Source organism: Rhodococcus sp. NPDC060084, assembly GCF_042730335.1.
GTDB lineage: Bacteria > Actinomycetota > Actinomycetes > Mycobacteriales > Mycobacteriaceae > Rhodococcus.
On record NZ_JBHWWX010000026.1, the window covers coordinates 1 to 56992 of the forward strand.

The window sequence follows — 56992 nt, forward strand, 5'->3', positions numbered from 1 at the left end:
TTCTGCTCCCGCAGTTCCTTGAGTTCCTTCGCTGCATCGGCGTCCATGCCGGAGTACTGGCGCCGCCAGTTGTACAGCGTCGCCGCCGACACCTCAAGCGCTGCGGCGATTTCCTCACCGTTCTTGCCTTCCGCGGCCAACTCGTCGGCTCGGCGCAGCTTGCGCACGATGTCCTCCGCCGAGTGACGTTTGCGTCCCGCCATGATCCCTATCGTCCCTTCTTCGCCCTCACCAGGGCAATCAGGACTCTAGAACAACCCGGACCGACTCGCAGGGGACATGCCACGAGAAGCCCTACTCGAGCAGATTTCCTATCACCGCCGACTCGGTAGACCCTTCAACCTCGCGACACGCCTTGAATCGGCAGGGACTCCGAACTTTGCCGCCGCGATCCGCGAGATGATGCAGACGCCAGCTGTTGCTCAGGCTCTCGCGTGCATCTACGAGGGCATCTGAGATGACGGAGCGGGTGATGACATGGAATTAGAGATAGAACGCGGTGCTTCGCGTGTTCACCTTTCCGAGCAGGTCTTGCCCCGACGTCCCCGTCAGACCGTCGTCGAGCGGGGCCGACGCGTCTGTCGTGACGGCAGCGCGAACGCCGACGCGAAGACCACGATCGCGCATGCGGCACACACCAGATAGGCGATGACGAACCCGGCGGTGCTCACACCGCCCGCGAAGGCGTGAGCGGCGAGCACCGATGCGACCACTGCGCTGCACACCGTGCTGCCCACCGTGCGCAGCAGAACGTTGACGCCGTTGGCTGCTGCGTTCTGCTCCAGGGGGACCGCTCCGAGAATCAGCACCGGCAACGTGCAGTACACGAGCGACGTGCCGACTGCCGCGACGAAGATCGCGGCCACGACCAGCCAGAGCGGTTTGTCCGGCACCGCGTGGATGCCGTAGCCGGCGAGCAGGAACAGCGCACCGATCATGATCGTCACCTTCGGACCGAATCGCTCGGTGATCCGCGACGCCACGATCGCAAAGATCATCATGGCGACGCTCGCGGCGAGCTGGCACGCCGCCGCCTGAAGGATCGTCAGACCGTATCCCGCGCCCTCGCCCCGCGGTGCCTGCAGCAACTGGGTGGTGATGAGTGTATTTCCGTAGAACGCGAACCCGACGAGCAACGCCGACAGGTGCGGGGTGAGCACGGAACGCCGAGCGGCGACGCGAAGGTCGACGAGCGGATTGCGGTTGCGCAGTTGCTGGAAGCCCCAGATGCCGAAGACGACCACGGCGGATGCGGCCATGGACAGCACTGCCGGGCTCGTCCAGCCCCACGAACTGCCCTGGGTGATGGGCACCAGCAAACAGATCAGTGCTGCCGACAGTCCGGCCGCACCCACCACGTCGAAGCGCCCGCCCGCGCGGCTGTCCGATTCCGGCACGACGAACCACGCCGCAAGCGTCACGCCCGCACCGATGGCCGCGGTGACCCAGAACAGCAGGTGCCAGTCGGCGAATTGCACGATGGCTGCGGCGAAGGGGATTCCGATCGCGGTGCCGATGCCGAGGGTCGAGCTGAGCATCGCAACCGAGCGGTCCACGCGATCGCGCGGCAGCACCTCGCGCAGGATCGCCATGCCGATCGGAAGCACTGCGGCGCCCGCTCCCTGCAGGCCGCGCGCAAAGATGAGCAGCCCGATGTTCGAGGTCATGGCGCAGATCAGCGATCCGATGGTCATCACCGTGAAGGCGATCAGGAGCATCTTCTTCTTGCCGATCATGTCGGCGAGGCGGCCGAAGATCGGTGTCATCACCGCGCCGACCAGCAGCGTCGCCGTCACCAACCACGACACCGCGGTCGGTCCGGCACCGGTGAAGCCCGGCATGCTGGGCAGTAGCGGCACCATGACCGTCTGCATGATCGCCTGGAAGACGGCTCCGACGGCGAGCACCGCGAAGACGAACCGGCGAAGGTCCGGACGACGGGCAGCGGAAGCGTCGATGCGGGTTCGTTCCGCGGGACGGAACCGGCGGGGCACGGACAGCCGCAGAGGGACCGAAACTGTCAAGGACCCTCCTCGGCATAGGTGAATGGGTGTTCACCAGATTAGGTGAACACCCATTTACCTCACAACACGAGTGAGACGATTCACTCCCGAATGCCGTCGAGAAGCGCCTGCACCACCGGTGCGTAGAGGGCCACGACCTCGTCCAGCGTCCCCGTGGCGTGCTCCCGCATCATGCGACGACGCATGATCGCGAGACCCATCACCGCCGACATCGCGAGTTCGGCGCGCAACCTCGCATCGACGCCCGGCAGCCTCGCGGCAAGGGCATCGATCATCTGCGTCGAATAGTTCTCACGCAGCAGCCGATTGCTCTCGTCGCTCGCCCCGCTCATGAACAGAATGTTCATGGACAACGGCTTGTACGGTTCGAGCGGACGGGCGAACATCGCAACCATCCGCTCCCCCAGCGTCTCCAGCGGGCCGTCGAACAGCACCTGCGCGCCGGCTTGGAAGTCCACCAGCGCTTCGTACAACTGCTCCTTCGAGCCGAAGTACTTGATGATCAGCGGAGCACTCACCCCCGCGTCCACCGCGATGTCCTTGAGGGTGATGTCGCGGTACGACCGGGTCGCGAACGCCTTGCCCGCCGCATCGAGGATCAGCTTGCGCGTCTCGTCCGAACTCCGTCGGCGCTTCTCGGGTTCGTCCGGAGCGATGTCGTCCGCGGCTCCGCCGGTCACATCGCTCGCCGGCCCGACAGCGCACGTCCGAGGGTGAGCTCGTCCGCGAACTCGAGGTCACCGCCCATCGGCAGGCCGGACGCGAGGCGCGTCACGGTCAGCCCGGGGAAGTCGCGCAACATCCGGACCAGATACGTCGCGGTGGCCTCGCCCTCCGTGTTGGGATCGGTCGCGATGATCACCTCGGAGACGTCGACGCCGTCCTCCTGGTTGCCGATCCGGGTGAGCAGTTCCCGGATGTGCAACTGGTCAGGCCCGATGCCGTTGAGCGGATCGAGCGCACCACCGAGCACGTGGTAGCGGCCGCGGAACTCGCGGGTGCGCTCGATCGCCTGCACGTCCTTGGGTTCCTCGACCACACAGATCTGTGTGCGGTCGCGCCGGAGGTCCGAACAGATCCTGCACCGCTCCCGATCCGACACGGTGCCGCACACCTCACAGAACTGAACCCCGTCGCGCACCTTCTGCAACGCCGCCTGGAGTCGGTCGATCTCGGGAGGCTCCACCGACAACAGATGGAACGCGATGCGCTGCGCACTCTTCGGCCCGACGCCGGGAAGCTTGCCCAGTTCGTCGATGAGGTCCTGTACCGGTCCTTCGTACAACGCGAACCTCTAGAGACCGGGCAAGCCGGGAATGCCGCCGCCGAGACCGCCGGCGAGCGGGCCGAGCTTCTCGGCGGCACTCTCCTGCGCCTTCGCGGATGCGTCGGCGATCGCACCGACCACCAGGTCCTGCAGGGTTTCGACATCGTCGGGATCGACGACCTTCGGATCGATGTGCACGGCGACGACCTCACCCGTGCCCTTCACCGTCGCGGTCACCAGGCCTCCACCGGCCTGACCGGTGACCTCCTCCTGTGACATTTCGTTCTGAGCGGCCATCAGTTGCTGCTGCATCTGCTGGGCCTGAGCGAGGAGTTGCTGCATGTCGGGCATTCCACCGGGTTGCACGGACACGTCCTTTCTGCACGTTTGTCTGTCCAGGGTAGTCGTCCACCGTCTGCGGTGATACGACGGAGAGTTCAGTCCACTTCGTTCTTCAGGTTCTGAAGGACCTGCTGCTGGATCTTGCGCAGACCGATCGGCGCGAAGGTCTTCTCGAAGAATCCACCGATACCACCCGCTCCGTTCCAGCCGGTGAGGACGACCACCGTCGAACCCGTGCCGTGGGGCACGACGCTCCAGGTGGTCACGAGCGACGAGTTCGTGTCCGTCTCCGTGATGGTGCTGCCGGAAACAGAGACGGTGGCCTGCACATCGCGCTGCCGCTTCTCGGTGGCCTGGAGAATCCAATGCACGACGGTGCCCTCACCCCGGCCACCCGAGATCACCCGGTAGTCGCGGTAATGATCCGACAGGATGCGGGGGCGCACCGTCTCGTAATCGGCGAGGGCAGCAAGCACCTTGTCGGGCGCTGCCTCCAGTTGTATCGAACTGCTCGCACTGACCTGCGCCATGTCGATTTCCTCCGTAGTCGATCGGATACTGCTTGTGGACGAGTTCTCCGTCCATCCTGCCTTCTCCTCAGTACCGGGACGGGCACGAGCCACGGGTTTATTGTGGGTGTGCCATCAAGCAGCGCCGCAGGGGAGTCGATGCTCATGCTGGGATCGTCACGTGCCACGAGTCCGTACGGACTGCAGGTTCACCGCGAAGGTGTGGAACGACTGTTGCGCTCGTACCGCGACATTCCCGAGCGTGCGCCGGTACGGCTCGCGAAAAAAACGTCGAATCTCTTCCGTGCCCGCGCGAAAGTGGATGCCCCCGGGCTGGACGTCTCCGGCCTCGGCGGTGTCGTGTCGGTCGATCCGCGTACCCGCACCGCGGATGTCGCCGGGATGTGCACCTACGAACACCTCGTCGACGCGACATTGCCCTACGGGCTTGCTCCCCTCGTGGTTCCGCAACTGAAGACCATCACCCTGGGCGGCGCCGTCACCGGTCTCGGAATCGAGTCGACCTCGTTCCGGAACGGTCTGCCCCACGAATCGGTGCTCGAGATGGACATCCTCACCGGCGCAGGTGAGATCGTCACGGCGCGGCCCGACGGCGAACACTCGGATCTGTTCCGAGGATTCCCCAATTCGTACGGGTCCCTCGGATACGCGACCCGCCTGAGGATCGAACTCGAACCGGTCAAACGGTTCGTTGCCCTGCGCCATCTGCGGTTCGATTCACTCGCCGAGATGCAGGCAGCGCTCGATCGGATCACCGCCGACCGCGTGTATGCCGGTGTCGCTGTGGACTACATCGACGGCGTCGTCTTCTCCGCCGAGGAAAGCTACCTCACACTCGGGGTCCAGACGGACGAGCCGGGTCCGGTATCCGACTACACCGGACGCGACATCTACTACCGGTCCATCCAGCACGCGTCGGTCAACCATCCCAAAACCGATCGGCTCACGATCCGCGACTACCTGTGGCGCTGGGACACCGACTGGTTCTGGTGTTCGAGGGCGTTCGGGGCACAAGACCCCCGAATCCGCCGGTTCTGGCCGAAGCGACTGCTGCGCAGCAGTTTCTACTGGAAGCTCATCGCGCTGGACCACAAATACGCGGTCGCCGATCGTATCGAGGCACGCAAGGGCAATCCCCCTCGTGAACGTGTCGTGCAGGACATCGAGGTACCGGTCGAACGCACCGAGGAATTCGTGCGCTGGTTCCTCGAAGAAACCCCCATCGAGCCGATATGGCTGTGCCCGTTGCGATTGCGCGAGCGTCACGGACCGGGCGGTGCGTCGTTCGATGCCCAGCGTCCGTGGCCGCTGTATCCCCTCGAACCCAAACGCACGTATGTCAACGTCGGCTTCTGGTCCTCGGTGCCCGCCGATCCCGGCGGGGTCGACGGTGCCGCGAACCGGCTCATCGAAAACAAGGTGGCGGAACTCGACGGTCACAAATCCCTGTACTCCGACTCGTACTACACACGCGACGAGTTCGAGAAACTGTATTACAGCGGTGGGGAATACACCGCACTCAAGAAGAAGTACGACCCGCGGTCCCGCTTACTGGACCTTTTCTCGAAGGCGGTGCAAAGAAGATGACCACGTTCAAGTCCGAGCCTTCGGCCGGCGTGCGCCCGGCCGATGGCAAGATCCCCCTCGCGAAGATCGTCGAAACCGTCACGGGCGGCGCCATGCCGCTGCGTTTCACGGCGTACGACAATTCGGCCGCGGGTCCGGAAAACTCCCCTTACGCCCTTCATCTCGCGTCGCCCAAGGGCGCGACCTACATCGCGACCGCCCCCGGCGACCTCGGGATGGCGCGCGCATACATTTCCGGTGAACTCGAGATCCGCGGCGCTCATCCCGGTAACCCCTACGCTTTGCTTGCCGCCCTGGGAGACATGCATTTCGAGCGCCCCCCGGCCCGCGTCCTCGCGCAGATCGCCCGGTCGCTCGGTACGGAACTGCTCAGGCCGATCGCGCCGCCGCCGCAGGAACATCTGCCCCGATGGCGCCGCGTCGCGGAAGGTCTCCGGCATTCCAAGAATCGCGATGCCGAGGTCATCCATCACCACTACGACGTGTCCAACACGTTCTACGAGTACGTACTCGGCCCGACGATGACGTACACGTGCGCTCTCTTCGATTCCGAGAGCCAGAAACTCGACGATGCCCAGGAGAACAAGTACCGCCTCATCTTCGAAAAGCTCCGCCTGCAACCCGGTGACCGTCTCCTCGACATCGGTTGCGGCTGGGGCGGAATGGTGCGCTTCGCCGCGCGCCGTGGAGTGAAGGCACTCGGGGTGACCCTGTCGCGCGAGCAGGCGGAGTGGGCGCGGCAGGCGATCGCGGACGAAGGGCTCGGCGATCTGGCCGAGGTTCGGCACTCCGACTACCGCGACGTGACCGAAACCGGATTCGACGCGATCTCGTCGATCGGCCTCACCGAGCACATCGGCGTCGGAAACTACCCCGCGTACTTCCAGTTCCTGCACGACAAGCTGCGGGTGGGCGGGCTGCTCCTCAACCACTGCATCACGCGCCCGCACAACCGTGGGCGGGTGAAGGCCGGCGGATTCATCGACCGGTACGTGTTCCCCGACGGGGAACTCACCGGCTCCGGCCGCATCATCACCGAAGCGCAGAACGTCGGATTCGAAGTGGTGCACGAGGAGAACCTCCGGCAGCACTACGCGTACACCCTCGCCGGCTGGTGCGAAAACCTCGAAAAGAACTGGGATGCGTGCGTCGCCGAGGTGGGCGAGGGCACCGCGCGGTTGTGGGGCCTGTACATGGCCGGGTCCCGGCTCGGATTCGAACGCAACATCATCCAGTTGCACCACGTGCTCGGCGTCAAGCTCGGCGCGGACCAGCGTCCGCAGGTACCCCTGCGCCCGTGGTGGGTCGCATAGCCCCCGCCGCCGGCGGCCTCACACCGATGACGCCGTAGCCGGAACGAGGAAGGGCCCCGAAGCGATTCGGGGCCCTTCCTGTCTATCGGACGTGCATGCGCAGGTCAGTCGCGGAGCGACGCCGGCGGGGTGAAGCGCTCACCGTACTTCGCGGCGAGCTCCTCGGCCCGCTTCACGAAGCCGGCCTTGCCGCCCGCGTATCCCGTGATGAACTGCGAGACACCACCGGTCCACGCCGGGAAGCCGATGCCGAGGATCGAACCGATGTTGGCGTCGGCGGTGGTCTCGAGAACACCCTCGTCGAAGCACTTCTGCGTCTCGATGGCCTCGGCGAAGAGCATCCGGTCGATCAGGTCCTGCAGCGGAACATCCAGGGTCGCGACGGTCTTGAACTGATCGCGCACGCCCTGCCAGATGCCCTGACGCTTGCCGTTCTCGTCGTACTCGTAGAAACCGGCCTTCTCCAGACGACCCGGACGACCCTGCTCGACCATCCAGTCGATGACGTCGAGCGCGGGGTGACGGGTGGCGCCCATCTTGGTGTCGCCCTGCTTGGCGGCCTCCGCGGTCTCCTTGGCGATCTTCTGCATGAGCTTCATGTTCAGCTCGTCGGTCAGCTGCAGCGGCGGAGCCGGGTAGCCCGCCTGCGAACCGGCCTGCTCGATCGTCGCGGGCTCGATGCCCTCGCCGAGCATCGCGATGGCCTCGTTGACGAACGTGCCGATGACTCGCGAGGTGAAGAATCCACGGCTGTCGTTGACGACGATCGGGGTCTTGCGGATCGCGAGCGTGTAGTCGAACACGCGGGCCAGCGCCTCGTCCGAGGTCTTCTCACCCTTGATGATCTCCACCAGCGGCATCTTGTCGACCGGCGAGAAGAAGTGGATCCCGATGAAGTCCTCGGGACGCTTCACACCCGTGGCGAGACCGGTGATCGGCAGCGTCGAGGTGTTGGAGCCGAGCAGCGCGTCGGGTTCGACGATGTCCTCGATCTCCTGGAACACCTTGTGCTTGAGCTCGGTGCTCTCGAAGACGGCCTCGATGACGAAGTCGACACCCTTGAAATCGGCCGCGTCGGCGGTCGGGTGGATGCGGCCGAGCAGTTCCTTGGACTTCTCCTCGGTGGTCTTCCCACGCGAGAGCGCCTTGGCCTCGATCTTCTCCGAGTAGTTCTTGCCGCGCTCGGCGGCCTCGATGCTGATGTCCTTGAGGACGACCTCGTACCCGGCACGCGCGGAGACGTACGCGATGCCCGCGCCCATCATGCCGGCGCCGAGCACGCCGATCTTCTTGATCTCACGCTTGGGCACGTCCTTCGGACGCGACGCGCCCGAGTTGATGGCCTGCATGTCGAAGAAGAACGCCTGGATCATGTTCTTCGCGACCTGGCCGGTGGCCAGTTCCGTGAAGTAACGGGACTCGATGGTCGACGCGTTGTCGAAGTCGACCTGCGAGCCCTCGACTGCGGCGGACATGATCGCGCGCGGAGCCGGCATCGGCGCGCCCTTGATCTGCTTGCGCAGGTTCGCCGGGAACGCGGGGAGGTTCGCGGCGAGCGAGGGGGTCGACGGGGTGCCGCCGGGGATCTTGTATCCCTTGACGTCCCACGGCTGAACGCCACCCTCGGGATTGGCCTTGATCCACGCCTTCGCAGCGGGAACGAGTTCGTCGACGCTGCCGACGACCTCGTGAACCAGGCCGATCTCCTTGGCCTTCACGGCGTTGTACTTGTTGCCCTGCAGCAGGACCGAGAGGAGCGCGGTCTGGATGCCGAGCAGACGCACGGTGCGGGTGATACCGCCGCCACCGGGCAGCAGGCCGAGGCTGGCCTCGGGCAGGCCGATCTGAACGCCCTTGACGTCCGCGGCGATCCGGTGATGGGTCGCGAGAGCGATCTCGAGGCCACCGCCCAGGGCCGCACCGTTGATGGCGGCGACGACGGGCTTGCCGAGGGTTTCGAGGCGACGGAGGTCTGCCTTGATGTCCTGTACCTCGTCGAACGCGGCCTGCGCGTCGTCCGGGCCGATCGCGATGATGTTGCGGAGGTCGCCTCCGGCGAAGAAGGTCTTCTTCGCCGACGTGATCACCACACCGCTGATCGAGTCCTTCTCCTCGACCAGGCGGTCGACGGTGGCTTTCATGGAGGACTTGTAGAGCGCGTTCATGGTGTTCGCGCCCTGGTTGGGGTCGTCCAGGGTGAGCACAACGATGCCGTCGGCGTCCTGATCCCAAGAAATCATGTTGTCGGTCACTGTATTTCGAATCCTTCCGGGTATCAGACGCGCTCGATGATGGTGGCCACGCCCATACCGCCACCGATGCACAAGGTGACGAGGGCGCGCTTGGCTCCGCGGCGCTCGAGCTCGTCGATCATGGTGCCGGTGATCATGGCGCCGGTAGCGCCGAGCGGGTGACCCATCGCGATGGCGCCGCCGTTGACGTTGAGCTTCTCGTCCGGGATCTTCAGATCCTTCTGGAACTTCAGGACGACGGACGCGAACGCCTCGTTGATCTCGAAGAGGTCGATGTCGTCGGCGGTGAGACCGGCGGCGGCGAGCACCTTCTCGGCGGCCGGAGTCGGACCGGTGAGCATGATGGTCGAATCGGCACCCGAGGTGGCCGTCGCCACTACGCGGGCACGCGGGGTGAGACCGAGATCCTGGCCGGCCTGCTCGGAGCCGACGAGCACGAGAGCCGCGCCGTCGACGATGCCCGAGCTGTTACCGCCGTGGTGGACGTGGTTGATCTTCTCCACGAAGTGGTACTTCTGCAGCGCGACAGCGTCGAAGCCGCCCATCTCGCCGACCGACGCGAACGACGGCTGCAGCTTCGCCAGACCCTCGAGGGTCGTGTCGGGACGCATGTGCTCGTCCTGCTCGAGGATCGTCAGACCGTTCTGGTCCTTGACGGGCACGACCGACTTCGAGAAGTAGCCACCGGACCACGCTGCGGCTGCGAGCTGCTGCGAACGCAGTGCGTAGGCGTCGACGTCCTCGCGGGAGAAGCCCTCGATGGTCGCGATCAGGTCGGCCGAGATGCCCTGGGGCACGAGGTAGCTGTCGTAGTTCGTGGCGGGGTCGAGCATCCACGCGCCGCCGTCGGAACCCATGGGCACGCGCGACATGGACTCGACACCACCGGCGAGGACCAGTTCGTCCCAGCCGGAGCGGACCTTCTGCGCAGCCATGTTGACGGCTTCGAGGCCGGACGCGCAGAAACGGTTGATCTGGACACCACCGGTGGTGGCCGGCATGTTGGCGACGGTGACGGCGGTGCGAGCGATATCGGCACCCTGATCGCCGACCGGGCCCACGACACCGAGGATGAGATCCGAGATGCGGTTCTCGTCCAGGTCGGGGAAGCGGACGCGCAGTTCGTCGATCAGGCCGGTAACCAGAGAGATCGGCTTGACGGAGTGCAACGATCCCGTCTTCTTGCCTCGGCCTCGTGGTGTTCGGATGGCTTCATAGATGAATGCCTCGGTGGTCACAGTGCGCAGGTTCCTTCCCGTGCTTGCGGAGTAACAGCACCGACGGCCCCCTTCGGAGCCGTCGTGCCCAACTTCACACCACCGTAGAAGGTGTGGCCCACAGCGGTAAGGACCGAAGCGATCGGGGTCCGTGACCGAACCGAGCGACCTTCCGTCAGAACACGAGCACCGCGAAGACGGTCGAAGAATCGGGGTTCGCTCTCGCTGGCCGGTCGCCCGCACCGACCGGTCGCGAGGCGGCGGGAGGAGCGGTTCGACGGACCTGAAACGGGTAACCGCGAGATCGAGTTCGCATGTCAGGAGGCGCCGTGTCCGCAACAGAAACCACCCATCGCAATCCCCGGATGCCGTCCGCGGTGTCCGGCCGGCTGTCGATTTTCGACCGCTTCGCCACCCGGGTCGGGGGCCTCACGGCACACGCATGGTTCTTCGCGTTCTGCGTCGTCCTCGTGCTCGTCTGGGCGCCGTCGTTCCTCGTGCTGGGGAATATCGACACCTGGCAACTGATCATCAACACCGCCACCACGATCATCACGTTTCTCCTGGTGGCCCTGCTGCAGAACACCCAGAAGCGGTCCGACGACGCCGTTCAGCACAAGCTCAACGCCATCGCGGACGCGCTCGCCGATCTGATGGAGCAACTCGCCGATCAGCGGCCGGAGCTGACCAAGGATCGCAAGGAATTGCAGCAGGCCGTGGGACTCGAGACCAAGGAAGGTGTCTGACCCGCCGCTATTTCTCGTCGAGTCGCTTCGCTCCCAGGATGTCCTCGAGCAGTTCGATCGCCACATCTTCGGGGTCGCGTCGCGCCGAAGGATCGCCCGGGGTGGCGGCCTCGGCGAACATCTGCTCGACGTCCTCGGGTGTCACCACAGACGGGTCCGGGGGCGGGAGCGGCACGTAGCCCGGCTCGAGTCCGGGGTCGTCGGGCAGGTCGGGCGCTTCGGGCGGCGGGATGTCGTCGTCGGGCGGCGCCGCGGAGGCATTCTGCGGAGACCCCTGCGGTCCGGACGGCGCCGGGGAGGGGGCAGGTGTCTGCTTCGCCTGGCTCGGACGGGAAAAGCGAGGCTGCCCGGACTGCTTCGACTGTGCTTGTGCGGGAGCGGTTGTGACCGGGGCGGCCGGTGCAGACCCGTGCAGGCATGTGACTTCGAACGTGCCGCCGAAGACGTCGCCGAGGGCGGCGGCGATCACGGTCGCGTTGCGAGGCTCGGCCAGTCGCTTGACCAGCGGCGCAGAGTCGTGGACGAGGACGACGCGGTTACCGTCGACTTCGCGCACCGTCGCACCGGACAGCATGACCTCGACGGTGCGGCTGCGGTCTCGCACCTTCGCCCGGACCTCGGACCACACCGCGCGGATCGCGGCGGCGTCGGGTCCTGCCGCTACCGGCGCGGGGACCTCGGAAACCTCCGGCGACAGCGGCTGTGCCGCAGCCGGTTCCGGCTCGGGAGTACGCCGGGGCTCCGGAACGGCGTCGGGTTCCGGCGTGCCGGACGGGCTGTCTCCGGCCCGGACCGCATCCTGCGCGGGAACCGGCGGGGCCGGCTGCCGATCCCGCACGGGGGGCGACACCGGGTCGGGCTCGGACGGAGCAGGCGGAGCTGCCGGGACCGTGGTGTCGGGCTGCGAAGGCGGCGTCGCCTGGCGCTGGGACGGCCGCCGGAATCGGGTCGCGGCCTCGTCCGGCGCTCCCGCCGGCTGCGGCGGGACGACGGCATCTGCCGGCGTCTCTCGTTCCGGAGCGGTGCCGCGGGCCGGTGCGGCGACGGGCCGCGCCGCGACCATGCCTTGCTCGAGCCGTTCGAGTCGTTGCAGCACAGCCGAATCCGTATCGGAGGCTGCGGGGAGCAACATGCGGGCGCACATCACTTCGAGCAGCAGACGCGGCGCGGTGGCACCTCGCATCTCCCCCAGTCCGGCGTGGACGATCTCCGCGTAACGGGTGAGCGTGGCCGGTCCGATCCGCGACGCCTCGTCGCGCATCCGCTCGAGGACGTCACCCGGAACGTCGATCAGGCCGCGCTCGGGAGCATCGGGGACGGTGCGCATGAGAATCAGGTCGCGGAACCGCTCGAGAAGGTCGACGGCGAATCGCCGCGGGTCGTGACCGGCGTCCATGATCTTCTCGACGGTGCCGAACAGCGCCGCGCCATCTCCGGCCGCGAGGGCATCGACCGCCTCGTCGATGAGCGCGACGTCGGTGACGCCGAGAAGCGACAGCGCCCGCTCGTAGGTCACACCCTCCGGTCCGGCACCGGCCAGCAACTGATCCATCACCGACAGCGAATCGCGTGGGGAACCGCCTCCGGCACGAATCACCAGCGGGTAGACCGCGTCGGCGACCGGGACGTTCTCCCGCGTGCAGATCTCTTCGAGCAGGCCGCGCATGGCGGTGGGAGCAAGCAACCGGAACGGATAGTGGTGGGTACGCGACCGGATGGTCGGCAGCACCTTTTCGGGCTCGGTGGTCGCGAAGACGAAGATCAGATGCTCGGGCGGCTCTTCGACGATCTTGAGCAGGGCGTTGAAGCCCTGCGTGCTGACCATGTGCGCCTCGTCGATGATGAAGATGCGGTAGCGCGACTCGGCCGGAGCGTAGAACGCGCGGTCGCGGAGTTCGCGGGTGTCGTCCACGCCGCCGTGACTCGCGGCGTCGAGTTCGGTGACGTCGAGGTTGCCTCCCCCGCCCGGACCGAGCGCGATGCACGACCGGCATTTCCCGCACGGCGTGGACGTCGGGCCCTCTTCGCAGTTGAGCGAACGGGCGAGGATGCGCGCGGACGATGTCTTGCCGCATCCACGCGGACCCGAGAACAGGTAGGCATGGTTGATACGGCCGGTATCGAGGGCGGTGCCGAGCGGAACGGTGACGTGCTCCTGCCCCACCACCTCGGCAAAGGTCGCGGGTCGATATTTCCGGTACAGGGCCACGCGCCGAGAGTACCGGCGCGGGCCGACACATGAGCAGGTCGGTCTCCGCGTCGCCGGCACATCCCCTGGTCCCGGCCACGCGAGAGGAGCGTTGCGTGGGTCAGTTCATATCCGACCCTTGACGTAACGATATATCGCGTCCTATCTTGATCGTATCTACAGGAAGGGAGTGCACCTCATGCGCATCCACGGATTCCCCCACGGCGCGCGTCGCGCCGGACACGATCACGACTTCCTCCCCGATGGGCCGTTCCGCCCGGACGGACCGCAGCGGGGCACGCCGCAACACCCCGGAGGAGGGCCTCATCCCCGGCCGCATCGCGGCGGACACCCACCCCGCGGCGGACGCCGGGGCCGTGCTCAGCGCGGCGACGTGCGCGCCGCCGTCCTGATGCTGCTCACCGACGAACCGATGCACGGCTACCAGCTCATGCAGGCCATCGCCGAACGCACCGGCGGGGCATGGCGGCCCAGCCCGGGCGCCATCTACCCGACCATCGCCCAACTCGAGGACGAAGGACTCGTCGTCGTCGACAAGAACGGCGGACGCAAGCTCGTGTCGCTGACCGACGAGGGCCGCGCTCTCGTCGACGACCCGGAGAACGTCCCGGCAGACCCGTTCGAGGGCCACACCCGCGAAGCGGAGACACCGGACCTGCGTGCAGCCCTGCACGGGTTGCAGCACGCGGCGCGGTCTGTCGCCGTGACCGGAACCGACGCGGACGTCACCGCGGCACACAAGGTGCTCACCGATGCCAAGAAGGCGCTGTACCGGATTCTGGCGGAAGACGACGGTACGACCGCGTCGCCCGAGAGCGACTGAGTTCGACGGTGACCGAGTTCGACGCGGCCTGCGCTCAGCTCCCCGCGAACATCCGAATGCGCTGCTCCCGGCTGCGCTCGAGATGCGCGCGCATGTGCTCGCGGGCCGCGGTCTCGTCGCGCGCCCGGAGTGCGTCGAGGATCTGGGCGTGCTCGTCGTTGAGCAGGTCGGGCTCGCCGTAGTTCGACGGCGGGCCGGAGTCGTAGATCCGGAGTTGAGTGGTCAGCCTCACCAGCAGCGCGGTGATCGTGGAGTTGTGCGCGGCCTGCCACAGCGCCTCGTGGAACCGGAAGTTTCCCGTTCGCACCGCGACCTCGCCCGTCGCATGGCAACACGAGTCGTGAAGTCGCTCCAGACGGGCCAGATCCAGGTCGGTGTGCCGGATGGCAGCGGCACCCGCAGCCTCCGACTCGAGCGCCACTCGCGCGGCGTAGATCTCGATCACGTCCTCGGGCGTGCCCGAACGCACCCGGAAACCGCGATTCGCGCGTTCCAGCAGACCGTCGTGGGCCAGCCAGTTCAGCGCTTCCCGGATCGGGGTGCGCGACGCGCCGTACGTCTCGCTGAGCTGAGTCTCGTGCAGAGCCGCACCCCGCGGGAACTTGCCGGCGAGGATGTCCGAGCGCAGACGCAGGTACTGCTTGGACGTCTGGTCGTCGCGCCCTGTCGGCGGCACTACGAGGAGCGAACTCCCCAACTCTGCCGCAGTGTCCTGCTCGGTCATGTGTGCCCCCGTGTGCTGATCCCGGTGTGTCCGCCGATTATGCCATTGATGACACACGAATACTTGCGTATACGCTCGTGGTCGTTTAGCGTCGCAAACGAGTTCCACGAAAGGACGACCGCGTGCCCGACCAGGCTTCACCATCCGAGCAGGTGCTGATCAGCGCCGAAACACTGGCACGTGACGTCGGCACCTACACGATCCTGGACGCCACGGTGTCCTTCCCCAAACCGCGATTCGACGGCGACTACCGCCCCGAATCCGGATACGCGGCCTGGCGCGGCGCCCACCTGCCGGGTTCGGTGCACGCCGATCTGCTCGGAGATCTCAGCGCCGACCATCCCACCCTGCACTTCTCCCGTCCGGCTCCGGACGGACTCGCCCGAGCCCTCGCCGGACTCGGAGTCGCTCCCGGCGCCGACATCGTCGTCTACGACGACGGCGGCATGACGTGGGCTTCCCGCCTGTGGTGGATGCTGCGCAACGTCGGCATCCCCGCCCGCGTGCTCGACGGTGGTCTCGCACGCTGGACTGCGCTGGGGCTTCCCGTCGAGACCGGCGACGCCGCAGAGAACCACGCCACCGGCATCCGAACCGACCTGACCGACCGCGGACTGTGGCGCGATCGGGAGGACGTCGTCGGCGTCGTCCGAGGAGACGAGCCCGGCACCTTGGTCTGCGCCCTCGACCACGAGCAGTTCACAGGCACCGCGACCACCCGCTACGCGCGTCGCGGGCACATCCCGGGAAGCCTCAACCTCTCGGCCAAGAGCCTGCTCGACGACGGCACCCTGCGGTCCGCGGCGCACGTGGCCGAACTGGCCGATGCGGCACTCGCCGGCGCTGCACGTCCGGTGATCCTCTACTGCGGTGGTGGCGTGTCCGCGTGCCTGGTCGCACTCGCGCTGGTCCGGGCGGGACGCGACGACATCGCGGTCTACGACGGGTCGCTCGAGGAGTGGGCCGCAGATCCCGCCCTGCCCATGGTCACCGGCACGACCGCGACCGAATCGACCGTCACGGAAGGGAAGGGCGACGCATGACGCGATGTCCCCGGTCCTGACCCTGCCCCGAATCCCCCTCTCCGACAGGATTTCTGTGACTACCACGACGAATGCTCCCACCGTCGACGATCTCGTCTCTGCCCTCGACGCGCTCCGTGCGCAAGTGCCGCTGGTGCAGTCGCTCACCAATATCGTCTCCGCGAACTTCCTCACCAACGTGCTGCTCGCGGCCGGTGCCAGCAACGCGCACATCGACAACGCACACGAAGCCGGAGAGTTCGCGCGCATCGCCGGCGGTGTGCTCGTCAACCTCGGGACGCCCGACGACGGGACCGCCCTCGCCTTCACCCGCGCCGCCGAAGCCGCACACGATGCCGGCACCCCATGGGTGCTGGATCCGGTCGGGGTCGGCGGCCTGTCCTGGCGCACCGGTCTCGCCGCGGATCTGCTGAAGTTCCGGCCGACCGCGGTCCGCGGCAACGCATCCGAGATCATCGCGCTCGCCGGACTCGGCGGCGACACCCGCGGTGTCGACAGTGCCGACGAGGCCGCAGCCGCCCTGCCTGCCGCGCTGGCTCTGCTCGAGCACGCGGACGCCGTGTCCGCGTCGGGGCCGATCGACTACCTGGTCGGCCGCGACCGCAACGGTGAGATCACCGGACTGCGCATCGGCGGTGGCAGCGCGATGCTCCCCCGCGTGACCTCCACCGGATGCTCGCTCGGCGGCCTGGTCGCGGCGTACCTCGCGGTTGCTCCGACGCCGCTGATCGGCCTCGCGGCCGCCCACACCCACGTCGCGGTCGCGTCGGAGATCGCCGAGGAGAACTCCACCGGTCCCGGTTCGTTCGCAGTGGCCTACCTCGACGCACTGTTCACCGTCGATGCGGCGGCGCTTCGCGCCCGCGCACGCATCGACACTCTCGATCTCCCGACGAAGGACGCACACTGATGGGCATCAAGACCTTCTGGTATCTCACCCAGGCGGACGGCGACTATCCCTGGAGCCCGGACGGGCTGTACCCGGTCGACGGGCAGCGACAGATCGAGCTGGCCAAGACCATCGACGACGGCGGCTTCGACGGCGCGCTCGTGGCGACCTGGCCGAACGACCCGTTCATCTCCGCCACGTGGGCCGCGGCGCACACCAGCCGGATGAAGTTCCTCGTCGCGGTCTACGCCAACATGACACCCGCGCGGCTCCTCGCCGAAAAGGCGCTGACCTTCGACGCGTTCAGCGGTGGCCGGTTGATGATCAATTCCGTCAACGGCCGGGAGAACATCCTCACCAAGTACGACATGAACGTCGAGCACGATCGGCGTTACGAACTCGGTGAGCAGTACTGGGCCGACTTCCGCCGCATCTACGCCGAAGGCACGGAGTCGAACTTTCCCAACACCCCGCTGCGGATCGATCCGCCCGAAACCGGGCACACGGTGCCCCTCTGGGGCACAGGCGATTCCCCCGCCGGCCTGCAGAACTCCGGCAAGGTGCTCGACGCCTACCTGGTGATGCTGCGCGAAAACGCTTTCGTCCGAGACAAGTTCACCGCAGCGCGCGAATCCGCTGCCGCCGAGGGGCGCGAGTTCAGCGACTTCGGTGGCCTGTCGGGCGTGATCGTGCGCCCGAATCGCGCCGAGGCGCTCGACCGGTTCCGCTCGCTGTTCGAGAAGACCGGGATCGAGCGGATCCGCGAGGTGCTCGACAATGCGGTGCGCCGCCGGACCGGTGGTCAGCAGACCTTGGAGACGTTCACCGCTCGCGACGCGCAGCGACAGGGCTGGGTCGACACGATCAACGCCGGCAAATTGCCCGAGCCCGAGGACCTGTACCTCGGCGACGGTCTGTACGCGGGCATCACCGCCTGGTCGCCGCTGGATATCTTCGCCACCGGATCGTCGGCGGTGTACTACGTCGGCGAACCGGACGAGATCACCGGGCATGTGCGCACGCTGCGCGACGAAACCGGATTGACCACCCTCATCCTCGCGGGATGGCCGCTGATCGACGAGGCGAAGCACGTCGCGGAGCATCTCATCCCGCGGTTCCGCGAACTCTGATCTCGCAACGAAGTAGCCCGGTGACCCAGCCGGGCTACTTCTTCGCGGCCTTCGCCTCGGCCTTGGCCGCCTTCTTGAACTCACGCACCTCGAGAAGCGACTGCTGATCTACGACATCGGCGATCGACCGGCGCGAATTCTCGTCACCGTAGGCGCCCGCCGCTGCTCGCCAGCCCGTCGGCTCCACACCGACCTGCTTGCCGAGCAGCGCGAGGAAGATGCGTGCCTTCTGGTCGCCGTATCCCGGCAACGCTTTCAGCCGCTTCAGCACTTCCTTGCCGTCCGGTTCACCGGAGGTCCAGAGCGCGGTGGCGTCGCCGTCGTAGTGCTCCACGAGGTATGTGCACAGCGACTGGATACGTTCCCCCATCGACTTCGGGAACCGGTGCACCGCGGGGGGCTGCGCACACACCGCGATGAACTCGTCGGGTTTCATCGCGGCGATCTCATGGACATCGAGCCGGCCGAGCCGATCCGCGATCTTCTTCGGGCCCGCGAACGCGGTTTCCATGGGGACCTGCTGATCGAGCAGCATCCCGATGAGCAGCGCCGCCGGATTCTGCGAGAGCAGAGCGTCGGCGTCGGGGTCTCCCACCAGATTCAGCGTTGCGTCCATGGGTCGATCATGCCCCGGTCGGCCCAGCCGACGCCACAGCCCGGCGTGACGGCCTTAGACCGGCTCCGAGCACCGTACCGAACCACGCCGCGCAGAAACGGACATTTCTCACAGGGTGTGGAATTCGCAGGCCCCTCCGAGAACCACAGGTCAGAGCGCTGCGCTCGCAGTTGTCCACGTTCGGTCCACCGGAATTCCACAGGGTTGTCCACAGCTTGGGAACAAGCGTGAACCGGGCCTTTCCGTTCGGACCCCGGCACCGGCGGAGACCGGCACGCGGTCTGCGGCGGACGCCGACCGTCGTCGAGCCGGTGGAGCTACGCCTCGAGCGCTTTCTCCGTGGCGGCGAGCAGGACGCATGTCGCGACGCCGTCCATGGCCTTTTCGAGTTCACCGAGTGACGGGAAACTCGGCGCGAGCCGGATGTTCCTGTCGTCGGGATCATTCTTGTACGGAAACGCGGAGCCCGCACCGGTGAGTGCGATGCCAGCGTCCTTCGCGAGCGAGATAACCCGCTTGGCGGTGCCGTCCACGACATCGAGGCTGATGAAGTAGCCACCCTTGGGGTCGGTCCACGACGCCACCTTCGACTCACCCAGCCGATCCTCGAGGATGCGGCGGACGAGCGCGAACTTCGGCGCGAGGATCTCGCGATGCTTGGCCATATGGGCTCGCACGCCCGCGGCATCGCCGAAGAAGCGCAGGTGCCGGAGCTGGTTGACCTTGTCGGGTCCGATGGTCTTGATGCCGAGGTGCTTCTGGTACCACGCCAGATTCTCGGTGGAGCTACCGAAAAAGCTCACACCGGACCCGGCGAACGTGATCTTCGACGTCGACGCCAGCGCGAAGACCCGGTTGGGGTGGCCGGCCTGCGCGGCAAGTCCCAGGATGTCGATCGCCGGGGCCAGGTTCTCGGTCAGCGGATGCACCGCGTACGCGTTGTCCCAGAAGATCCGGAAGTCGGGTGCCGCGGTCGGCATCGACACGAGTTCGCGTGCGACGTCCTCGCTATAGACAGCGCCGGTCGGGTTCGAATAGGTGGGCACCGTCCACATGCCCTTGATCTGCGGATCGTTCGCGACGAGATCGGCGATCAGCCGCACGTCGGGTCCGTCGTCGCGCACCGGAACGGGGATCATCTCGATGCCGAGCGACTCGCTGATCGCGAAGTGCCTGTCGTACCCCGGTGCGGGGCACAGGAACTTGACCACCGGTTCCTGCGACCAGGGGCGCGGGGAATCGACCGTACCGTGCAGCATCGACCAGACGATGAGGTCGTGCATGATCTCGAGGCTCGCATTGTTGCCCGCGAGCAGGTTCTCGGCGGGGATGTTCAGCAGTTCGGCGAAGATCGCGCGCAGCTCGGGCAGACCGGTGAGACCGCCGTAGTTACGGGTGTCGGTGCCGTTCGCATCGCGGTAGTCGTCATGCCCGGGCAGCGACAGCAACTCCGCAGAGAGGTCGAGCTGTTCGGGCGACGGCTTGCCGCGCGTCAGGTCCAGCGTCAGCTTCTCGGTCTTCAAGCGCTCGTAATTCGAGGACTGGCGCTCGTGCTCTGCGACGAGTTCCTCATGGCTCATCAACCCGAACTGGGTCTGCCTAGGCATGCGGAAGGACCTTTCACCGTGCACGGTGACACGGGCATCGGCGGAGATTAAGAGGACCCCGCGCACCCGGCAGAGCCCGTTGACCCTTGCTGCCTTCCGGCCCTGGGGGAGTTCACAGGATGCGCGCCGCGCGGGATCCATCGGCAAGTGTAGAGGACGTACGGCACGCCGCGCACCACCCCCCTCCCAGGGGCGGAAATCCGTAGTTCGACCTGCCCGTTTGGTAACTATGGCCGGACATTCGCTATGCTTCCCCACGGAGGATTCGCCTAGTGGCCTATGGCGCTCGCCTGGAACGCGGGTTGGGTTAACGCCCTCAGGGGTTCAAATCCCCTATCCTCCGCCACGAGACCCCCGTGGGACGCGCAAGCGGCCCGCGGGGGTTTTCTGCATCCGGTGGACTCCGGAGTAGCGGGAACCTCGGAGCTATACGGTTCGGCGGGTCCGGCGGATCCCGACGACGAGCCCCACCACGCAGGTCAGCACTGCCGCAAGGACGCCGCGTGCGACAGCCGGATCGGCAACCGCACCTCCGAGCAACGCCCGTTCGGCGTCGACGATGTAGGTCAGCGGGTTGAGCAGCGCGACCGTCCGCATCCATGCGGGGCCCGCATCGAGCGGCAGCATCATTCCCGACAGGATCAGGAGCGGGAACAACAGAGTCTGCTGCACGGTCCAGAACATCCACTCGCGGTTCTGGGCGGCGAGGGCAAGCGCACAGGACAGTGCGCCCACCCCGATTCCGAACACACCGAGCAGCGCCAGTCCCGCAAGTACATGGAACGGGTACAACTCGAAACCGAACGGCACACACACGATCACGATGAGCAGACCCTGAATCATGAGCGGCGCGAACTCTTTCAGCGCTCGTCCCACGAGAAGTGAAGACCTGCACAGCGGGGTCGCGAGTACGCGTTCGTAGGATCCCGTCATCAATTCGTACAACAGGTTCGAACCCGTCATCGAGGTGCCGAACAGCGCAATCATGACGATCACGCCGGGCACGAACCACTGCAACGTCTCGGCGGTGGACCCGACGCCGAGTGCACCCGTGAGGAGCGGGCCGAAGAGCGCGAGGAACACGAGGGGTTGCAGCAGCGAGAACGTAAGGCTGAACGGGTCGCGGAGCAGCAGCAGTATCTCGCGGATGAACACCGCTGCGGTGTCGGCGGTGAATTTTGCGGCCCCAGCCCGTGGTGCCGTTACGTCGGCGGGGCGGGAACGAACCGGTGGGACGTCGGTCTGCACGTTCACGACGCGATCTCCTCTCGCAGGCTGCGACCGGTCAGGTTGAGAAAGACGTCGTCGAGGCTCGCCTGCGTGAGCGAGGCGGACAGCACCGCCAGGCCGGCAAGACGCATCGCTTCGAGCGCGGCGGGAAGCCGCTCGGCGCCGTGGGTTGTGGCAATGACGACGGTGACGACATCGCCCGAGACCTCGGTGTCCACGGCTCCGATGTCCGGCGGGAGAGCCCGGCGGACGAGCCCGGCCGCCTCGGTGGCGTCGAGTACGGCCGGCGAGGCGACGCGTGCGGTGATGACGTCGTCGGCATACTCGCGTTCGAGATCGCCCGGCGACGCGTCGGCGACGATCCGGCCGTGGTCGATCACCACCACTCGTTCTGCCATCTTGTCCGCTTCGTCGAGGTAGTGCGTCGTGAGCACGATCGTCATACCGGTGCGCCGGCGGAGTTCCTGGATGTGCTCCCACAGATTGGCTCGACTGTGTGGGTCCAGACCCGTGGTGGGTTCGTCGAGAAACAGCAGTGGCGGTTCGTGCATGAGACCGAGTGCGACATCCAACCGGCGCTTCTGGCCGCCGGACAGTGATTGGATGCCGCGCTTCTCGAGCCCACCGAGTTCCAGCGCCTCGATGAGTTCCGCAGCGCGGCTGCGGTATCGGCGTGCGGGCAGGCCGTAGAACCGGCCCTGGTTGTACAGCTCGTCGCGCACTTTGTAGGAGTAGCCACCGCCGTTGCCCTGTCCGATGTAACCGATGTGGGCGCGTACCCGGTCGGGGTCGCGGACGACATCGAACCCGGCGACCGTCGCCGTGCCCGATGTCGGTGTCAGGAGGCTGGTCAGCATGCGCATGGTGGTGGACTTTCCGGCCCCGTTGGGGCCGAGGAAGGCAACGAGTTCACCTTCCGCAACGTCGACGTCGACGTCGTCCACTGCCTGGATCGTGTCCTTCTTGCGACGGAACGTCTTGGTAAGTCCGCGTGCTCGGATCATCCGATTCTCTATTCGTACGTCGTACCGGAATAGGCGGGAACAGATTATCATACGATGTACGGAAATAAACCCGGAGAAAGGATCGTCGTTGCCGCCCGACCGGCAGAACGAAGAAGACAGAGAATCGGACCGCACCGCCGAGGCGACCCGTCGTCTCGCGCTGTTGTGGGCACCGACCGAACCCAAGACCCGGGGAAGAAAAGCCGGCCTCACCCGCGACGACGTGGTCGGGGCCGCAATCGCTGTCGCGGACGAGGGCGGACTGGACGCACTGTCGATGCGGCGCGTCGCGGCCGCACTTCGCGTCGGCGCCATGTCGCTCTACACGTACGTCCCCGGGCGGACCGAACTGATCGATCTCATGGTCGACCGCGCCTACTCCGAACTCGACCTGCCGGCACCGGGCACCCCGTGGCGTCCCGCGCTCGCCACGTACGCGCGCGAGCACTGGAACCTGTACCTCCGGCACCCCTGGATCCTGCAGACCAACATGTGGCGGGCACCGCTCGCTCCACACGTTCTCGACGCACAGGAAGCCGGCCTCCGCATCCTCGTGGACGAGGGCACCACGGAGCGTCAGGTCGTCGAAATCATCGGTGTCGTGGACAATTTCGTCCAAGGGCTTGCACGCGGCGCGATCGCGGAGAACCGGGACAGGGAGAACACCGGACTCGACCGCGACGCGTACTGGATGTCGATGAACAGTTTCTGGGAAGACTGGTTCGACGTCGAGCGCTACCCGACCATGACCCGTGTCTGGGAAGCCGGGGCCTTCGACGAACCGGACGGGCCGTTCGAACCGAGCCTCGAACGACTCCTCGATTCGATCGAACTCACGATCGAGAAGGCCCGGAAGTCACGCACGCCGTGACTCCCGGGGCGGCAACCCGTTTCGCGGGGTTCACTCGCACGCGACCCCGTCTTTGTCACGGTCCATCTCGGCCCGGTAGCCGGGCTCACCGGCATAGAGCGGCGCTGCTCCTGCAGCGCGGGCAGCCGAGCAGTTCTTGTAGTACGCGCTCGCGGGTGCAGGTTCCGGCGCGGGAGCGGGAGCCGGCGCGAGGGGCTGGGGCTGGGGCTGGGGCTGGGGCTGGGGAGCGACCGTCGTCGGCACCGGCGTCGCGGTGTCGGTCCCGGCGGAACCGGCTGCGACTCCTGTTGCCGTGCCGCCACATTCGGTGAGGATTCTGACCATCGCATCGTGCTCGGCCTGAGTCACCCACAACCCGTACTCGGCCTTGACCTGGACCTGACGTGCGACATACGTACAGCGGTACGGGCGATGCGGCGGCAGCCAGGTCGCGGCGTCGCCGTCGCCCTTGCGCGAGTTGGTGGGACCGTCGACCGCCTGAAGATTCCGTGGATCGTTCGCGAAGTTCGCGCGCGTCTCGGGATCCAGTTGCTGCGCACCCTTCTGCCAGGCATCCGATAGCGCAACGACGTGGTCGATCTGCACTGCGGTGGACGTGTCCTGACCACGAGTGAACGCGATCGTGGTGCCGGTGTAGACATCGTGCAGCGTGCCGGACGCGACGACGCAGTCGCGGGTGCCGGGCTTGTAGGCGATGTCGACCAGGTCACGGCGCAGGATGTCGTTGCGGGTGTCGCAGCCGTTGTGCCCGAACTCGACCGACACGTCGTCACTCCACGCCTGACCGAACAGGTCGCGGTCGTAGCCCGTCTTCGGGGCGCGTCCCTTGATCGGTATCTCTGTCAACCGGGACAGGGCCGCCGACATCGACGAGGTGTCCTCGGACACGGCCGGCGGCGCGGTGCTCGGCGCGGTCGGCGCTGGAGGGGTGGTCGGGGCCGGCGCGACCCGTTCCGTCGTCGACCGGTCTGTGGCCGCGACGGCGGGGACGGCCGACGCGGTGTCCTCCTCCACCCCACCGCAGCCCACCAGAACGAACCCTGCGACCGTCGCCGCGACAAGCGCGCGAAAGCCGGACGACGTGCGGGGTGATGCCATGCAGAAGCTCCTGAGAAAGGTGAGGCCGGGTGCCCCCTGCTCATCGCCGACCGGACGCTGTGCCGTTACAACGGGGTCCCGGCGACGGGTTCGGTCCTACTATTGCCCCGTGCCCGAAAACAACAGAGAGCTGCAGGCACTCACGGTGGCCCTGTCGGCACTTGCGGGGTTCGTCGATGCTCTCGGGTTCATCACCCTCGGTGGTGTGTTCGTCTCCTTCATGAGCGGCAACTCCACACGGTTCGCCGTCGAAACGGCCGACGCCTCATGGCGCACGGCTGCTCTGATCGGGGGCATCGTTGTCCTCTTCGTGATCGGGGTGATTCTGGGTGGCGTCATCGCGGAACTCACCGACCGCGACCGCAGAACGCGGAAAACTGCGGTGCTCGTCACCGTCGCGGTGCTGCTCGCCATCGGTTCGCTGAGCGCGATACCCGGGTGGATACCGGTGGCAGTGACGGCGATGACGCTGGCGATGGGCGTCGAGAATTCCGTGTTCCGGCGCAAAGGCGAGGCAACCGTTGCCCTCACCTACATGACCGGTGCGCTCGTGAAGATCGGGCACGAGATAGCGTCCGCATTCTTCGGCGGCCCACGCTGGGGCTGGCTGCCCTACCTCGGCCGATGGGGAGGCTTGGTGGCGGGAGGGTTGCTCGGAGCCCTCGCGCATCATCTGTTCGGCCTGCACGCCCTCTGGATCGCGACCGCGGTCGCCGCCGCGCTCGCCGTGGCGGTGCGGTTCCTTCGCTCGCCGGAAGTGAAGAAGACGGCGTGACAGCGAGATCCGGATCGGCGCGGAGCGTTATCCCCGTACGTTCGTACGGTCGCCCGCTCCGCTACGGTGCATCCATGCGCGCCCGCCCCTACGCCACCACCAGCCCCACCAGGCTCGCTGCGGCACTGCTCGAAGTTGCCGCACGCAGTGGACTCGAAGCGGCCAGCGTGCGCGAAGTCGCCAACGAGGCCGGCGTATCGATCGGCGCGGTGCAGCATCACTTTCCGACGAAAGACGAGATGCTCGCCTATTCGTTCCGCGCCCTATCCGACCGGGTACTCACCCGCCTCGCGAACGTCGATCCCGACATCGACCCGGCGCGGACGCTGTTCGCCGCGCTCAGCCAGTTGCTGCCGCTCGACGAGCAACGCGGCAGCGAGGTCCACGTGATGGCTGCGTTCGCCGTCCGCGCAGTCACGTCCCCGTCGCTGAGCGGGATCCGCAGTTCGACGCTGTTCACCGTTCGCACCGGCATCGCAACCGTATTGATCAGGCTGGGCGCCCCAGACCCGGAGACGCGCGCAACGCTCCTCCTCGCCGCGGTGCACGGTCTCGCGCTCGATGCCGCATCGAGCCCGGATCTCTACCCGCGCGAATACCTGACGCACGCCCTGCACACGCAGATCCAGCTCGCCCTGCACGGCGCGGACGCGCACTGAGCCCGGCTCGGCGGAGTACACCGATGTCACATCCCACAGAACGACCGGAGCCCGCCACCGCAGGGGCGGGCCGGTTCGCGCCCAGCCCGTCGGGCGACCTGCATCTCGGCAATCTCCGGACCGCCGTGCTGGCATGGTTGTTCGCACGCTCGACGGATCGGCGGTTCCTGCTGCGCGTGGAGGATCTCGACCGGGTCCGCCCCGGCGCCGAACAACGGCAACTCGCGGATCTCGCGGCACTGGGTCTCGACTGGGACGGTCAGGTTGTGCACCAGTCCCGTCGAATCCGTCTGTACGAGGACGCAATCGACCGCCTCACCCGTGCCGGTCTCACCTACGAGTGTTACTGCACGCGACGGGAGATCCAGCAGGCCACATCGGCTCCGCACGCCCCGGCCGGCGCATACCCCGGCACCTGCCGTGACCTCACCGAGGACCAGCGGAACGCAAAACGTACCGCCGATCGCCCACCGGCGATCCGACTCCGTTCCACCGAGCAGTGGTTCACCGTCCACGACGTCCTGCACGGCGACTTCACCGGGATCGTCGACGACTTCGTACTGCGCCGCAACGACGGGACTCCCGCCTACAACCTCGCCGTCGTCGTCGACGACGCCGCCCAAGGCGTGGACCAGGTGGTACGCGGAGACGATCTGCTCACCTCGGCTCCGCGTCAGGCGTATCTGGCCACGCTGCTCGGCCTCCCGGTGGCGCAGTACGCGCACGTGCCGCTCGCACTGAACGAGGAAGGCAAGCGGCTCGCGAAGCGGGACGGTGCGGTGACGCTCTCCGACCAGGAGGCAGCGGGCCGTTCCGCGGCAGACGTGCTGGGCACGATCGCCGTGTCGCTGCGTCTGGCGGACCCAGGCGAACCCGTGACACTGCCGTTGCTGCTGGACCGCTGGGACCCAGCGCGAATGCCCCGCGAGCCGTGGGTTTTCCATCCCGATCGTGGCGTGTGAGGCGGGGTGAACGGAGGACCGAAGTGGTGCTTTTCGGCTGAAGGACACGTACTCTGCGGTGGAGCAGGCGTTCATCCACTCCTGCGGAGAGGGCACCGATGACTACCGGCGGTTACGACCCGAGCAAAGACCCGCAGAACCCGAGTGGCGATCCCTATCCGCCGCAGGGTGGGAACTACCCGCCCCCGGGCGGATATCCCCCACCTCCGTCGGGAGGCGACTACCCCCCGCCCGGCAGCTATCCCCCTCCCGGCAACTACCCACCCCCGCCCGGCGGAGACTATCCACCCCCGGGCGGATACCCGCCCCCTCCCGGCGGTAACTACCCACCTCCACCCGGTGGGAACTACCCGCCCCCGCCCGGCGGTTTCGGCTCCGGAGGCTTCGGAGCGCCCGGACCGACCCGGCTGAGCGTTGGCGACGCGATCTCCTTCGGCTGGCGTAAATTCAGCGCGAATCCAGGCGTCTGGATCGTGTTCGTCGTGGTCGCGCTTCTCGTCCAAGCCCTCATCAACGGCATTTTCAACGGTTTCGACGTGGCGGTGCAGGACACCGACGACTTCACGTTCACCAGCGCGTTCTCCGCCGCCGGCCTGATCGGCTCCGTGGTCAGCGCGATCGTCGGATATCTACTCCAAGCGGCGTTCGTACGCGGGGCGCTCAGCGAGGTCGACGGACAGAAGCCTGCGTTGGGGACGTTCCTGCAGTTCGGTCCTATCGGCGCGGTCATTCTGACCGGCTTGCTCGTCGGGATCGGCACCTCGGTGGGTCTGGTGCTGTGCATCCTGCCCGGACTGGTCTTCGCGTTCTTGACGTGGTGGGCGATGCCCTTCGTCGTCGACCGGAACCAAGACGCGATCACGGCCATCAAATCCAGTTTCAATGCGATCAAATCCGATGCGGGCACGCTGATCCTGCTGGCGCTGGCGCTGATCGGTATCAACATCCTCGGCGCGTTGCTCTGTGGTCTCGGACTTCTCGTCAGCATTCCGGTCTCGATCATCGCGTCGACGTATGCCTACCGGATCACCACGGGAGGTCCGGTCGTCGCCTGAACCGCTCGCCTTCTGCCCGTCCGTTACACATCGCTACATCGCTGTCGATGCGCCACGGTTTCGTTGTACCGTGGCGCGTTGCCATGCCGATCGACAAGGAGTCATATGACCACCGGTGGATACCCACCCCCTTCGCAGGACCCGCGCAAGCACAGCGGCTACCCGGGTGCTCCCTCGCACGGTGACCAGCCGTACGGCAGCCAGCCCGCCGATTACACCCAGCAGTTCCAGAACCCGATCCAGTCCGGGTACAACCCCAACGACCCGTCCCAGGGCGGGCAGTACGGGGCACCCCAGTACGGTGCTCCCCAGTACGGGGCACCTCAGCACGGGGCGGGTGCCACTCAGTACGGAGCGCCCCAGCAGGGCGGACCGCAGTACGGGGGACCCCAGCAGGGCGGACCGCAGTACGGGGGACCCCAGTACGGTGCTCCCCAGTACGGAGCGCCCCAGTACGGCGGGCCGCAGAACGAGCAGTACGGTGCCACGCAGTACGGCGGCGTACCCGGATTCCCGCCCGCGCCCGGCGCCAATTTCGGCGTCACACGGCCTGGTGAACTGCTGCCCCGTCTCGGTGCCCGCATCCTCGATTCGCTGATCGTCGGCATCCCTATGGCGATTCTCACCAGCATCGTCGTGTTCGGGAGCGACAGCGGGTTCATGGCGTTCGTGATGACGGTGCTCTCCGGCGTCGCGGCGTTCGCGTACTGGACCCACTTCGAGTCGACCAAGGGCGCCACGATCGGCAAGAAATTGCTCGGTCTCTCGGTCGTCGGACCGAACGGTGGACTCCCGACCCGCGAAGAGGCTGCGAAGCGCAACGCCTTTGTCGCGCTGCAGATCCTCAGCGGTATCCCGTTCCTCGGCTGGCTCGTCAGCCTGGCTTCCTTCGCCGCGTGGATCGGCATCGCCGTGACCATCGAGAAGGACAGTGGCAAGCAGGGCTTCCACGACAAGTTCGCCGGTGGCACGCGGGTCGTCAAGTCCTGACCCCGCACTCTGCGAAGCGGGCCCCGTCCTCCAGGACGGGGCCCGCTGTCGTCGCGCGACTTCGCGATCAACGTCGCGTGATGCTTGGATGGCCGGGTGACACAGCACGAGACGAACTCCCCCTCCTCCGCCTCGCCCCAAGCGGCATTCGCCAGCGTGGGGCGCAGTTCCTACCCGGGGATCGTCGTCCTGTTCACCGCCGTGCTGATGATCTCCAACATCTGCGCCACGAAGGGAATCGCCTTCTTCGGCGACATGGAGTTCTCGCTCGGCCCACTGCAAATCCTGCCGATCATCACCGACGGCGGGTTCTTCCTGTTCCCGCTTGCATACATCCTCGGGGACGTGCTGAGCGAGGTGTACGGATTTGCCGCGACCCGCCGCGCAGTCCTGTACGGATTCGGTGCGGTGGCTCTCTCGGCGCTGGCCTTCTGGGTCGCGCAGTCGTTGCCCGCGGCCGAGTTCTATCCGAACCAGGAGTCGTTCGAAGCGGTCCTCGGCGTGGTGCCCCGCATGCTGCTCGCGGGCCTGGCCGGCTATCTCGTGGGGCAGTTGCTCAACTCGTACGTGCTGGTGCGGATCAAGGAACGCACGCAGGAGAAGCACCTGTGGGCACGCCTGATCGGGTCGACGGTGGTCGGCGAGTTCGCCGACACCCTCGTCTTCTGCTCCATCGCTGCCGGTGCGATCGGCATCTCCACCTGGGACGACTTCGCGAACTTCGTGGTCGTCGGCTTCGTGTGGAAGACGCTGATCGAGGTCGTGCTCCTACCCGTCACCTACCGCGTGATCGCGTACGTGAAGAAGCACGAGCCGACCTACGCTCCGGTCTCGGATGCCGCCTGACGCTTCTTCGCGTAGAACCGGCCCAGGGTTTCGGCCTTGTGCTCGTCGAAGTACCCGCCCTCGATGCTCAGACGGATCTCGTCGACGAGGCGCACCGTGAATCGTTCGTTGTGGATCGTGCACAACGTGGACGCGAGCATCTCCTTCGCCTTGAACAGGTGATGGATGTACGCCCGGGTGTAGTTCGCGCAGGTGTAGCAGTCACAGTTCTCGTCGATGGGTGTGAAGTCGCGACGGAACCGGCTCGTGTTGATGTTGAAGCGGCCGTCGGGGTGATAGATCGCCGCGTTGCGTGCCACCCGTGACGGGTTGACGCAGTCGAACGTGTCGGCCCCGTGCTCGATGGCCACGAACACGTCGTCGGGTTCGCTGATGCCGAGCATGTGCCGCGGTTTGCTGTCGGGCAGTTCCTCGCAGCACCAGCGCACGATGGTGCCGAGATTGTGCTTCTCGAGCGCACCACCGATGCCGTACCCGTCGAAGCCGCGGCCCGACTCGCCCACGATCGATTCGAGGCCCCGGCACGCCTCCCTGCGAAGGTCCTCGTACTGCGCACCCTGGACGACCCCGAACAGTGCCTGGTAGGGACGGTGCGCGCGCTCTGCGGTGAGCTTCTCGTGTTCGGCGATGCACCGGACCGCCCACGCCTGGGTGCGCTCGATGGACCGTTCCTGGTATCCCCGCGTGTTCATCAGCGTCGTCAACTCGTCGAACGCGAACATGATGTCGGCGCCGAGTTGGTGCTGGATCTGCATCGACACCTCGGGGGTGAACCGGTGCATCGATCCGTCGAGGTGCGATTTGAACGTGACACCGTCGTCGTCGACGCGTGCGAGTCGTTCCTTGCCGTGCGCCATGACGTCGTCGTTCTGCACACCGACCGATTCCATCGCGATGACCTTCTTGAAGCCCACCCCGAGCGACATGACCTGGAAGCCGCCGCTGTCGGTGAACGTCGGGCCGTTCCAGTTCATGAACTTCCCGAGCCCGCCGGCCTCGTCGACGATGTCGGATCCGGGCTGAAGGTAGAGGTGATAGGCGTTCGCCAGCAGCGCCTGCGCACCCAGATCCTTCATCGCCTCGGGCAGCACCGCCTTGACGGTGGCCTTTGTTCCGACACCGATGAAGGCAGGTGTACGGATGTCACCGTGCGGCGTGTGGATGGTGCCGGTGCGACCCAATCCGTTGTCGAGTCGGGCTCCGACCGTGAAGAACGGGTCGGGCGGAACCGGTAGCGCGGAATCGGTACTGCGAAGGACACTCACCCGACGATTGTGGCAGGTCACCGCTACCTCTCCGACGACCGCCCGGTACTCGGCACTCCGAACCGGCGTTCAGTCCCGGCGGCGGGCACGGGCGATCGCCTTCCCGATTTCGTCCACCCACAGCACCACCGAACCGACACCGATCGCCAGCATCCACTGGGTAGCGGTCAGGCCGGTGGTATCGAAGAGGCCCTGCAGGAAGCTCGTCTGCACCACGCAGATCTGCAGCACGATCACGACGACGATCGCGATCCAGATGGTGTGGTTGGTCAGCGTCTGCAGCGAGAACACCGAACGGAGATTCGAGCGCACGTTGAACAGGTTGAAGACCTGGAAGAACACGAAGGTGGTGAACGCGAGGGTGGTGGCGAACAACGGGTCGTCGGCGCTGTCCCGGAACAGGTCCGGTCCGAAGCGCAGCACCAGGAGGGTGCCGACGGCCATGACGATGCCCAGGCCGAGGATGCGCTGGATCCGCGACCGGGTGAGCAGCGCTTCCTTCGCCGGTCGTGGGGGTCGCTTCATCGCGTCCGGTTCCGTCCGGTCCACACCGAGGGCGAGCGCGGGCGGCCCGTCCATGATGATGTTGACCCACAGGATCTGCAGTGCCGTGAACGGAGCACCGCCCGCGAGGCCGAGAGCGCCGGCGGCGAGGAAGATCAACACGAATCCCCACGCGGTGGTCAACTGGAACTTCACGAACTTGACGATGTTGTCGTAGATGCCGCGGCCCTCGGCCACGGCAGCGACGATCGTCGCGAAGTTGTCGTCGGTGAGGATCATGTTCGCGGCGCCCTTGGACACGTCGGTCCCGGTGATCCCCATCGCGACGCCGATATCGGCCTGCTCGAGTGCGGGTGCGTCGTTGACGCCGTCGCCAGTCATCGCGACGATCTGCCCGTCCGCTTGCAGAGCCTTGACGTACCGGATCTTGTGCTCGGGCGCCACCCGCGCGAGCACGCCGAATCCTTCTGCCCGGGTGCGCAATTCGTCGTCGTCGAGACCGTCGAGGTCCGAGCCCGACGCGGCGACGCCCTCGATGCCCAGCTGGGAGGCGATCGCGGAGGCCGTGACGAGATGGTCGCCCGTGATCATGTGCACCGCGATGCCGGCGTCGTGCGCGACCTCGATCGCCGCCTTCGCTTCCGTTCTCGGCGGGTCCACGATGCCCACGACCGCGTAGACGGTGAGGTCCGAGACCAGGCTCTGCAGCGCGTCCGAATCGCCGCGTGGCACAGCCTCGAGGTCGCGTCCCGCGATCATCAGCGTCCGGAGTCCGTCGGAGGCGAGTCCGTTCACGGCCTCCCGGATCTGCCGGCGCTTCTCGTCGTCGAGGGGAACCGGCCCGTCCGGGCCGTCCACGGTGACGGCACGTTCGAGCAGCGCACCCGGCGCACCTTTGGCGAAGCAGCGGAACCGTCCTTCCGGCAGAGCATGGAAAGTCGCCATGAACTTGTAGGCGGAATCGAACGGAACCTCGGCGAGGCGGGGGTGTGCGGTACGCGCACCGTCGACGTCGATGCCGCCCTTCTCTGCGAGCACGACCAGTGCGCCCTCGGTGGGATCGCCGACCAGCACACCGTCACGCACCGTGGCGTCGTTGCACAGCCCCATGCCCAGCAGTGCGTCGGTGAAGTCGGGGGTCGGAAGTCCGTCACCGACAAGGATCTTGCCGTCGGTTCCGTACCCGGATCCGGTGACGCGGAACGTGCGGCCCCGCACCAGCAACCGCTGCACGGTCATCTCGTTGAGGGTGAGGGTGCCGGTCTTGTCGGTGGCGATATGTGTCGTGCTGCCGAGCGTTTCCACCGCGGCGAGTTGTTTGACGATCGCGCCCCGTGCGGCGAGACGCGATGCTCCCATCGCGAGGGTGAACGCGACGACCGCGGTGAGTCCTTCGGGGATGGTCGCAACGGCGAGGGACACCGCGGTGACGAGCAGGTCCGACCACGACTGGCCGCGGAGCAATCCGAGGACGAACACGAGCGCGACGGTGATGATCGCAACGATCGTGAGGACCTGCGCGAGCTGGCCGATCCGGCGTTGCAACGGAGTCTGTTCGACGCCCGCACCGCCGAGCAGGGTGGCGATCGCCCCCATTTCGGTGGCCATCCCGGTGGCGGTCACCACCATTTCCGCGCGTCCTCGCGTCACCTCGGTATTCATGAACAGCATGTCGGTGCGGTCACCGAGAGGCGCGTCGGGTTCGGCCACGGGTTCGATCGACTTGTCGACGGGATGCGACTCGCCGGTGAGTGCAGCCTCGGCCACCTGCAGACGCACCGCCTGCACGAGCCGGCCGTCGGCGGGTACCGAGTCACCCGATTCGAGCAACACGATGTCGCCCGGCACCAACTGCTCGCGGGGCAACGACTGTTCGCGGCCGTCGCGGCGCACCCGCGTGGTGGACACGGACATCTTCTTCAGAGCCTGCAGACTGTTCTCCGCGCGAGATTCCTGCACGAAGTTCAGGACGGTGTTGAGCGTGATCACGGCGAAGATGACGACCGGTGTCTCCCACTCACGGGAAACCACCGCGCTCACCACTGCGGCGACCACCAGCACCAACGTCATCTTGTCGGCGAGCAGGGAGAGCACCTTGCGCCACGCGGGTGTTCCGGCTTCCTCGGCGATGAGGTTGGGTCCGTGCTCCGCCAGTCGTTGCTGCACATCGGCGGTGGAGAGACCGCGATGCGTGTCGACGCTCAGCGCCCCGGCCACCTCGGGCGCCGATGCGGTGTGCCAGGGCTGCGCGGTTGCCACCTGCATAACGGCTCCTCGGTGTCGGAAATCGATCGATTCTCACCGTACTGTGAGGAGACAGTCATGGGGTTCGAGTGCACCCGGGCAGTGTTCGTGGTGAGCTAGGACAAAGACGCAGCGAGTTCGAGGAGTGTGCCGTGAGCGAGATTCCGAATACCGGCGAACCCACCACCGTCCTCACCGACGAGCAGTGCTGGGAACTGCTCGCATCCGAGAAGGTGGGCCGTCTCGTCGTCGTGGTGAACGGTTACCCCGAGATATATCCGGTCAACTACGCGGTTCGTGACCGGAAGGTGTACTTCCGCAGCGGAGAAGGCAGCAAACTCGCAGAACTGGCCGTGTACCCCCAGGTCGCCTTCCAGGTCGATCACATCGAGGCGAACGACGCGTGGAGCGTGGTGCTGCACGGACGCGCCCACATCCTTCAGCACTTCAGCGACGTGCAGGCCGTCGATGCGCTGGGTCTGTCCCCCTGGGTGCCGGATTCGAAGTTCAACTACGTCGAGCTGATCACCTCGGAGACGAGCGGACGAAGGTTTTCGCTGGTAGAGCATTGATCTCATGACCCACCCGGACGAGAACCGGCGGTTGATGCGATTCATGCTGCTGTCGGTGGCCGCCGCGCTGGCCACGATGGCCATGAAGGCGCTGGCCGCTGTGCTGACCGGATCGGTGGGCCTGCTGTCGGACGCGCTCGAGTCCGGGGTCAACCTCGTCGCCGCGGTGGTGGGACTGATCGCGCTGCGCGTCGCTGCCAAACCGGCCGACTACAACCACCAGTTCGGGCACGGCAAGGCCGAATACCTGTCGGCGGCCGTCGAGGGCACCATGATCTTCGTGGCAGCCACCGCGATCCTGTGGTCGTCGGTGGATCGGCTGCTGCACCCGCAGGCCGTGGACCAGCCCGGTATCGGGCTCGCGCTGTCCACGGGTGCCTCGGTGATCAACCTCGCGGTGGGACTCGCGCTTCTCCGGGCGGGCAGGCGGCACCGCTCGATCACGCTGGTCGCCGACGGCAACCACCTGCTCACCGACGTGTGGACCTCGGTAGGAGTCCTGGCCGGCGTCGGCCTCGTGGTGCTGACCGGGTGGGACGTGCTCGATCCGATCGTGGCGATCCTCGTGGCCGTCAACATCCTGCGGATCGGCTACGGGCTGGTGAGACAGTCCGTCATGGGGATGCTCGACGTCGTGCTTCCGGAGGACGATGTCGCGGCGGTGGACGCGATCCTCGACCGGTACCGGGAGGACGGATCCGTGGTGATCCTCCCGCCGCGCACCAGGGAGGCGGGCCGGCAGCGCTTCGTGTATCTGACGGTGCGGGTGCCCGGCGACTGGACCGTGCGGGCAGGCCACGATCTCCTCGATCGACTCGAAGCCGATCTCCGCGACGCCCTGCCCGGAACGACGGTCTTCACGCACCTCGAACCGATACGGCCGAGCGTGGTGGTTTCGGCAGACGAACCCCGCAGGCGATGAAGGACGCCTAGCGTGGAGAGATGGCCACACCGCTGATCACCTTGAACAACGGAGTCACCATCCCCGCGCTGGGCTTCGGTGTCTTCCAGACCCCACCCGAGCAGACCGTCGCGGCGGTGACCACCGCATTGGACATCGGCTACCGGCACATCGATACCGCCGCCGCGTATCTGAACGAGCGCGAAGTGGGTCAGGCCGTCGCCCGGTCCTCGGTCGACCGGTCCGATGTCTTCCTCGAGACCAAGGTCTGGATCACCGATTACGGATACGACGCGACCTTGCATTCGTTCGACAAGAGCGCCGCGAAACTGGGTGTCGAGCAGATCGACCTGCTCATCCTGCACCAGGCGCTGCCCGGCGAGTTCGACCTCACCCTCGCCGCCTACAGGGCGCTCGAGACACTGCTCGCGGACGGCAAGGTGCGTGCCATCGGAGTCAGCAACTTCATGCCGGACCATCTCGACCGGCTCATGGATGCGACCTCGATCGTCCCGGCGGTCAACCAGATCGAAGTGCATCCCTACTTCCGCCAGTCCGCCGTGCTCGAAGCCGATGCCGAGAACGGCACAGTCTCGCAGGCGTGGTCACCGATCGGAGGAATCACCTTCTATCGGAACGGATCTCACGGATCCACCCTGGACGACCCCGTCATCGGCGGTATCGCTCGGGCACACGACAAGACCCCGGCTCAGGTGATGTTGCGGTGGCATCTGCAGCAGGGGCGCCAGGTCATCCCGAAATCGGTGACCCCGTCGCGGATCGCCGAGAACTTCCATGTCTTCGACTTCGATCTCACCGCGGACGAACTCGCGGCGATCGACGACCTCGACACCGGAGTGCGGGGCGGACCCGAACCCGAAGCCATCACCCGCGAAAACTTCGGACTCGACATTCCCGAACCCTGAGTCCGGTGGCCGGTCGCTACGTTCCTGCCGTCACGAGCCCTGCGCCGAGTCCGAGCATGAGCACCGCGACGCCACCGTCGAGAAAACGCCACGAGTTCGGTTTCGCGAACCATCGCTGGAGGTGCCGGGCGCCGTAACCGAGCGCGCCGAACCAGACCGCGCTCGCGACGATCGCGCCGACACCGAACCACCACCTGCCCGGGTTGCCGTAGTGGTTCGCCACCGATCCGAGCATGAGGACCGTGTCGAGATAGGTGTGGGGATTGAGCCAGGTCAGGGCGAGACACGTGGCCAGGGCCGCCCCGATGGTGACGGCGCCACCGGGCGCGGCCGCGAGCGCCGCCGGACGCAGGGCACGCCGCGCGGCAAGCAGTCCGTAGACGATCAGGAACGCCGCTCCGGCCCAGCGGATCACGTCCACTGCTCCGGGCGCATGGTCCAGCAGGGTGGAGATACCGGCGATGCCGGCGGTGATGAGTATCGCGTCGGAGATCGCACAGACGGCGATGACGGGCAGCACGTGCCGGCGCGCGATGGCCATTCGCAACACGAAGGCGTTCTGCGCGCCGATCGCAACGATGAGGGACATGCCCATGCCGAATCCGGCGACGACGAGATGCATGCCGTCCACCGTAGGAATCCGAGACTATGAAGAACAGATGATTTTTCTTCAGTACCATTAGAGTTGCTTCATATGGACGTCGACTTCGCACAACTGCGCACATTCGCCGCCGTACTCGACGAAGGCACGTTCGACGGTGCGGCCGCAGTCCTGCGCATCACGCCGTCGGCGGTGAGCCAGCGGATCAAAGCGCTCGAACACCATGTGGGCCAGGTGTTGTTGCGGCGCACCCGCCCCGTGACGGCCACCACCGCCGGCGAGGCGATCATGCGACTGGCCCGGCAGGTCTCACGCCTCGAGGAAGACACCGAGGATGCACTCGGGCTCGCACCCGGTGACGACAATCACGTCACGATGTCCCTCGTCGTCAACGCCGACTCCATGTCGACGTGGATGTTGCGCGCACTCGCCCGCATGCCGGAACGGCACCGCGCGCTGTTCGAGTTGCACCGCGAGGACGAGTTCCATTCCACCGAACTGCTGCGGGACGGCACCGCGATGGCTGCGGTGACCTCGGTACCCGAACCGGTCCAGGGCTGCACTTCCGAAAAGCTCGGTGCCATGCGGTATTACGCCATGGCGAGCATCGACTTCGCCGAACATTGGTTTCCCGACGGGACCACCCCTGCCGCCCTGCGCGTTGCACCGATGCTCAGCTTCGACCGCAAGGACGACATGCAGGACCGCGCATTGCGCAGGGTGACACGCGCGCGACTCGAACCGCCCCGCAACTATGTCCCCGGCGCCCTCGAGTTCGTCGACGCGGTCCGCCTCGGCCTGGGCTGGGGCATGCTGCCCGAACCCATGCTCACCGACACGACGGGCATGGTCCGCCTCGACCCCGGCCGGCCGTTCGATGTGCCGCTGTACTGGCAGCGATGGAAACTGGAATCGCCGGTTCTCGACTCGCTCACCGAGGCTGTACGACGCACCGCCCGGGAAGTCCTGCGGTAGCGGGATTCGGGCGAGATCTCAGTCGACCAGCACCTTGAACTGGGCGTCGTAGAGGCGCGCGTACGCACCGCCCGCCTCGAGCAAGCCGTGGTGCGTGCCCTGCTCGACGATACGTCCGTCCTCCATCACCACGATCCGGTCGGCATCCCGGATCGTCGAAAGCCGGTGTGCGATGACGAAACTCGTCCGTTCGTCGCGCAACCGGGCGGTCGCCTGCTGGACGAGCAGTTCGGTGCGGGTGTCCACGGAACTGGTCGCCTCGTCGAGAATGAGGATCGACGGCTTCGCGACGAACGCGCGAGCGATCGTGACGAGCTGGCGCTCACCGGCGCTGAGGCTGCCATTCTCCTCGTCGAGCACCGTGTCGTAGCCGTCGGGCAGCGCACGCACGAAGCGATCCACGTAACTCATCCGCGCGGCCGACATGATCTGGTTCTCGGTGGCGTGCGGATTGCCGTACGCGATGTTCTCGCGGATCGTGCCGCCGAAGAGCCAGGTGTCCTGGAGGACGATTCCGATACGCGAACGCAATTCCTCCCGCGACATCCGGGTGATGTCCACCCCGTCGACGAGGATGCGGCCCGAGTTCACTTCGTAGAAACGGAGAATGAGATTGATGAGCGTGGTCTTGCCGGCACCCGTGGGGCCGACGATCGCGATCATCTGACCGGGCTCGACGCGCAGCGACAGATCCTCGATGAGCGGTCGATCCGGCACGTACGAGAAGGAGACGTGTTCGAACTCGACGAGACCGTGACGGCTCCACGGCATCGTGGGTGCCGGGGGTTCCGGCTCCTCCTCCGGTTCGTCGAGCACCGCGAATACCCGCTCGGCCGATGCCGACGCCGACTGCAGCAGATTGACCATCGCGCCGATCTGGGCGAGAGGCTGGACCAGTTGTCGTGAGTACTGGATCAAGGCCTGGATCTCGCCGAGGGTGGCGGTACCCGAGGCGACACGCAACCCGCCGAGGACGGCGATCACGACATAGCCCACGTTCCCGAGGAACGTCACGAGCGGCATCACCAGGCCCGAGACGAATTGCGCCCGGTACGACGCCTGATAGAGCGATTCGTTGGTCTCGGTGAAACGCTTCTGGACCTCCGCGGTGCGGCCGTACGCCGTGATGAGCTCGTGGCCGGTGAACGCTTCCTCGATCTGCCCGTTCAGTGTGCCCGTCGCCTCCCACTGCGACGCGAAATGCTTGCGGGATCGGCGCGCGACGATCACCGTCGCGAGCACCGACGCCGGAACGGTGAGGATCGCCACGACGGCGAGCACCGGCGAGATGAACAGCATCATCACGACGAGCCCGATGAGCGTGAGCACCGCCAGCACCAGCTGCGAAATGGATTCCTGCATGCCCGCCGACACGTTGTCGATGTCGTTGGTGACGCGACTGAGCATGTCGCCGCGCGAATGGGTGTCGAAGTATCTCAGGGGCAGCCGGTGGATCTTGCGTTCCACCCGCGACCGCATGTCGCGCACGACGCGCTGCACGATCTCGTTGAGACCGTACGCAGCCATCCAGATCAGGCCCGACGACAACAGGTACAGCGCGAGCACGATCACGAGGATCCGGCCGAGATTCCCGAAATCGATCCCGACACCCGGCACGACATTCATGCCGGACACCATGTCGGCGAACTGGTCTCGTCCCTCCGCCCGCAGCCCCGCGACCGCCTCTTCCTTGGACACGCCGGCGGGGAGTTGCTTTCCGATCACACCGTTGAAGATCACGTCGGTGCCGCGACCGAGAACGAACGGGGCGATCGACACGCTCACGACACCGAGCACTGCGGCGAGGAACACCGAGTAGACGGCGTATCGGTGCGGGTGCAGCATCCCGAGGACACGGGCGACGGTGCGAATGCGCGACGGCGCGCTCTCCTCCGGGGTGGTCATACCGACGCCATCCTCTGGGACTCGACGATCTCGACGTACGTGGGGCAGCGACCGAGGAGACCGAGGTGCGTACCCACGTCGACCATCGTGCCGTTGTCGAGCACCACGATGCGGTCGGCGTCCTGCACCGTCGACACGCGCTGGGCGACGATCAGCACGCACGCATCGCGGGTTTCCGGCTCGAGGGCCGCACGCAACCGGCTGTCCGTGGCCGGGTCCAGCGCCGAGAACGCGTCGTCGAACAGGTAGATGGACGGACGGCGAACCAGTGCGCGGGCGATCGCGAGGCGCTGTCGCTGCCCACCCGAGACGGTCGTGCCGCCCTGCGAGATCTCGGTGTTCAGCCCGTCCGACGTGGCCCGGACGAAGTCCGCGGCTTGCGCTATCTCCAGGGCGCGCCACAACTCGTCGTCGGTGGCGTCGGACCGTCCGTAGCGCAGGTTGTCGGCGATGGTGCCCGAGAACAGATACGCCTTCTGCGGCACGACGGCGATCCGGGAGCGCAGCACCTCGGTATCGAGCGTGCGGATGTCGGTGCCGGCGACGAGCACCTGACCTTCCGTTGCATCGATCAACCGCGGTAGCAGGCGCATCAACGTGCTCTTTCCGGACCCGGTACCGCCGATGACGGCGGTGGTGGTGCCGGGCTCGGCGCGGAACGAGATGTCGCGGAGCACCGGTGCGTCGGCGCCGGGATAGGAGAATCCCGCCGCGCGGAACTCTACGGAGACGCGGGCGGGGAGTTGCCGGACCGGTTCGGGCGGCGATGCGACCGTGGGTTCGGTGTCGAGCACCTCGAGCAGGCGTTCCGCACACACCGTGGCGCGCGGCGCCATGATGGCGATGAACGAAGCCATGAGCACCGCCATGAGGATCTGTGCGACATAGGTGATCATCGCGGTGATCGAACCGATCTGCATCTCACCGGCGTCGATACGCCGGCCACCGACCCACAGCACGGCGACGGTGCTGGCGTTTGCGATCAGCAGGACCGCCGGATACAGCAGGGAGTTGACCCGTCCGACGCGCAGCGCAGTCGCGGTGAGGTCGTCGTTGGCCCGCTCGAAGCGGGCGCGTTCGGTGTCGTCGCGAACGAAGGCCCGCACCACCCGGATACCGGTGATCTGTTCGCGAAGGACCCTGTTGACCCCGTCGATGCGTTTCTGCATCACCCGGAAACCGGGCAGCATGAGCAGGATCAGCGCCACCATGGTGAAGACGAGTGCCGGTACCGCGACGACGAGAACCAGCGATGTTCCGGGGTCTTCGCGCAACGCCATGATGATGCCGCCGACGGCCATGATCGGAGAAGTCACGACGATGGTGCAGGTCATGAGGACGAGCATCTGGACCTGCTGCACGTCGTTGGTGTTGCGGGTGATCAGCGACGCCGCGCCGAAGGTGCCGAACTCCCGCGCCGAGAACTCGCCGACACGCCGCACGATCGCCAGCCGGACGTCCCGGCCGAACGACATGGCGGCCCGCGCGGCGAAGTACACCGCGCCGATCGCGGCGCTGATCTCGACGGCGCTGATGGCCAGCATCACCAGGCCGGTACGCATGATGAAGTCGACGTCCCCGGCCGCCACGCCCTCGTCGATGATGTCGGCGTTGAGGCTCGGCAGGAGCAGCATCCCGCCCGTCGCGACAAGCTGGAGCAGCACCACTGCGGCAAGCGCGCCCTTGTATGGCGCGAGAAACCGCCGCAACAGCTGTATCAGCATGGGCAACACGCTACCTGCGTGGCGCGACGATCCCGGATTGCGGAGCCCTGCCCGGGACCGGTCACCGCGGAACCGGCCGAGCGGCCACCGGCACGAACACCGGTGACCGCCGACCGGATCGTCACACCCGGGCCGTTTCTGTCTCCGTCTCCGCCTCGCCGGCGGCGAGTTCGCGAGTGAGCTTCTCGCCCTCCACGTCGACGTTCGGGAGGATCTTGTCGAGCCACTTCGGCAGCCACCACGCCTTGTCGCCGAGCAGAGCCATCACCGCCGGGATGATGACCATGCGCACGATGAAGGCGTCGAAGAACACGGCGACGGCGAGCGCGAAGCCCATCGACTTGATCAGCGAGTTCGGTTCTGCGATGAAGGCCGCGAACACCGAGATCATGATGACCGCCGCCGCACTGACGACGCGGGCGCCGTGGCCGAAGCCGGACACCACAGCATCCTTCGCCGACGCGCCGTGCACGAACTCCTCGCGCATGCGCGTCACCAGGAACACCTGGTAGTCCATCGCCAAGCCGAAGACGACACCGATCAGGAAGATCGGCATGAAGCTCACGATGGGTTGCGGGTTGGAGATGAGCCCGCCCCAGCCTTCCTGGAACACCGCCACGGTGGCACCGAACGTCGCGAGCACACTCAGCAGAAAGCCGAGCGTCGCGGTGAGCGGCACGAGGATGGAACGGAACACCAGCATGAGCAGGATGAATGCGAGTCCGACCACCACGGCGAGGTACGGAACCAGAGCGTTCTGGAGGCTCTCGGACACGTCGCCTTCCAGCGCCGTCTGCCCTGTGATGCCGTACGAGACTCCGAACTCGTCCTGCAGCCGGGACTCGTCGTCACGGATGGACGAGACGAGATCCATGGTCGCTTCGTCGCTCGGACCGCTGCGCGGCGTGACGAGGATCTGCGCGGTGTCACCGGCCTCGTTCACCGACACGATCTGCGCGTTGACGACCTCGTCGTGTTCGGACAGCGACGCGACGACCGCACCGAACGCCGCGGGTGCGTCCACGTCGGCTTCACGGGCGTCCGCGACGACGACGAGCGGGCCGTTGCGTCCCGGGCCGAAGCCCTCGTCGATCAGGTCGTAGGCCTGGCGTGCGCTCGTTGCGGGGTCCCCGGTCGCTTCGCTCGGCAGCGCGAGTCGCAGGCCGGTCGCGGGAAGGGCGAGCACGCCGAGCAGCACCACACCCGCGACGAGCGGAACGAGCGGGCGGCGCACGAGTGCGGCGGCAAACTTCGGAGCGGCACCGGGCTTGTCGTCGTCACCCGCACCGGCCTTGAGGCCGGGGATGCGTCCCGCGAAGGCCTTCTCACCGAAGAGCGAGAGGACGGCGGGGAGCAGGGTGATGGCGATGAGCACGGCCATGAAGACGGTGAAGGCGGCCGCGTATCCCATCGCGGAGAGGAACGGGATACCCACGACTTGCAGGGCTGCGAGCGCGATGATGACCGTCAGACCCGCGAACACGACCGCCGAACCGGCGGTGCCCACCGCGCGACCTGCCGCTTCGGCACGGTCGCTGGTGACGGTGAGTTCGTGCCGGAAGCGCGAGACGATGAACAACGAGTAGTCGATCGCGACCGCGAGACCGATCATGATCGCGAGGGTCGGCGTCATCGAGCTGAGGTCGGTGAAGCCGGTCGCGATGGTGATGCCCATGCTGCCGATGCCGATGCCGACCAGGGCGGTGATGAGCGGCAGACCGGCCGCGACCAGGGACCCGAACGTCAAGGCGAGCACGATCGCGGCAATGCCGATGCCGACGAGTTCGGCGGTACCGCCGGGGAGTTCGACCGCGCTGGCAGCGGTCCCGCTGACCTCCACGGTCAAGCCGGCGTCGCGGCCGATGTCCGCTGCGGCCGCGATCTGGTCACGCATCGTGTCGTCGACGTCGCTCATCTCGCCCGTGAAGGGGACGGTGACGAAGCCGACCGTGCGGTCGGAGCTCAGCGGCGACAGTGCGGCGGCGTTCGCGAGAGCGGCGTCCTCGGGCAGTCCCTGTTCCGCACCGGCAGCCTTCATCTGTTCGACGAGGCCGGCGTCGGCGAGAACCGGGTTGGCCAGTACACCGGCCTGCTCCTCGGGCGTCGCGGTCGCCGGATCCACCTTGGCCGGCGGCGCCACGCGGTCGATGTCGCGCACTGCGGCGAGCACGTCGTCGATGGCCTGCATGTTGGCGGGCTCGTCGAGCGTTTGTCCGTCGGGGGCGGCGAACACATACCGGGCGCTGAGCTGGTTCATCGGATCTTCGGCCGACGGGAAGCGTTCGGCCATCAGGTCCTGTGTCTTCTGCGCGGGGGTACCGGGCAGAGAGAAGGAATCGGTGGTCGGACCCGACAGCGTCGCGGCACCGACACCGAACAGGACGAGGATCGCCAGCCAGAAGGAGAGAACCGTGCCTTTTCGCCGGTAGGCGAACTTGCCGATCCGATATAGGTAGGTCGCCACGAGGCACCCTTTCGTTCGGACATTTCTTGCGGAGGGAGGGGTCGAGTCGACCGCTGTGGGGCGTACTCGCGCGTTACGGGAAACCGAGACGCAACCGGCCGAAGGCGTCGCGGATGAGGTCTTCGGGCGACCGGCCGACTCCCGCGAGATGCATCTCGATCGCTGCCTTGATCGCGCCGAGAGCCACGTGGTGGATCAGGTTGGGGAACAGTTCCACGCCCGGATCGGTGCCCGTGCGTTCTGCGATGACGTCGATGAGCATCCGCGTCGACCGTCGCTCGACCTCGATGCCCCGGACGAGCAGTGCCGAAGATTCCTCCACGACCGAAACACACGCACCGATCTCGTCGAACGACCACTTCGGGTCGGTGACGAGACCGACGGCGCATTCCCGGAGGGAATCGAGGATGTGTTCGTCGGCCGGGCGCTGCCGCAACATCTCGATCCATTCCTCGATCACACGCTCGAGATGAACGAAGACCGCTTCTTCCTTGCTGGCGAAGTAGTTGTGGAACGTGCGCGTCGAGACGCCTGCGCGTGCGGCGATCGCATCGGCGGTGACCGCGTGCACACCGTGCTCGCGGGCGAGTTCGGCGGCCGCTTCGGCGAGCGCCGCCCGCGTCGCCGCTTTCTTGCGGTCGCGCAGACCTGAGGAGGGAAGACTCACTCCATCGACCGTACAGAAATTGCAGAGCTCGGTAAGTTTGCAGAAGTGTGCAAGATTATGCGATTACCCACATCGGGGCGCTCGCAGTAACGCAGATCACACTCGGCGGCGCTCCCAGGCACCCTGATCGCGAGTGAGTTCCTCGACGAACGCGGGCAGGTCATCGGCGACGACATCCTCGAGCGACACCTCTTCGAGGACCGCGCGCAGATTCACCCGCACCGCGATCCAGACGTCGCGCAACTTCTCGGCCGCGCCGGTGTAGACGACATCCTCGGGCCGCTCACCCCGGACCGACGCGAGAGGACCCTCGACCGTCCGGATGACATCGGCTATCGAGATCGCCCCCGGAGGACGAGCGAGCCAATAACCCCCTTCGGGGCCGCGCCTGCTGCACACCAGACCGCCCCTCCGCAGATCGGCGAGCACCGCCTCCAGGAACTTGTGCGGGATCGACTGCGCGGTCGCGAGGGTTTCGGCCTTCACCGGGCGGCCGTCGCCCTTGGCCGCGAGCTCGAGGAGGGTACGGACGGCATAGTCGACCCTCGCGGTGATGTGCATTCCACGCCTCTCACTACGCTGCCGACGGAACCCCCAATTCCTACCAGCAAACTGCGGAAACGGCCGTTCACGATTCCCAGGCTACTGGTGACACACACCACATCACGAGTAGATTGAACCGTTGTTCACACCTACCGAAAGTGGTGCCATGCGGGAGACCCTCTTCGACTCCTGGGGGTCGTTGCTCGAGCCCCTGCACGATCCGGTCGCGCTCGCGATCCCGGCTTTCGTGTTGTTCCTGGTTCTGGAATGGGTCGCGGCTCGCACGCTCGAACACGTCGAACCCGGGCCCGACGGCCGGACGCAGCCGCCGAAAGGCGGCTACGAAGCACGCGACGCACGCGCAAGCCTCTCGATGGGACTGGTGTCGATCGTCACCAGCGCACTCTGGAAGGTGCTCGCGCTCGTCGGATACTCCGCGATCTGGGTCTACCTAGCGCCGTGGCACCTGCCCGCCGACGCCTGGTACACCTGGGTGATCCTGCTGGTCGGGGTGGACCTGCTGTTCTACTGGTACCACCGCACCGCGCACCGGGTCCGCGTCGTGTGGGCGACCCATCAAGCTCATCATTCGAGCGAGTACTTCAACTTCGCGACGGCTCTGCGCCAGAAGTGGAACAACAGCGGCGAGATCATCATGTGGCTGCCCCTTCCGCTGCTGGGAATCCCGCCGTGGATGGTATTCGTCGGCTTCTCCGTGAACCTGGTCTACCAGTTCTTCGTGCACACCGAGCGAGTCGGCACCCTGCCCCGGCCCGTCGAGTTCGTCTTCAACACCCCCTCGCATCACCGGGTCCACCACGGCTGCGACCCCGAGTACCTCGACCGCAACTACGCCGGCATGTTCATCATCTGGGACCGGATGTTCGGCACGTTCCAGCCGGAGACACACCGGCCGACGTACGGCCTGACGAAACCCGTGGGCACCTACAAGATCTGGGAACTGCAGACCCACGAATACAAAGCGATCGCCCGCGACTGGCGTTCGGCAACGGCCCTGCGGGACAAGATGGGTTACGTGTTCGGGCCGCCCGGGTGGACTCCCGCACACGGCCGGGAGGATTCGGAGACCGTCAGCTCCGCTCGAGCGTGATCAGGAAGTCGATGCTTCCGGTGCTGTCGACGGTCACGAACCCGAGATTCGGCGGTTCCACACCGTAATCCGCCCAGACCGTCGGGATGCTTCCGGACGCCACGATCACGTCACCGGTGCGGAGCACCTGCACCTCCAGCGTGGCCGGTCGCTCCTGCCCCCGCAACGTCAGCGTCCCGGTCGCAGGCAAGGTCGTCACCGTTCCATCCGTCGGGAGCGCCGTCAGGTCCACCGGTTCGGTCAGGACGAACGTCGCCGTCGGATAGGTCCCGGTGTTCATCACCCGATCGCGAAACTGCCCGTCGCGCTGGGAACTGTCGGTGGTGACCGAGTCCACCCGGACCGTCACCTCGGCGGCAGTGAGCGTGTCGTTCTCGATGGTGGCGGTGCCGGTCACCTGGTCGGTACTGCCCACCACGGTGACATCGGCTCCGCGCAGGATCTCCTCGACGGTGTAGCCCGCGGCGGTGCGGTTCGGGTCGGTCCCCGCAATCACCGTCCAGGAACCGTTCAGCTCACCGGAGGCGGCTTCGGCACCGGATTCGGACACCGATGCTGCCGGCGCGTCGTCCTCGGCGATGAAGTTGCCGTAGACCCACGGCGCGACGAAGAACCCGACAATCGCGATCACGGCAATGGCAGCGAGGGACCATCCGAGCTTGCGCATGCCCCGACAGTAGTTGAGGCTTCAACGCCGTGCGGGGTCGAACGCGAGAAGAGGTCGAACGCTGTGCTCCCCGGATCTATACCGGCGGATCGGGGTCAGCAGTGCCTGCCAGCACCGAATGACGTCGGCTGTACACGAAGTAGATGACGACCCCGATCGCCATCCACACGACGAAGCGGATCCACGTCTCCACCGAGAGGTTCACCATGAGCCACAGGCAGGCCAGCACCGCGAGTATCGGCACGTACGGCACCAACGGCACCCGGAACCCGCGTTCGAGATCGCCCCGGGTACGGCGCAGCACGAGCACTCCGATCGATACCAGGACGAACGCGAAGAGCGTGCCGATGTTCACCATCTCTTCGAGGGTGCCCAGCGGAACCAGGCCGGCGAGCACAGCCACCACCACGGTGACGACGACCGTCGTCCGCACCGGTGTTCCCCGCGTGCCCGTGTGGGCGAGTCGACGAGGCATGAGGCCATCGCGTGCCATCGCGAACAGCACACGCGTCTGACCCAGCATCAGCACCATCACCACGGTGGTGAGGCCTGCGAGGGCACCGATGGAAATCAGGTTCTTCGCCCAATCCATGCCGTTGATCGCGAAGGCGGTGGCCAGGGTCGACTCGTCGCCCTCGAGTTCCTGGTAGTTCACCATGCCCGTCAGGACGAGACTCACAGCGACATAGAGCACGGTGACGATCGCGAGCGAACCGAGGATCCCGATCGGCACGGCTTTCTGCGGAGTCCGCGTCTCCTCGGCAGTCGTCGCGACGACATCGAAGCCGATGAATGCGAAGAAGACGAGACTCGCCGCGGCGAGCAGGCCGTACCAGCCGAACGTGCTGCCTCCCGCTCCGGTGACGAAAGAGAACAGCGACTGGTGCAGTCCGTTGTCGGTCTCCGCGGCCTCGGCCGGCGGGATGTAGGGCGTGTAGTTCTCCGCCTTGATGTAGAACGCCCCGAGCGCGACGACGAAGATGACCACCCCGACCTTGATCGAGGTGATCACCAGCGACACCCGGGAGGACAGCTTGGTTCCGGACGCGATGACGACGCCGATCACCACGACGATCAGAACCGCTCCCCAGTCCACCTTGACCGGTCCGACCATCACGCTCGACGACAGCCCTCCCATCACCTCGCCGAGATACAGCGACCAGCCCTTGCCGACCACCGCCGCGGCAAGCGCGAACTCCAGGATGAGATCCCAGCCGATGATCCAGGCGACGAACTCGCCGAATGTCGCGAACGAATAGGTGTATGCGCTACCCGCGACAGGCACGGTGGACGCGAACTCCGCGTAACACAACGCGGCGAGAGCACAGGCAATGGCGGCGAGGACGAACGCCAGCGACACCGACGGTCCCGCGACATTCCCGGCCGTGCGAGCGGTGAGGGTGAAGATGCCGGCGCCGATGACGACCGCGACACCGAACACGATCAGGTCCCACGCGGTGAGATCCTTGCGCAGCTTCGAATCCGGGTCGTCGGTATCGCGGATGGATTGCTCCACCGACTTCACTCGGAACAGACCCCGATCGCGCTTGCTGCCGGCTCGAGTCATCGTCGCCCCTTCCGAGCAGGAACCTACTCGGTACGAGCGGCCGCCATGGACGATTCCGGAACGATGACGCGCTCGGCTCGGACATCGGTGTCATCCGCTCGAAACCGGGTATACCCCGGCGATTACCGAGGGTCGGCCGGGTTCGGCCGACGACTCCGTGCCCGAGGAAGGTGCGTATGAGAACACTGCGTGTCGCGTCGGTCCCCGCATCGCACGTCTACGTGCGGCATCTGTCGTCACCCGACGGCGACGACGGAGTGATCCGGCTGCCCGACCCGGTACCCGCCGACGGACGAAAGGTCCCCGGTGGATGGTGGCCACCGATGATGCTCGAGCCCGGATGGATCGACGATCACCACGATGAATTCGACATCTTCCACATCCACTTCGGGTTCGACGCGGTGGAACCCGAAGTGCTCGAGGAGGTCGTCGGCGCCCTCGACACCCACCGGATCCCCCTCGTCTACACCGTGCACGACCTGAGAAACCCTCACCACCCCACCCCGGGCGCGCATCTGAAGAACCTCGACGTGCTGATACCGGCGGCCCGGGAACTGATCACCCTCACCCCCGGCGCTGCCGCGAGAATCCGGGCCGGCTGGGGACGGACCTCGACGGTCCTGCCGCACCCGCACGTGCTCGAGCGGGACTGGTTCGACGCGCCGCACCGCCCGCCGGACCCGTTCGTCGTCGGTGTCCATGCGAAGAGCCTGCGAGCCAATATGGATGTGCTGCCGGTCGTGACCGCGCTGGCTCGAACGGTCGCCGACCTGCCCGGGGCCCGGCTGCAGATCGATCTGCACGACGAGATCTTCGTTCCGTCCAACCATTGGTACGCCCCCGGACATGGGAGCCGCGCTGCTGGCGCTCGGGGAGAATCCCGCGGTGGACGTCCGGGTGCACCCGTATTTCGACGACGACGAACTGTGGCAATACCTCTCGGAGTTGACGGTGTCGGTGCTCCCGTACCGATTCGGGACCCATTCGGGCTGGCTGGAGGCCTGCCACGATCTCGGAACCGCGGTGGTTGCTCCGAGCTGCGGTTTCTATCGTCAGCAACAGTCCTGCGACGTGTTCACCCTGGACGAGGACCGGTTCGACCCGGCCTCCCTCGACCGTTGCATCCGGTCGCTGTACGAACGCCGGCACCACATTCCGCGGGCACAGTGGCCGCAACGACTCGAGCAACGCCGACGTCTCGCCGCGGCCCACCGCGATATCTACGAGCGGGCCTCGGCATGACCGCCCGACCGCTGCGCATCGCGCTCGTCGCGTCGAACCGGTATCCCATCCGCCAGCCGTTCGCCGGTGGCCTCGAGTCCCACGTCTGGCATCTGGCGCGTGCCCTCGGAGAAGCCGGCCACCACGTCACGCTGTTCGCGGCGTCCGGTTCCGACGAGTCCCTCGGTGCCTCACATCTGGAGGTCCGGTCCTTCTCCCCCAGCGCGACCGCGCGCCACGACCCGTCCATGGCACCGAAGGGCTTCCTCGAGGACCACCACGCGTACCTGTCGTTGATGCTGAACCTGGCGGGTCCGCTGGCCGACTCCTTCGACGTCGTCCACAACCACAGCCTGCATTACCTGCCGGTGGCGATGGCACCGGCACTGCGCATCCCGATGGTCTGCACGCTGCACACTCCGCCGACCCCCTGGCTCGAGTCGGCCCTGGCCGCGACGGCACAGGTCCCGGCGACCTTCGTCGCGGTCAGCCGGAATACGGCGCACGCGTGGAGGCACGCGCTCGAGGCTCCCGCGACCGTCATCCCCAACGGGGTGGACCTCTCGGGCTGGCCGGTCGGTCCCGGCGGGACCGACCTGATGTGGTTCGGACGCCTCGTGCCGGAAAAAGGCGCGCATCTCGCGATCGAGGTCGCGCGCCGAAGCGGCCGCAGGCTCGCCCTTGCCGGACCGATCTCCGATCGGAAGTATTTCGACGACCGCATCGCCCCCCTGCTCGGCGGCGACGTCGAGTATCTCGGACATCTGCCGCGCACGGACCTGGCTGCCCGGGTGGGCCACAGCGCCGCCGTCCTGATCACGCCGTGCTGGGACGAACCGTACGGCCTGGTCGTCGCCGAAGCCCTTGCCTGCGGCACCCCCGTGGTGGCGTTCGCCCGCAGCGGGATTCCCGAGATCGTCGACTCCGGGTCGGGGGTGCTGGTCCCCGCGGGCGACACCGACGCGATGGCTGCTGCCGTGCCCGCCGCAACGGCACTGTCCCGCAGTCATGCTCGCCGGCGTGCCCTGGAGTACTGCTCCGAACGGGCGATGGTCGAGTCGTATGTGGCGTTGTACCAGCGCCTCGTCGCCCCTGCCGCCGAGCCCGTGTCCGCCGGTCGGCCACGATGATCGGCTACTACATCCATCACCACGGCCACGGTCACCTCGCCCGCGCGACGAGTATCTGTGCGCACCTTCGCAATCCGGTGACCGCGCTGTCGTCGGCGACCCTGCCGGGCCGGAACGCCGCGGTGTTCGACGAAGTGGTCGAGTTACCCCGCGACGACGAGGCTGTCGACGCAGCCGTCGACCCCACCGCTCACGGACTGCTCCACTGGGTTCCCCGCCACGACGACGGACTGCGCAGACGGATGGCGGCGCTGGCGGAGTGGATCACGCGCGCCCGGCCCCGGGTAATGGTGGTGGATGTGTCGGTGGAGGTGACGTTGCTGGCGCGATTGTTCGGCATCCCGGTCGTGGTCATGGCCATGCCCGGAACCCGCACCGACGCACCGCACACTCTCGGTTACCGCTCGGCAGACCACTTGATCGCCGCGTGGGCGCAGGAGGTGTACGACCCCGAGTGGCTGCACCCGTACGCGCACAAGACGTCGTATGTGGGTGGCATCAGCCGATTCGACGGGCGCCGCACTCCCCCCGATGCGGACGATTCCGATGACCGTCCCACCGTGCTGGTGATGGGCGGGAGTGGTGGTTCGGCCTTGTCGTCCGGTGATTTTCGGTCCTGGACGAGTCGCCACACCCGGTACCGGTGGGAAGGCCTGGGAGTTCCCGGGGGCGTCTGGGCCGACGATCCGTGGCCCTCGCTGTGCCGGGCCGACGTGGTGATCGGCCACGCCGGACAGAACACCGTCGCCGACATCGCAGCGGCTCGGCGCCCCGCGGTGCTCGTCGCCGAGCGGCGTCCCTACGACGAGCAGCACGCCACGACGGCCGCCCTCCACAGCGCCGGATTGTCGGTGGGGTTGCCGGAGTGGCCGGACCCCGACCGGTGGCCGGAGTTGATCGAGCGGGCCCGCGGTGAGGACCCCGCGCAGTGGGCACGCTGGCAGACCTCCGGAGCCGCGGCGCGCGCCGCCGCAATCGTCGACCGGATCGCCGAGGAGGAGGCACCGACGTGAAAGTCGGCGTGGTGACCATCGCAGCGCACCGAACCACTCACCTGCGCAGGCAGATGACGGCGCTCGCACGCGGTTCCCGGCGTCCCGACCAGCACGTTGTCGTGTCCATGGGCGATCGCGAGGTCTTCTCGCTGACCCGGGCCGCCGGTGCGGACGCGCAGTGGATGGAGCCGACGGAAGGCCGTCTGCCTCTGGCCGAAGCCCGTAACCTCGGCGCCCGGCGGGCGCTCGAACTCGGCGCCGAATTGCTGGTGTTCCTGGACGTCGACTGCATCCCGGCCACGAATCTGGTGAGCCGCTACGAGGAGGTCGGCAACGACCCGCGTCACCAAGTGGCGTTGCTGTGCGGTCCGGTGACCTACCTGCCACCGCCTCCGGTCGGCGGGTACGACCTGGATGCACTGGACGCGCTGATCAGTCCGCATCCTGCCCGTCCCCACCCGCGCGCCGGTGAGGTCGTCACCGGTGAGGACTACACGCTCTTCTGGTCACTCTCGTTCGCTGTCACCGCGGCGACCTGGCACCGCGTGGGCGGATTCTGTACCGACTATTCGGGATACGGCGGGGAGGACACCGACTTCGGGCAGGTCGCGGCGCAGCGCGGCGTCGGGCTTCGCTGGGTCGGCGGAGCCCACGCTTTTCATCAGCATCACCCGGTGTCGGATCCGCCGGTCGAGCGACTGCACGACATCCTGGCCAACGCCACCGTCTTTCACGACCGATGGGGATGGTGGCCGATGCGTGGCTGGCTCGACGCCTTCGCCGGGCGCGGGTTGATCCGGTTCGACGACGAGACGACGCGGTGGGTCCCCACGAGCAAGTAGCGCCGCACTGTTCGCCCTTCTCAGAGCTTCCCCACCGATACCGCGAGCCGTCAACGGGAGCCAGTTGCCCGATGTGACTGTTGCCGGGTTAGCATCACCGCGGTTCCTTTCGGGTGTGGTATCGACGCCGCATGTGGGATTCAGGAGTGGCGGCTCCCCCACTGCGGCGTCGGCTTTTTTTCGGACGCCCCTGACCGCCCGGATGCAATTCCGGCAAGGTGGAACTCATGGAAGGCACTCATCCGAAACACATCGGAATCCTGGCCCACAGCTGGGAGGGCGCGTCTCTCTGCTGGCGGGAGATATGCGGCTACAGCACCGCGCAGGGCCTGCCGGCGCACCCCGATCTCACCATGGACTGCATCTCGTTCGAGCACTGCATGCCGGCGTGGGAGGCGTCGGACTACGAGTCGGTGCGCGCGGTGCTCGCCACCAGCGTCGACCGCCTCGCACGGGCAGGATGCGACTTCTTCATATGTCCCGACAACACCGCGCACCTCGCGCTCGAGGCTCCAGGAGCCGACCTCGCACTTCCGGGCCTTCACCTGGTCGACACCGTCGCAGCGGCCGCCGAACGGGCCGAGTACACACGCGTGGGAATTCTCGGAACCCGTTACACGATGCAGGGTCCTCTCTACCCCCGCGAATTGGCAGCGCGAGGCATCCAAGCCGTCAGCCCCGCCGACGACGATCAGGCCATGGTCCACTCGGCAATCTTCGACGAACTGGTACACGGAACCTTCCGGGACGAGACGAGGGATTCCTTCATCGACCTGATCGGACGACTCGCGGACTTCGGGTGTGATGCGGTGGCATTGGTCTGCACCGAGATCCCACTCCTCGTGCCTCCTGACCTCTCGCCGCTTCCGATTCTGGATTCCACCCGGCTCGGCGGGCGCGCGGCGCTGGAAGTCGCGGCGGGCCTTCGGGAGATGCCGACCTGGCGCGGATCCGGGTTTCGCACCGCCGCGGTCGAAACGTCGGCAGCCCCGCAATAAAAAAGTCCCTCACCTGCATGCAGGTGAGGGACTTTATGGCGGTGGCGGAGGGATTTGAACCCTCGGACGGGGGTTACCCGTCACACGCTTTCGAGGCGTGCTCCTTAGGCCGCTCGGACACGCCACCGCTAAAAGACTCTACCGGATGGTGCGCCTGGACTGAAATCGGCAGGTCAGAGTCCCGGACGAGGGTCGCGCCGGCCGTGGAAGAACTCCTCCAGAACCGCCGCACACTCGTCCTCGAGCACCCCGCCGCGCGCCTGCGGGCGATGGGTGAGGCGACGATCCCGCACGACGTCCCACAGCGACCCGACGGCGCCCGTCTTGGGCTCCCATGCGCCGAAGACGATCCGCTCGACGCGCGCCAGGACAGCCGCACCGGCGCACATCGTGCAGGGCTCGAGGGTGACCGCGAGGGTTGCGCCCTCGAGACGCCAGCCGTCTCCGTGCACGCGCGCCGCCGCCCGCAGCGCAAGGATCTCCGCGTGCGCGGTGGGGTCCCCTGTGGCCTCACGCGAGTTCGCGGCCCGGGCCAGCTCGGTGCCGTCGGCCGCGAACACGACCGCGCCCACCGGAACGTCCCCGGCAGGCGCAGCGGTCGCAGCGTCCAGCGCGACCCGAATCAGTTTCTCGTCGTCGCGCAGCCCCATCTAACGCAGTTTGTCCAGCGCAGCGGCCCACACATCGTCGAACCCGAGGCGCTGTGCGACCTCCTCGAGTTGTTCGTCGGGATAGAGATCCGTCTCGGAGAGGATCACGGACAGCACGGGTTCCGGTAGACCCATGTCCTTGAGAATCCCCAGGTCACCTTCTTCCCACGGCTCCACGTCGTCCAGCTCGTCCGGATCGATGTCCGGGATGTCGACATTGAGTGCGTCGAGAATATCGGCCGCAATGTCGTAGTCGATCGCCATCGTGGCGTCGGACAGCAGGATCCGCGTTCCGGACGGTGCGGGCCGGATGATGACGAAGAACTCGTCATCGACGTTCAGCAAGCCGAACACGGCGCCGGAGCTGCGGAGCTCCCGCAACTCCGTCACGGCCGTCTCGAGGCTCGTCAGTGCAGCATCCGAGAGCGCGCGGCACTTCCAGAGTCCGTCTTCACGCGTCACGGCGACGGCAAAACCGTCGAGGTCCTCGATCGAACTCACCGAAGGGCTCTTGTTCCCTACGCGTTGTGCAGCCATGCGCGCAACGGTAGTCTGCCTCGTCCCGCGAATGAAGCCCGCGCCCGAATATGCCAACCTGGAGCGGTGCCTACCGCTACGTTCGCCCCGCCCGTATGTGTCCTCGGCCTCGGCCTGATCGGTGGATCGCTTCTCCGCGCAGCGGCAGCGACCGGCCGCCACGCATGGGGGTACAACCGCTCGCCGGAAGTCGTGCACGCGGCCCGCGATCTGGGTTTCGACGCGAGCACGGACTTGGCCGCGACGCTCCAGCGCGCTGCCGATGCGAACGCGATCGTGGTGATCGCGGTCCCGATGCCGGCGGTCGGGAGCATCCTCGAGGCGATCGCCGAACACGCACCGGATGTCGCGCTCACCGATGTCGTCAGCGTCAAGTCGGAAGTGGCGGCCGCCGTCGCCGCACACGGCCTGTCCCGGCGTTTCGTCGGCGGTCACCCGATGGCCGGCACCGCCGAGTCGGGCTGGGCCGCGAGCACCGTCGAGCTGTTCCGTGACTCCGTGTGGGTGGTGACGGTCGACGACGGCACCGACCCCGAGGTGTGGCAGGCCGTCGCGGACCTGGCGCTCGACTGTGGCTCGGTCGTCGTGCCGGCCGAGTCCGCCGAACACGATGCGGCGGTCGCCCGGATCTCGCACCTGCCGCATGTGCTGGCCGAAGCCCTCGCGCTGGCGGGGGCCGCCGGTGGCGATCTGGCCCTCGGATTGGCTGCGGGCTCGTTCCGCGACGGGACCCGCGTGGCAGCGACCGCTCCGGCACTCGTCGACGCGATGTGCGAGGCCAACGCCTCAGCGTTGCTCGTGGCACTCGACGAGACCCTCGAGGTGCTGTCGGCCGCGCGGGAACAGCTTGCCGACGGCAGCACCACCGACCTCACCCGGGCCGGATTCGACGCCCGCGCCCGGTACGACCAGCAGAAGCGCGTCTCTGTCACCGGCGTCGTCCCCGGGGAGGGTGACTGGCTGACCGTGCTCCGCGAGGCCGGGCGTCGCGGAGAGGTATGGACCCGATGACCCTGCGCGACGTCGCCTCCGCGCTCACGACCGGCAAGCTGACGCCGGCCGAACACGTACGACAGGTACTGGCCGACCTCGACGCGCTCGACGGCACGCCGTGGCACAACATCGTCGCGGCCCGCGACGACGCGGCCGCCCTCGAGTCTGCGGCACGCGCCGACTCGGAGATTGCGGCCGGGAACTGGATAGGCCCGCTGCACGGCGTCGCAGTTGCGGTCAAGGACAACATCGACGTCGCCGGCATGCCCACCCGCTGCGGCAGCGCCGTGCTCGACGATGCGCCGCCCGCGACGACCGATGCCCGCATCATTCGTAAGTTGCGGGAGGCGGGCGCGATCATCGTCGCGAAGACCCACCTTCACGAATTCGCCTACGGTCCGACGGGTCTCGTCAATGCTTCCGGGCCCGCTGCGCATCCGCACGAACCCGGGCTCATCAGTGGCGGCTCGTCGTCGGGGTCGGCGGTTCTGGTGGCGCGCGGGATCGTCCCCGTTGCCCTCGGCACCGACACCGGATGCAGTGTGCGCACCCCGGCCGCCTTGTGCGGAATCGCCGGTTTCAAGCCGGGTCACGGAGCACTACCCGTCGACGGGGCATTCCCGTTGTCGACGACGTTCGATCACGTGGGTCTGCTCGCCGCGGACACGCTGGACGTCGCGCTCGCGTGGGGTGCGATCCCGGGCATCGCGCACCTGCGGACCCCTGTGTCCGGGCTCCGCATCGGTCGTCTCCGCGGCAGCATCTGGGACTTCCCCGACCCGGACTTCGAGGCAGCAGTCGACGCCGCGTGCCGCACACTAACCGACCTCGGTGCGGAGGTGGTCGAGGTGACGCTGCCGGAAACCGAGGAGCTTCTCGAGGTGTATCCCGTCGTCACCGGCTCGGAGGCCTACGACACCCACCGCGAGTGGTTCGAGTCGACCCCTGAGCGCTACCAGCCCGCCACGGCGGCGCTACTGGCAGCCCAGCGGGACCGGCCCGCCTACGAGTACGTGCGCGCGGTACGGACGGTCTCACGCCTGCGCCGCGACGTCCTGGATCGCCTGCGGAAAGCGGAAGGACTCGACGCGCTGGTCACCGCGACGACCGGCATCCGTTCGGCACCCCAGAACAGCGATCCGCTGGCTCTGCGGAGGCCGCTGCTCGAGCACTGCATTCCC

The 56992-nt window shown here is 66.9% G+C and carries 54 protein-coding genes, 2 tRNA genes and 1 other RNA gene (1 of these 57 cut by a window edge); 27 read left to right on the forward strand and 30 right to left on the reverse strand.

What is annotated here, in order from left to right; all coding sequences use genetic code 11:
- The 6 genes from ACFWBU_RS14250 to ACFWBU_RS14275 all read right to left on the reverse strand — a co-directional run.
- On the reverse strand, positions 1-203 hold a 203-nt coding region (locus ACFWBU_RS14250), incomplete at its 3' end, for a transposase (RefSeq protein WP_378528553.1).
- Between the two features lie 345 nt (positions 204-548).
- Entirely contained in the window at positions 549-1958 is a 1410-nt protein-coding gene (locus tag ACFWBU_RS14255) for an MFS transporter (protein ID WP_378528582.1), read from the reverse strand.
- 146 nt (positions 1959-2104) lie between these two features.
- A complete protein-coding gene (locus tag ACFWBU_RS14260) occupies positions 2105-2680 on the reverse strand; it encodes a TetR family transcriptional regulator (protein ID WP_378528583.1) in 576 nt (191 codons plus the stop codon).
- Between the two features lie 20 nt (positions 2681-2700).
- The gene (recR, locus tag ACFWBU_RS14265; RefSeq protein WP_169622585.1) at positions 2701-3309 is read right to left on the reverse strand and encodes a recombination mediator RecR; all 609 of its coding nucleotides are present in this window, start codon (positions 3307-3309) and stop codon (positions 2701-2703) included.
- A 9-nt stretch (positions 3310-3318) separates the two neighbouring features.
- Positions 3319-3642, reverse strand: coding sequence for a YbaB/EbfC family nucleoid-associated protein (locus ACFWBU_RS14270; RefSeq protein WP_378528584.1), 324 nt, complete (start codon positions 3640-3642; stop codon positions 3319-3321).
- A gap of 86 nt (positions 3643-3728) precedes the next feature.
- The gene (locus ACFWBU_RS14275; protein WP_378528554.1) at positions 3729-4163 is read right to left on the reverse strand and encodes an SRPBCC family protein; all 435 of its coding nucleotides are present in this window, start codon (positions 4161-4163) and stop codon (positions 3729-3731) included.
- Positions 4164-4307: 144 nt separating this feature from the next.
- On the opposite strand from ACFWBU_RS14275, the gene ACFWBU_RS14280 reads away from it, so the two are divergent.
- Positions 4308-5750, forward strand: coding sequence for an FAD-binding oxidoreductase (locus tag ACFWBU_RS14280; protein WP_378528585.1), 1443 nt, complete (start codon positions 4308-4310; stop codon positions 5748-5750).
- Entirely contained in the window at positions 5747-7063 is a 1317-nt protein-coding gene (locus ACFWBU_RS14285) for a class I SAM-dependent methyltransferase (protein ID WP_378528555.1), read from the forward strand. Before ACFWBU_RS14280 ends, ACFWBU_RS14285 begins: the two co-directional genes overlap by 4 nt.
- A gap of 104 nt (positions 7064-7167) precedes the next feature.
- On the opposite strand, the gene ACFWBU_RS14290 is transcribed toward ACFWBU_RS14285, so the two are convergent.
- Both ACFWBU_RS14290 and ACFWBU_RS14295 read right to left on the reverse strand, forming a co-directional pair.
- A complete protein-coding gene (locus ACFWBU_RS14290; protein WP_206037306.1) occupies positions 7168-9303 on the reverse strand; it encodes a 3-hydroxyacyl-CoA dehydrogenase NAD-binding domain-containing protein in 2136 nt (711 codons plus the stop codon).
- A 35-nt stretch (positions 9304-9338) separates the two neighbouring features.
- Complete coding sequence (locus tag ACFWBU_RS14295) at positions 9339-10553, reverse strand: acetyl-CoA C-acetyltransferase (RefSeq protein WP_169622581.1); 1215 nt, start codon at positions 10551-10553, stop codon at positions 9339-9341.
- A 308-nt stretch (positions 10554-10861) separates the two neighbouring features.
- Here ACFWBU_RS14295 and ACFWBU_RS14300 point away from each other — a divergent pair, with 308 nt between their 5' ends.
- Positions 10862-11278 (forward strand): low affinity iron permease family protein, encoded by a 417-nt coding sequence (locus tag ACFWBU_RS14300; protein WP_378528556.1) that lies wholly within the window; start codon positions 10862-10864, stop codon positions 11276-11278.
- 7 nt (positions 11279-11285) lie between these two features.
- Here the strand turns inward: ACFWBU_RS14300 and ACFWBU_RS14305 are convergent, their stop codons facing one another.
- Entirely contained in the window at positions 11286-13487 is a 2202-nt protein-coding gene (locus tag ACFWBU_RS14305) for a DNA polymerase III subunit gamma and tau (RefSeq protein WP_378528557.1), read from the reverse strand.
- Between the two features lie 178 nt (positions 13488-13665).
- Between ACFWBU_RS14305 and ACFWBU_RS14310 the strand changes: the two genes are divergently transcribed.
- Positions 13666-14310: a PadR family transcriptional regulator gene (locus ACFWBU_RS14310; RefSeq protein ID WP_378528558.1), complete on the forward strand. Its 645-nt coding sequence runs from the start codon at positions 13666-13668 to the stop codon at positions 14308-14310.
- Positions 14311-14344: 34 nt separating this feature from the next.
- On the opposite strand, the gene ACFWBU_RS14315 is transcribed toward ACFWBU_RS14310, so the two are convergent.
- Positions 14345-15034, reverse strand: coding sequence for a GntR family transcriptional regulator (locus ACFWBU_RS14315; RefSeq protein ID WP_169622566.1), 690 nt, complete (start codon positions 15032-15034; stop codon positions 14345-14347).
- Between the two features lie 122 nt (positions 15035-15156).
- Between ACFWBU_RS14315 and ACFWBU_RS14320 the strand changes: the two genes are divergently transcribed.
- From ACFWBU_RS14320 to ACFWBU_RS14330, 3 genes are read left to right on the forward strand one after another with little or no spacing between them, the layout of a single operon-like run.
- Positions 15157-16077 carry a sulfurtransferase gene (locus tag ACFWBU_RS14320; protein WP_378528560.1) on the forward strand — a complete coding sequence of 307 codons (921 nt, stop codon included), beginning with the start codon at positions 15157-15159 and terminating at the stop codon, positions 16075-16077.
- 55 nt (positions 16078-16132) lie between these two features.
- Positions 16133-16987 carry a hydroxyethylthiazole kinase gene (thiM, locus tag ACFWBU_RS14325; protein ID WP_346765396.1) on the forward strand — a complete coding sequence of 285 codons (855 nt, stop codon included), beginning with the start codon at positions 16133-16135 and terminating at the stop codon, positions 16985-16987.
- Positions 16987-18096 carry an LLM class flavin-dependent oxidoreductase gene (locus ACFWBU_RS14330; RefSeq protein WP_169622563.1) on the forward strand — a complete coding sequence of 370 codons (1110 nt, stop codon included), beginning with the start codon at positions 16987-16989 and terminating at the stop codon, positions 18094-18096. The genes thiM and ACFWBU_RS14330 overlap by 1 nt, the downstream gene beginning before the upstream one ends.
- Before the next feature lie 34 nt (positions 18097-18130).
- Here the strand turns inward: ACFWBU_RS14330 and ACFWBU_RS14335 are convergent, their stop codons facing one another.
- From ACFWBU_RS14335 to ffs, 3 genes are all read right to left on the reverse strand, one after another.
- On the reverse strand, positions 18131-18712 hold the full coding sequence (locus ACFWBU_RS14335) for an HhH-GPD-type base excision DNA repair protein (RefSeq protein ID WP_169622562.1): 582 nt from the start codon (positions 18710-18712) through the stop codon (positions 18131-18133).
- Positions 18713-19029: 317 nt separating this feature from the next.
- Complete coding sequence (locus ACFWBU_RS14340) at positions 19030-20319, reverse strand: aminotransferase class I/II-fold pyridoxal phosphate-dependent enzyme (RefSeq protein ID WP_296550911.1); 1290 nt, start codon at positions 20317-20319, stop codon at positions 19030-19032.
- 47 nt (positions 20320-20366) lie between these two features.
- Positions 20367-20461, reverse strand: an RNA gene (gene ffs / locus ACFWBU_RS14345) — signal recognition particle sRNA small type.
- Positions 20462-20577: 116 nt separating this feature from the next.
- Between ffs and ACFWBU_RS14350 the strand changes: the two genes are divergently transcribed.
- Positions 20578-20665, forward strand: a tRNA-Ser gene (locus ACFWBU_RS14350).
- Positions 20666-20745: 80 nt separating this feature from the next.
- Here the strand turns inward: ACFWBU_RS14350 and ACFWBU_RS14355 are convergent.
- Together ACFWBU_RS14355 and ACFWBU_RS14360 are read right to left on the reverse strand one after the other, a co-directional pair.
- Positions 20746-21573, reverse strand: coding sequence for an ABC transporter permease (locus ACFWBU_RS14355; RefSeq protein ID WP_378528561.1), 828 nt, complete (start codon positions 21571-21573; stop codon positions 20746-20748).
- Positions 21570-22553, reverse strand: coding sequence for an ATP-binding cassette domain-containing protein (locus ACFWBU_RS14360; RefSeq protein WP_169652987.1), 984 nt, complete (start codon positions 22551-22553; stop codon positions 21570-21572). The genes ACFWBU_RS14355 and ACFWBU_RS14360 overlap by 4 nt, the downstream gene beginning before the upstream one ends.
- Positions 22554-22641: 88 nt before the next feature.
- On the opposite strand from ACFWBU_RS14360, the gene ACFWBU_RS14365 reads away from it, so the two are divergent.
- Positions 22642-23424 carry a TetR/AcrR family transcriptional regulator gene (locus ACFWBU_RS14365; protein ID WP_169622559.1) on the forward strand — a complete coding sequence of 261 codons (783 nt, stop codon included), beginning with the start codon at positions 22642-22644 and terminating at the stop codon, positions 23422-23424.
- Positions 23425-23454: 30 nt separating this feature from the next.
- On the opposite strand, the gene ACFWBU_RS14370 is transcribed toward ACFWBU_RS14365, so the two are convergent.
- Positions 23455-24522, reverse strand: coding sequence for a DUF1524 domain-containing protein (locus ACFWBU_RS14370; protein ID WP_378528562.1), 1068 nt, complete (start codon positions 24520-24522; stop codon positions 23455-23457).
- Between the two features lie 109 nt (positions 24523-24631).
- Between ACFWBU_RS14370 and ACFWBU_RS14375 the strand changes: the two genes are divergently transcribed.
- The 6 genes from ACFWBU_RS14375 (at position 24632) to ACFWBU_RS14400 (ending at position 29809) form a co-directional block, all read left to right on the forward strand.
- Complete coding sequence (locus ACFWBU_RS14375; protein WP_296550908.1) at positions 24632-25297, forward strand: YoaK family protein; 666 nt, start codon at positions 24632-24634, stop codon at positions 25295-25297.
- Between the two features lie 74 nt (positions 25298-25371).
- Entirely contained in the window at positions 25372-25956 is a 585-nt protein-coding gene (locus tag ACFWBU_RS14380; protein WP_169622556.1) for a TetR/AcrR family transcriptional regulator, read from the forward strand.
- Between the two features lie 23 nt (positions 25957-25979).
- Positions 25980-26918 (forward strand): tRNA glutamyl-Q(34) synthetase GluQRS, encoded by a 939-nt coding sequence (gluQRS, locus tag ACFWBU_RS14385; RefSeq protein WP_169622555.1) that lies wholly within the window; start codon positions 25980-25982, stop codon positions 26916-26918.
- Between the two features lie 473 nt (positions 26919-27391).
- Positions 27392-27973: a hypothetical protein gene (locus ACFWBU_RS14390; protein WP_378528563.1), complete on the forward strand. Its 582-nt coding sequence runs from the start codon at positions 27392-27394 to the stop codon at positions 27971-27973.
- A 105-nt stretch (positions 27974-28078) separates the two neighbouring features.
- Positions 28079-28963, forward strand: a complete 885-nt coding sequence (locus tag ACFWBU_RS14395; protein WP_378528564.1) for an RDD family protein — start codon at positions 28079-28081, stop codon at positions 28961-28963.
- A 96-nt stretch (positions 28964-29059) separates the two neighbouring features.
- On the forward strand, positions 29060-29809 hold the full coding sequence (locus ACFWBU_RS14400; protein WP_378528565.1) for a queuosine precursor transporter: 750 nt from the start codon (positions 29060-29062) through the stop codon (positions 29807-29809).
- Here the strand turns inward: ACFWBU_RS14400 and tgt are convergent.
- Both tgt and ACFWBU_RS14410 read right to left on the reverse strand, forming a co-directional pair.
- Positions 29782-31074, reverse strand: coding sequence for a tRNA guanosine(34) transglycosylase Tgt (tgt, locus tag ACFWBU_RS14405; RefSeq protein ID WP_378528566.1), 1293 nt, complete (start codon positions 31072-31074; stop codon positions 29782-29784). The genes ACFWBU_RS14400 and tgt overlap by 28 nt on opposite strands.
- 69 nt (positions 31075-31143) lie before the next feature.
- On the reverse strand, positions 31144-33843 hold the full coding sequence (locus tag ACFWBU_RS14410; RefSeq protein WP_378528567.1) for a cation-translocating P-type ATPase: 2700 nt from the start codon (positions 33841-33843) through the stop codon (positions 31144-31146).
- 131 nt (positions 33844-33974) lie between these two features.
- Between ACFWBU_RS14410 and ACFWBU_RS14415 the strand changes: the two genes are divergently transcribed.
- Genes ACFWBU_RS14415 through ACFWBU_RS14425 form a run of 3 tightly spaced genes read left to right on the forward strand, consistent with a single transcriptional unit; the run spans position 33975 to position 36221 of the window.
- On the forward strand, positions 33975-34394 hold the full coding sequence (locus ACFWBU_RS14415) for a pyridoxamine 5'-phosphate oxidase family protein (protein ID WP_378528568.1): 420 nt from the start codon (positions 33975-33977) through the stop codon (positions 34392-34394).
- 4 nt (positions 34395-34398) lie between these two features.
- Positions 34399-35316, forward strand: a complete 918-nt coding sequence (locus tag ACFWBU_RS14420; protein ID WP_378528569.1) for a cation diffusion facilitator family transporter — start codon at positions 34399-34401, stop codon at positions 35314-35316.
- Between the two features lie 20 nt (positions 35317-35336).
- Positions 35337-36221, forward strand: coding sequence for an aldo/keto reductase (locus tag ACFWBU_RS14425; protein ID WP_378528570.1), 885 nt, complete (start codon positions 35337-35339; stop codon positions 36219-36221).
- 16 nt (positions 36222-36237) lie between these two features.
- Here the strand turns inward: ACFWBU_RS14425 and ACFWBU_RS14430 are convergent, their stop codons facing one another.
- Positions 36238-36843 carry a LysE/ArgO family amino acid transporter gene (locus ACFWBU_RS14430; RefSeq protein WP_169622548.1) on the reverse strand — a complete coding sequence of 202 codons (606 nt, stop codon included), beginning with the start codon at positions 36841-36843 and terminating at the stop codon, positions 36238-36240.
- Positions 36844-36915: 72 nt separating this feature from the next.
- On the opposite strand from ACFWBU_RS14430, the gene ACFWBU_RS14435 reads away from it, so the two are divergent.
- A complete protein-coding gene (locus tag ACFWBU_RS14435) occupies positions 36916-37797 on the forward strand; it encodes a LysR family transcriptional regulator ArgP (RefSeq protein WP_169622547.1) in 882 nt (293 codons plus the stop codon).
- Between the two features lie 18 nt (positions 37798-37815).
- On the opposite strand, the gene ACFWBU_RS14440 is transcribed toward ACFWBU_RS14435, so the two are convergent.
- The 5 genes from ACFWBU_RS14440 to ACFWBU_RS14460 all read right to left on the reverse strand — a co-directional run bounded on the left by ACFWBU_RS14440 (position 37816) and on the right by ACFWBU_RS14460 (position 45118).
- Complete coding sequence (locus tag ACFWBU_RS14440; RefSeq protein WP_169622546.1) at positions 37816-39702, reverse strand: ABC transporter ATP-binding protein; 1887 nt, start codon at positions 39700-39702, stop codon at positions 37816-37818.
- The gene (locus ACFWBU_RS14445; RefSeq protein ID WP_296550186.1) at positions 39699-41426 is read right to left on the reverse strand and encodes an ABC transporter ATP-binding protein; all 1728 of its coding nucleotides are present in this window, start codon (positions 41424-41426) and stop codon (positions 39699-39701) included. The genes ACFWBU_RS14440 and ACFWBU_RS14445 overlap by 4 nt, the downstream gene beginning before the upstream one ends.
- 121 nt (positions 41427-41547) lie before the next feature.
- Entirely contained in the window at positions 41548-43890 is a 2343-nt protein-coding gene (locus ACFWBU_RS14450) for an MMPL family transporter (RefSeq protein WP_378528571.1), read from the reverse strand.
- Positions 43891-43963: 73 nt separating this feature from the next.
- Entirely contained in the window at positions 43964-44557 is a 594-nt protein-coding gene (locus tag ACFWBU_RS14455; protein ID WP_169622543.1) for a TetR/AcrR family transcriptional regulator, read from the reverse strand.
- Between the two features lie 96 nt (positions 44558-44653).
- Entirely contained in the window at positions 44654-45118 is a 465-nt protein-coding gene (locus ACFWBU_RS14460; protein WP_169652980.1) for an Rrf2 family transcriptional regulator, read from the reverse strand.
- A gap of 148 nt (positions 45119-45266) precedes the next feature.
- Here ACFWBU_RS14460 and ACFWBU_RS14465 point away from each other — a divergent pair, with 148 nt between their 5' ends.
- Positions 45267-46211 (forward strand): sterol desaturase family protein, encoded by a 945-nt coding sequence (locus tag ACFWBU_RS14465; protein WP_378528572.1) that lies wholly within the window; start codon positions 45267-45269, stop codon positions 46209-46211.
- Here the strand turns inward: ACFWBU_RS14465 and ACFWBU_RS14470 are convergent.
- The 3 genes from ACFWBU_RS14470 to ACFWBU_RS14480 all read right to left on the reverse strand — a co-directional run bounded on the left by ACFWBU_RS14470 (position 46192) and on the right by ACFWBU_RS14480 (position 49248).
- A complete protein-coding gene (locus ACFWBU_RS14470) occupies positions 46192-46878 on the reverse strand; it encodes a YceI family protein (protein ID WP_378528573.1) in 687 nt (228 codons plus the stop codon). The two genes, ACFWBU_RS14465 and ACFWBU_RS14470, sit on opposite strands and share 20 nt — an antisense overlap.
- 76 nt (positions 46879-46954) lie before the next feature.
- Entirely contained in the window at positions 46955-48445 is a 1491-nt protein-coding gene (locus tag ACFWBU_RS14475; RefSeq protein WP_169652977.1) for an amino acid permease, read from the reverse strand.
- 236 nt (positions 48446-48681) lie between these two features.
- Positions 48682-49248: a hypothetical protein gene (locus ACFWBU_RS14480; protein ID WP_378528574.1), complete on the reverse strand. Its 567-nt coding sequence runs from the start codon at positions 49246-49248 to the stop codon at positions 48682-48684.
- 43 nt (positions 49249-49291) lie between these two features.
- Between ACFWBU_RS14480 and ACFWBU_RS14485 the strand changes: the two genes are divergently transcribed.
- The 5 genes from ACFWBU_RS14485 to ACFWBU_RS14505 all read left to right on the forward strand — a co-directional run bounded on the left by ACFWBU_RS14485 (position 49292) and on the right by ACFWBU_RS14505 (position 53631).
- Positions 49292-49687, forward strand: coding sequence for a hypothetical protein (locus ACFWBU_RS14485; RefSeq protein ID WP_378528575.1), 396 nt, complete (start codon positions 49292-49294; stop codon positions 49685-49687).
- Positions 49684-50796 carry a glycosyltransferase gene (locus tag ACFWBU_RS14490; RefSeq protein ID WP_378528576.1) on the forward strand — a complete coding sequence of 371 codons (1113 nt, stop codon included), beginning with the start codon at positions 49684-49686 and terminating at the stop codon, positions 50794-50796. The genes ACFWBU_RS14485 and ACFWBU_RS14490 overlap by 4 nt, the downstream gene beginning before the upstream one ends.
- Positions 50793-51809 carry a glycosyltransferase gene (locus tag ACFWBU_RS14495; RefSeq protein ID WP_378528577.1) on the forward strand — a complete coding sequence of 339 codons (1017 nt, stop codon included), beginning with the start codon at positions 50793-50795 and terminating at the stop codon, positions 51807-51809. The genes ACFWBU_RS14490 and ACFWBU_RS14495 overlap by 4 nt, the downstream gene beginning before the upstream one ends.
- Positions 51806-52633 (forward strand): glycosyltransferase family 2 protein, encoded by an 828-nt coding sequence (locus ACFWBU_RS14500; protein ID WP_378528578.1) that lies wholly within the window; start codon positions 51806-51808, stop codon positions 52631-52633. The genes ACFWBU_RS14495 and ACFWBU_RS14500 overlap by 4 nt, the downstream gene beginning before the upstream one ends.
- A gap of 227 nt (positions 52634-52860) precedes the next feature.
- Positions 52861-53631: an aspartate/glutamate racemase family protein gene (locus ACFWBU_RS14505; protein ID WP_169652973.1), complete on the forward strand. Its 771-nt coding sequence runs from the start codon at positions 52861-52863 to the stop codon at positions 53629-53631.
- A 36-nt stretch (positions 53632-53667) separates the two neighbouring features.
- On the opposite strand, the gene ACFWBU_RS14510 is transcribed toward ACFWBU_RS14505, so the two are convergent.
- The 3 genes from ACFWBU_RS14510 to ACFWBU_RS14520 form a co-directional block, all read right to left on the reverse strand.
- Positions 53668-53758 (reverse strand) — tRNA-Ser (locus ACFWBU_RS14510).
- A 46-nt stretch (positions 53759-53804) separates the two neighbouring features.
- Complete coding sequence (locus ACFWBU_RS14515; protein ID WP_296550211.1) at positions 53805-54281, reverse strand: nucleoside deaminase; 477 nt, start codon at positions 54279-54281, stop codon at positions 53805-53807.
- On the reverse strand, positions 54282-54818 hold the full coding sequence (locus ACFWBU_RS14520) for a tRNA adenosine deaminase-associated protein (protein ID WP_169622532.1): 537 nt from the start codon (positions 54816-54818) through the stop codon (positions 54282-54284).
- A 48-nt stretch (positions 54819-54866) separates the two neighbouring features.
- Between ACFWBU_RS14520 and ACFWBU_RS14525 the strand changes: the two genes are divergently transcribed.
- Both ACFWBU_RS14525 and ACFWBU_RS14530 read left to right on the forward strand, forming a co-directional pair.
- Positions 54867-55829, forward strand: a complete 963-nt coding sequence (locus ACFWBU_RS14525; RefSeq protein ID WP_378528586.1) for a prephenate dehydrogenase — start codon at positions 54867-54869, stop codon at positions 55827-55829.
- Positions 55817-56992, forward strand: the 5' portion of a protein-coding gene (locus tag ACFWBU_RS14530; protein ID WP_378528579.1) for an amidase. Its footprint extends 171 nt past the window's final position; 1176 of the gene's 1347 nt are visible here — the first part of the coding sequence; the start codon lies at positions 55817-55819; the stop codon falls past the right edge of the window. The genes ACFWBU_RS14525 and ACFWBU_RS14530 overlap by 13 nt, the downstream gene beginning before the upstream one ends.

Bases quoted from the DNA above. Each gene is read 5' to 3' on its own strand.
- ACFWBU_RS14270 (WP_378528584.1), bottom strand. From the start codon at position 3,642: ATGCCCGACATGCAGCAACTCCTCGCTCAGGCCCAGCAGATGCAGCAG.
- ACFWBU_RS14275 (WP_378528554.1), bottom strand. From the start codon at position 4,163: ATGGCGCAGGTCAGTGCGAGCAGTTCGATACAACTGGAGGCAGCGCCC.
- ACFWBU_RS14280 (WP_378528585.1), top strand. From the start codon at position 4,308: ATGCTGGGATCGTCACGTGCCACGAGTCCGTACGGACTGCAGGTTCAC.
- ACFWBU_RS14285 (WP_378528555.1), top strand. From the start codon at position 5,747: ATGACCACGTTCAAGTCCGAGCCTTCGGCCGGCGTGCGCCCGGCCGAT.
- ACFWBU_RS14290 (WP_206037306.1), bottom strand. From the start codon at position 9,303: ATGATTTCTTGGGATCAGGACGCCGACGGCATCGTTGTGCTCACCCTG.
- ACFWBU_RS14310 (WP_378528558.1), top strand. From the start codon at position 13,666: ATGCGCATCCACGGATTCCCCCACGGCGCGCGTCGCGCCGGACACGAT.
- ACFWBU_RS14315 (WP_169622566.1), bottom strand. From the start codon at position 15,034: ATGACCGAGCAGGACACTGCGGCAGAGTTGGGGAGTTCGCTCCTCGTA.
- ACFWBU_RS14330 (WP_169622563.1), top strand. From the start codon at position 16,987: ATGGGCATCAAGACCTTCTGGTATCTCACCCAGGCGGACGGCGACTAT.
- ACFWBU_RS14335 (WP_169622562.1), bottom strand. From the start codon at position 18,712: ATGGACGCAACGCTGAATCTGGTGGGAGACCCCGACGCCGACGCTCTG.
- ACFWBU_RS14340 (WP_296550911.1), bottom strand. From the start codon at position 20,319: ATGCCTAGGCAGACCCAGTTCGGGTTGATGAGCCATGAGGAACTCGTC.
- ACFWBU_RS14360 (WP_169652987.1), bottom strand. From the start codon at position 22,553: ATGATCCGAGCACGCGGACTTACCAAGACGTTCCGTCGCAAGAAGGAC.
- ACFWBU_RS14370 (WP_378528562.1), bottom strand. From the start codon at position 24,522: ATGGCATCACCCCGCACGTCGTCCGGCTTTCGCGCGCTTGTCGCGGCG.
- ACFWBU_RS14380 (WP_169622556.1), top strand. From the start codon at position 25,372: ATGCGCGCCCGCCCCTACGCCACCACCAGCCCCACCAGGCTCGCTGCG.
- gluQRS (WP_169622555.1), top strand. From the start codon at position 25,980: ATGTCACATCCCACAGAACGACCGGAGCCCGCCACCGCAGGGGCGGGC.
- ACFWBU_RS14395 (WP_378528564.1), top strand. From the start codon at position 28,079: ATGACCACCGGTGGATACCCACCCCCTTCGCAGGACCCGCGCAAGCAC.
- ACFWBU_RS14410 (WP_378528567.1), bottom strand. From the start codon at position 33,843: ATGCAGGTGGCAACCGCGCAGCCCTGGCACACCGCATCGGCGCCCGAG.
- ACFWBU_RS14420 (WP_378528569.1), top strand. From the start codon at position 34,399: ATGACCCACCCGGACGAGAACCGGCGGTTGATGCGATTCATGCTGCTG.
- ACFWBU_RS14425 (WP_378528570.1), top strand. From the start codon at position 35,337: ATGGCCACACCGCTGATCACCTTGAACAACGGAGTCACCATCCCCGCG.
- ACFWBU_RS14430 (WP_169622548.1), bottom strand. From the start codon at position 36,843: ATGCATCTCGTCGTCGCCGGATTCGGCATGGGCATGTCCCTCATCGTT.
- ACFWBU_RS14435 (WP_169622547.1), top strand. From the start codon at position 36,916: ATGGACGTCGACTTCGCACAACTGCGCACATTCGCCGCCGTACTCGAC.
- ACFWBU_RS14440 (WP_169622546.1), bottom strand. From the start codon at position 39,702: ATGACCACCCCGGAGGAGAGCGCGCCGTCGCGCATTCGCACCGTCGCC.
- ACFWBU_RS14445 (WP_296550186.1), bottom strand. From the start codon at position 41,426: ATGCTGATACAGCTGTTGCGGCGGTTTCTCGCGCCATACAAGGGCGCG.
- ACFWBU_RS14460 (WP_169652980.1), bottom strand. From the start codon at position 45,118: ATGCACATCACCGCGAGGGTCGACTATGCCGTCCGTACCCTCCTCGAG.
- ACFWBU_RS14465 (WP_378528572.1), top strand. From the start codon at position 45,267: ATGCGGGAGACCCTCTTCGACTCCTGGGGGTCGTTGCTCGAGCCCCTG.
- ACFWBU_RS14470 (WP_378528573.1), bottom strand. From the start codon at position 46,878: ATGCGCAAGCTCGGATGGTCCCTCGCTGCCATTGCCGTGATCGCGATT.
- ACFWBU_RS14475 (WP_169652977.1), bottom strand. From the start codon at position 48,445: ATGACTCGAGCCGGCAGCAAGCGCGATCGGGGTCTGTTCCGAGTGAAG.
- ACFWBU_RS14485 (WP_378528575.1), top strand. From the start codon at position 49,292: ATGGGAGCCGCGCTGCTGGCGCTCGGGGAGAATCCCGCGGTGGACGTC.
- ACFWBU_RS14490 (WP_378528576.1), top strand. From the start codon at position 49,684: ATGACCGCCCGACCGCTGCGCATCGCGCTCGTCGCGTCGAACCGGTAT.
- ACFWBU_RS14495 (WP_378528577.1), top strand. From the start codon at position 50,793: ATGATCGGCTACTACATCCATCACCACGGCCACGGTCACCTCGCCCGC.
- ACFWBU_RS14505 (WP_169652973.1), top strand. From the start codon at position 52,861: ATGGAAGGCACTCATCCGAAACACATCGGAATCCTGGCCCACAGCTGG.
- ACFWBU_RS14515 (WP_296550211.1), bottom strand. From the start codon at position 54,281: ATGGGGCTGCGCGACGACGAGAAACTGATTCGGGTCGCGCTGGACGCT.
- ACFWBU_RS14520 (WP_169622532.1), bottom strand. From the start codon at position 54,818: ATGGCTGCACAACGCGTAGGGAACAAGAGCCCTTCGGTGAGTTCGATC.